General features: G+C 41.0%; 54 protein-coding genes, 1 tRNA gene and 1 riboswitch (2 of these 56 cut by a window edge). Of the genes, 41 read left to right on the top strand and 14 right to left on the bottom strand.

Features of this window, described 5'->3' with window-relative positions:
• The 3 genes from ACTNDS_RS05385 to bsh all read left to right on the top strand — a co-directional run.
• Positions 1–1,425: the 3' portion of a sodium/pantothenate symporter gene (locus ACTNDS_RS05385; RefSeq protein ID WP_441034237.1), read on the top strand. It extends 54 nt beyond the left edge of the window; the window shows 1,425 of its 1,479 coding nt (coding positions 55–1,479); its start codon lies beyond the left edge, outside the window; the stop codon is at positions 1,423–1,425.
• Positions 1,426–1,446: 21 nt separating this feature from the next.
• Positions 1,447–2,208 carry a creatininase family protein gene (locus tag ACTNDS_RS05380; RefSeq protein WP_441034235.1) on the top strand — a complete coding sequence of 254 codons (762 nt, stop codon included), beginning with the start codon at positions 1,447–1,449 and terminating at the stop codon, positions 2,206–2,208.
• Between the two features lie 210 nt (positions 2,209–2,418).
• Positions 2,419–3,396, top strand: a complete 978-nt coding sequence (gene bsh / locus ACTNDS_RS05375) for a choloylglycine hydrolase (RefSeq protein ID WP_441034233.1) — start codon at positions 2,419–2,421, stop codon at positions 3,394–3,396.
• Between the two features lie 162 nt (positions 3,397–3,558).
• On the opposite strand, the gene ACTNDS_RS05370 is transcribed toward bsh, so the two are convergent.
• The 3 genes from ACTNDS_RS05370 to ACTNDS_RS05360 form a co-directional block, all read right to left on the bottom strand.
• Positions 3,559–4,296, bottom strand: coding sequence for a class I SAM-dependent methyltransferase (locus ACTNDS_RS05370; RefSeq protein WP_173744133.1), 738 nt, complete (start codon positions 4,294–4,296; stop codon positions 3,559–3,561).
• Between the two features lie 47 nt (positions 4,297–4,343).
• Entirely contained in the window at positions 4,344–5,045 is a 702-nt protein-coding gene (locus tag ACTNDS_RS05365) for a FadR/GntR family transcriptional regulator (protein ID WP_441034231.1), read from the bottom strand.
• 407 nt (positions 5,046–5,452) lie between these two features.
• Positions 5,453–6,583, bottom strand: coding sequence for a DUF6076 domain-containing protein (locus tag ACTNDS_RS05360; protein ID WP_441034229.1), 1,131 nt, complete (start codon positions 6,581–6,583; stop codon positions 5,453–5,455).
• Positions 6,584–6,753: 170 nt separating this feature from the next.
• Here ACTNDS_RS05360 and ACTNDS_RS05355 point away from each other — a divergent pair, with 170 nt between their 5' ends.
• The 14 genes from ACTNDS_RS05355 to ACTNDS_RS05290 all read left to right on the top strand — a co-directional run bounded on the left by ACTNDS_RS05355 (position 6,754) and on the right by ACTNDS_RS05290 (position 18,568).
• Positions 6,754–6,945, top strand: coding sequence for a DUF6462 family protein (locus ACTNDS_RS05355; RefSeq protein ID WP_118031099.1), 192 nt, complete (start codon positions 6,754–6,756; stop codon positions 6,943–6,945).
• A 20-nt stretch (positions 6,946–6,965) separates the two neighbouring features.
• A complete protein-coding gene (locus ACTNDS_RS05350; RefSeq protein ID WP_441034226.1) occupies positions 6,966–7,262 on the top strand; it encodes a hypothetical protein in 297 nt (98 codons plus the stop codon).
• Position 7,263: 1 nt separating this feature from the next.
• The gene (locus tag ACTNDS_RS05345) at positions 7,264–8,037 is read left to right on the top strand and encodes a replication protein (RefSeq protein WP_441034224.1); all 774 of its coding nucleotides are present in this window, start codon (positions 7,264–7,266) and stop codon (positions 8,035–8,037) included.
• Positions 8,038–8,345: 308 nt separating this feature from the next.
• Positions 8,346–9,872 (top strand): AAA family ATPase, encoded by a 1,527-nt coding sequence (locus ACTNDS_RS05340; RefSeq protein WP_441034222.1) that lies wholly within the window; start codon positions 8,346–8,348, stop codon positions 9,870–9,872.
• A gap of 44 nt (positions 9,873–9,916) precedes the next feature.
• Entirely contained in the window at positions 9,917–10,120 is a 204-nt protein-coding gene (locus ACTNDS_RS05335) for a hypothetical protein (protein WP_302025365.1), read from the top strand.
• A gap of 58 nt (positions 10,121–10,178) precedes the next feature.
• Positions 10,179–10,379, top strand: a complete 201-nt coding sequence (locus ACTNDS_RS05330; protein WP_022380604.1) for a hypothetical protein — start codon at positions 10,179–10,181, stop codon at positions 10,377–10,379.
• 3 nt (positions 10,380–10,382) lie between these two features.
• Positions 10,383–10,616, top strand: coding sequence for a hypothetical protein (locus ACTNDS_RS05325; protein ID WP_441034219.1), 234 nt, complete (start codon positions 10,383–10,385; stop codon positions 10,614–10,616).
• A 79-nt stretch (positions 10,617–10,695) separates the two neighbouring features.
• A complete protein-coding gene (locus ACTNDS_RS05320; protein WP_173744140.1) occupies positions 10,696–10,992 on the top strand; it encodes a hypothetical protein in 297 nt (98 codons plus the stop codon).
• Between the two features lie 589 nt (positions 10,993–11,581).
• Complete coding sequence (locus tag ACTNDS_RS05315; RefSeq protein WP_441034217.1) at positions 11,582–11,866, top strand: hypothetical protein; 285 nt, start codon at positions 11,582–11,584, stop codon at positions 11,864–11,866.
• A gap of 635 nt (positions 11,867–12,501) precedes the next feature.
• The gene (locus ACTNDS_RS05310) at positions 12,502–12,774 is read left to right on the top strand and encodes a hypothetical protein (protein ID WP_441034215.1); all 273 of its coding nucleotides are present in this window, start codon (positions 12,502–12,504) and stop codon (positions 12,772–12,774) included.
• The gene (locus ACTNDS_RS05305) at positions 12,752–13,183 is read left to right on the top strand and encodes a hypothetical protein (RefSeq protein ID WP_441034213.1); all 432 of its coding nucleotides are present in this window, start codon (positions 12,752–12,754) and stop codon (positions 13,181–13,183) included. The genes ACTNDS_RS05310 and ACTNDS_RS05305 overlap by 23 nt, the downstream gene beginning before the upstream one ends.
• Before the next feature lie 103 nt (positions 13,184–13,286).
• The gene (locus ACTNDS_RS05300; protein ID WP_441034211.1) at positions 13,287–17,273 is read left to right on the top strand and encodes a hypothetical protein; all 3,987 of its coding nucleotides are present in this window, start codon (positions 13,287–13,289) and stop codon (positions 17,271–17,273) included.
• Between the two features lie 33 nt (positions 17,274–17,306).
• Positions 17,307–17,615, top strand: coding sequence for a hypothetical protein (locus ACTNDS_RS05295; RefSeq protein WP_441034209.1), 309 nt, complete (start codon positions 17,307–17,309; stop codon positions 17,613–17,615).
• 230 nt (positions 17,616–17,845) lie between these two features.
• Positions 17,846–18,568 carry a Rha family transcriptional regulator gene (locus ACTNDS_RS05290; protein WP_441034207.1) on the top strand — a complete coding sequence of 241 codons (723 nt, stop codon included), beginning with the start codon at positions 17,846–17,848 and terminating at the stop codon, positions 18,566–18,568.
• Between the two features lie 503 nt (positions 18,569–19,071).
• Here the strand turns inward: ACTNDS_RS05290 and ACTNDS_RS05285 are convergent.
• Positions 19,072–20,415, bottom strand: a complete 1,344-nt coding sequence (locus ACTNDS_RS05285) for a hypothetical protein (RefSeq protein ID WP_441034205.1) — start codon at positions 20,413–20,415, stop codon at positions 19,072–19,074.
• Between the two features lie 4 nt (positions 20,416–20,419).
• Positions 20,420–20,635, bottom strand: coding sequence for a helix-turn-helix domain-containing protein (locus ACTNDS_RS05280; protein ID WP_055066188.1), 216 nt, complete (start codon positions 20,633–20,635; stop codon positions 20,420–20,422).
• A 324-nt stretch (positions 20,636–20,959) separates the two neighbouring features.
• Here ACTNDS_RS05280 and ACTNDS_RS05275 point away from each other — a divergent pair, with 324 nt between their 5' ends.
• The 4 genes from ACTNDS_RS05275 to ACTNDS_RS05260 all read left to right on the top strand — a co-directional run bounded on the left by ACTNDS_RS05275 (position 20,960) and on the right by ACTNDS_RS05260 (position 23,679).
• Positions 20,960–21,283, top strand: a complete 324-nt coding sequence (locus tag ACTNDS_RS05275; protein WP_441034202.1) for a hypothetical protein — start codon at positions 20,960–20,962, stop codon at positions 21,281–21,283.
• 226 nt (positions 21,284–21,509) lie between these two features.
• Positions 21,510–21,851, top strand: a complete 342-nt coding sequence (locus ACTNDS_RS05270; protein WP_441034200.1) for a hypothetical protein — start codon at positions 21,510–21,512, stop codon at positions 21,849–21,851.
• The gene (locus tag ACTNDS_RS05265) at positions 21,851–22,147 is read left to right on the top strand and encodes a hypothetical protein (RefSeq protein ID WP_441034198.1); all 297 of its coding nucleotides are present in this window, start codon (positions 21,851–21,853) and stop codon (positions 22,145–22,147) included. Before ACTNDS_RS05270 ends, ACTNDS_RS05265 begins: the two co-directional genes overlap by 1 nt.
• A gap of 383 nt (positions 22,148–22,530) precedes the next feature.
• Positions 22,531–23,679, top strand: coding sequence for a tyrosine-type recombinase/integrase (locus ACTNDS_RS05260; RefSeq protein WP_173744150.1), 1,149 nt, complete (start codon positions 22,531–22,533; stop codon positions 23,677–23,679).
• Between the two features lie 317 nt (positions 23,680–23,996).
• Here the strand turns inward: ACTNDS_RS05260 and ACTNDS_RS05255 are convergent, their stop codons facing one another.
• Positions 23,997–25,676: an ABC-ATPase domain-containing protein gene (locus ACTNDS_RS05255; protein WP_441034195.1), complete on the bottom strand. Its 1,680-nt coding sequence runs from the start codon at positions 25,674–25,676 to the stop codon at positions 23,997–23,999.
• Between the two features lie 238 nt (positions 25,677–25,914).
• On the opposite strand from ACTNDS_RS05255, the gene ACTNDS_RS05250 reads away from it, so the two are divergent.
• From ACTNDS_RS05250 to ACTNDS_RS05230, 5 genes are all read left to right on the top strand, one after another.
• A complete protein-coding gene (locus ACTNDS_RS05250; RefSeq protein WP_441034193.1) occupies positions 25,915–27,306 on the top strand; it encodes an aminopeptidase in 1,392 nt (463 codons plus the stop codon).
• 165 nt (positions 27,307–27,471) lie between these two features.
• Positions 27,472–28,203, top strand: coding sequence for an ABC transporter ATP-binding protein (locus ACTNDS_RS05245; RefSeq protein WP_008708059.1), 732 nt, complete (start codon positions 27,472–27,474; stop codon positions 28,201–28,203).
• A gap of 25 nt (positions 28,204–28,228) precedes the next feature.
• A complete protein-coding gene (locus tag ACTNDS_RS05240) occupies positions 28,229–30,061 on the top strand; it encodes an efflux RND transporter periplasmic adaptor subunit (protein ID WP_441034191.1) in 1,833 nt (610 codons plus the stop codon).
• Complete coding sequence (locus ACTNDS_RS05235) at positions 30,054–31,286, top strand: ABC transporter permease (protein ID WP_441034189.1); 1,233 nt, start codon at positions 30,054–30,056, stop codon at positions 31,284–31,286. Before ACTNDS_RS05240 ends, ACTNDS_RS05235 begins: the two co-directional genes overlap by 8 nt.
• A 135-nt stretch (positions 31,287–31,421) precedes the next feature.
• Positions 31,422–31,495: transfer RNA gene (locus tag ACTNDS_RS05230), tRNA-Arg, on the top strand.
• 241 nt (positions 31,496–31,736) lie between these two features.
• On the opposite strand, the gene ACTNDS_RS05225 is transcribed toward ACTNDS_RS05230, so the two are convergent.
• Genes ACTNDS_RS05225 through ACTNDS_RS05215 form a run of 3 tightly spaced genes read right to left on the bottom strand, consistent with a single transcriptional unit; the run spans position 31,737 to position 34,160 of the window.
• A complete protein-coding gene (locus tag ACTNDS_RS05225; protein ID WP_441034187.1) occupies positions 31,737–32,309 on the bottom strand; it encodes a nucleoside-triphosphatase in 573 nt (190 codons plus the stop codon).
• Positions 32,306–33,112 (bottom strand): ABC transporter ATP-binding protein, encoded by an 807-nt coding sequence (locus tag ACTNDS_RS05220; protein ID WP_441034185.1) that lies wholly within the window; start codon positions 33,110–33,112, stop codon positions 32,306–32,308. The genes ACTNDS_RS05225 and ACTNDS_RS05220 overlap by 4 nt, the downstream gene beginning before the upstream one ends.
• A gap of 4 nt (positions 33,113–33,116) precedes the next feature.
• Positions 33,117–34,160, bottom strand: coding sequence for a FecCD family ABC transporter permease (locus ACTNDS_RS05215; RefSeq protein ID WP_441034183.1), 1,044 nt, complete (start codon positions 34,158–34,160; stop codon positions 33,117–33,119).
• A gap of 326 nt (positions 34,161–34,486) precedes the next feature.
• Here ACTNDS_RS05215 and ACTNDS_RS05210 point away from each other — a divergent pair, with 326 nt between their 5' ends.
• Positions 34,487–35,611 (top strand): ABC transporter substrate-binding protein, encoded by a 1,125-nt coding sequence (locus ACTNDS_RS05210; protein WP_441034181.1) that lies wholly within the window; start codon positions 34,487–34,489, stop codon positions 35,609–35,611.
• An 88-nt stretch (positions 35,612–35,699) separates the two neighbouring features.
• Here ACTNDS_RS05210 and ACTNDS_RS05205 read toward each other — a convergent pair whose 3' ends face one another.
• From ACTNDS_RS05205 to ACTNDS_RS05195, 3 genes are all read right to left on the bottom strand, one after another.
• On the bottom strand, positions 35,700–36,725 hold the full coding sequence (locus ACTNDS_RS05205) for an XdhC family protein (RefSeq protein WP_441034179.1): 1,026 nt from the start codon (positions 36,723–36,725) through the stop codon (positions 35,700–35,702).
• Between the two features lie 39 nt (positions 36,726–36,764).
• Positions 36,765–37,697 (bottom strand): NTP transferase domain-containing protein, encoded by a 933-nt coding sequence (locus ACTNDS_RS05200; RefSeq protein ID WP_441034177.1) that lies wholly within the window; start codon positions 37,695–37,697, stop codon positions 36,765–36,767.
• Positions 37,698–37,773: 76 nt separating this feature from the next.
• A complete protein-coding gene (locus ACTNDS_RS05195; protein WP_441034175.1) occupies positions 37,774–38,805 on the bottom strand; it encodes a 3-deoxy-7-phosphoheptulonate synthase in 1,032 nt (343 codons plus the stop codon).
• Positions 38,806–39,024: 219 nt separating this feature from the next.
• On the opposite strand from ACTNDS_RS05195, the gene ACTNDS_RS05190 reads away from it, so the two are divergent.
• The 11 genes from ACTNDS_RS05190 (at position 39,025) to xylB (ending at position 50,227) form a co-directional block, all read left to right on the top strand.
• Positions 39,025–39,246, top strand: coding sequence for a purine biosynthesis protein PurH (locus ACTNDS_RS05190; RefSeq protein WP_441034173.1), 222 nt, complete (start codon positions 39,025–39,027; stop codon positions 39,244–39,246).
• Positions 39,247–39,322: 76 nt separating this feature from the next.
• Positions 39,323–39,841, top strand: coding sequence for a GNAT family N-acetyltransferase (locus ACTNDS_RS05185; RefSeq protein WP_118617139.1), 519 nt, complete (start codon positions 39,323–39,325; stop codon positions 39,839–39,841).
• Between the two features lie 31 nt (positions 39,842–39,872).
• Entirely contained in the window at positions 39,873–40,571 is a 699-nt protein-coding gene (locus tag ACTNDS_RS05180; RefSeq protein WP_025578944.1) for a metallophosphoesterase, read from the top strand.
• 96 nt (positions 40,572–40,667) lie between these two features.
• Entirely contained in the window at positions 40,668–41,753 is a 1,086-nt protein-coding gene (locus tag ACTNDS_RS05175) for a leucine-rich repeat protein (protein ID WP_173743640.1), read from the top strand.
• A gap of 21 nt (positions 41,754–41,774) precedes the next feature.
• Complete coding sequence (locus tag ACTNDS_RS05170) at positions 41,775–43,142, top strand: vWA domain-containing protein (protein ID WP_441034255.1); 1,368 nt, start codon at positions 41,775–41,777, stop codon at positions 43,140–43,142.
• A gap of 55 nt (positions 43,143–43,197) precedes the next feature.
• Positions 43,198–44,688, top strand: a complete 1,491-nt coding sequence (locus ACTNDS_RS05165) for an ATP-binding protein (protein WP_441034170.1) — start codon at positions 43,198–43,200, stop codon at positions 44,686–44,688.
• A 156-nt stretch (positions 44,689–44,844) separates the two neighbouring features.
• The gene (locus ACTNDS_RS05160; protein WP_441034168.1) at positions 44,845–45,282 is read left to right on the top strand and encodes a GatB/YqeY domain-containing protein; all 438 of its coding nucleotides are present in this window, start codon (positions 44,845–44,847) and stop codon (positions 45,280–45,282) included.
• A gap of 173 nt (positions 45,283–45,455) precedes the next feature.
• Complete coding sequence (locus ACTNDS_RS05155) at positions 45,456–46,304, top strand: AraC family transcriptional regulator (protein WP_441034166.1); 849 nt, start codon at positions 45,456–45,458, stop codon at positions 46,302–46,304.
• A 94-nt stretch (positions 46,305–46,398) separates the two neighbouring features.
• Positions 46,399–47,016: a DUF4867 family protein gene (locus ACTNDS_RS05150; protein WP_441034164.1), complete on the top strand. Its 618-nt coding sequence runs from the start codon at positions 46,399–46,401 to the stop codon at positions 47,014–47,016.
• 112 nt (positions 47,017–47,128) lie between these two features.
• The gene (locus ACTNDS_RS05145; protein WP_441034253.1) at positions 47,129–48,613 is read left to right on the top strand and encodes an L-fucose/L-arabinose isomerase family protein; all 1,485 of its coding nucleotides are present in this window, start codon (positions 47,129–47,131) and stop codon (positions 48,611–48,613) included.
• 156 nt (positions 48,614–48,769) lie between these two features.
• A complete protein-coding gene (xylB, locus tag ACTNDS_RS05140; protein ID WP_441034162.1) occupies positions 48,770–50,227 on the top strand; it encodes a xylulokinase in 1,458 nt (485 codons plus the stop codon).
• A 111-nt stretch (positions 50,228–50,338) separates the two neighbouring features.
• Here xylB and ACTNDS_RS05135 read toward each other — a convergent pair whose 3' ends face one another.
• The gene (locus tag ACTNDS_RS05135) at positions 50,339–51,274 is read right to left on the bottom strand and encodes a LysR family transcriptional regulator (protein WP_441034160.1); all 936 of its coding nucleotides are present in this window, start codon (positions 51,272–51,274) and stop codon (positions 50,339–50,341) included.
• A 265-nt stretch (positions 51,275–51,539) separates the two neighbouring features.
• On the opposite strand from ACTNDS_RS05135, the gene ACTNDS_RS05130 reads away from it, so the two are divergent.
• Positions 51,540–52,964, top strand: coding sequence for an aspartate ammonia-lyase (locus tag ACTNDS_RS05130; protein ID WP_441034158.1), 1,425 nt, complete (start codon positions 51,540–51,542; stop codon positions 52,962–52,964).
• Positions 52,965–53,062: 98 nt separating this feature from the next.
• Here ACTNDS_RS05130 and ACTNDS_RS05125 read toward each other — a convergent pair whose 3' ends face one another.
• Positions 53,063–54,748, bottom strand: a complete 1,686-nt coding sequence (locus ACTNDS_RS05125) for a formate--tetrahydrofolate ligase (RefSeq protein ID WP_441034156.1) — start codon at positions 54,746–54,748, stop codon at positions 53,063–53,065.
• A gap of 178 nt (positions 54,749–54,926) precedes the next feature.
• Positions 54,927–55,012, bottom strand: a riboswitch (ZMP/ZTP riboswitch).
• A gap of 390 nt (positions 55,013–55,402) precedes the next feature.
• On the opposite strand from ACTNDS_RS05125, the gene ACTNDS_RS05120 reads away from it, so the two are divergent.
• Together ACTNDS_RS05120 and ACTNDS_RS05115 are read left to right on the top strand one after the other, a co-directional pair.
• Entirely contained in the window at positions 55,403–55,849 is a 447-nt protein-coding gene (locus ACTNDS_RS05120; protein WP_173743650.1) for a DUF1700 domain-containing protein, read from the top strand.
• Between the two features lie 261 nt (positions 55,850–56,110).
• A protein-coding gene (locus ACTNDS_RS05115; protein ID WP_441034153.1) for an isopeptide-forming domain-containing fimbrial protein crosses the window boundary here: on the top strand, positions 56,111–57,671 show its 5' end (the start). Its footprint extends 3,110 nt past the window's final position; only the first 1,561 of its 4,671 coding nucleotides appear in the window; the start codon lies at positions 56,111–56,113; the stop codon falls past the right edge of the window.

Genomic DNA, 57,671 nt, shown 5'->3' with positions numbered 1-57,671 from the left:
GTACTTTATCTTGGAATTATGGCATTTATTGGTTGGTATGCAGGACGTAAGACGAATAGCATTGGCGATTTCTTCGTATTGAGCGGAAAGGCTGGTGTATTAGTAAGTGGTATTGCATATTTCTCAACCCAGTTTTCTATGGGAACCTTTCTTGGTACACCGGGAACCATTTATGGCGTAGGCTATGCAGGAATGGCTATCTCTGTACCTGGAGCTGTGTTCTGTATGATTCTTCCGGCTCTTCTTATTGGCCGTAAGCTGATTACTCTTGGTCATAAATATGGTTTCCTGACTATGGCCGATTACCTGACAGACCGTTATCACTCCAAGAATATGAGCGGTGTTTTGGGCGTAATGATGCTCTTCTTCCTGGTTCCGATGATGGGCGCACAGATTATCGGAGCAGGTGTTATTGTACATGTATTTACCGGACTGCCTGAATGGGTAGGTGTTGTGGGAATGGGTATTATCGTTATTCTCTACTGTATGAGCGGTGGTATGAAAGGTGCCATGATGACGGACGTTATCCAGGGATCTCTGATGATTGCTACTGCAGTGGTTACATTTATTGTATCTGTAGTAATGGGTGGAGGTTTCTCTAACATTAACCATACACTTCAGAGTATGAATGAGGCTTATCTGACCTTCCCGGGTGCTAACGGTTATATGCCTTGGACTTATTATGTATCCAACATTGTGCTATGGTCGTTCTTTACCATGGGACAGCCTCACCTGTTTACCAAGTTCTTTGCCATGAAGGATCATAAGACCATGTTCAAAGCAATTCTTCTTGGTACTGCAGGTATGTTTTTCTCTGCAACTCTGATTGAGTGGGCCGGTGTAAATGGTATTGCTTCCATTCAGAATATTGAGAAGGCAGATCAGATTATTCCTATGATTCTGCAGAGAGGCATGAATCCTTTCTTGGCTTCCATTTTCATCGCAGGTATTGTGGCAGCAGGTATGTCCACAATCGATGGTATTCTGGTAACGACTACCGGTGCTGTTACCCGTGATATTTATCAGAAGATTATCAATAAGGATGCTACAGATGAGACTGTTATGAAGTTGTCCAAGGTAGTAACTGTAATTATCGGTATTATCGTAATTTGCTTTGGTGTATTCCAGCCAGGCAGTATTTTTGAAATTAACCTGTTTGCATTTTCCGGAATGGCAATTTTTGTAGTGCCGATTCTGTTTGGAATATATTGGAAGAAAGCAACAGCGAAGGGAGCAGTCGCAGCAGTTATTGTAGGTATTATTTCCCTGTTGCTCTTTACTCTGAATCCGTCAGTCAAAGCGCTGGCTATGGGCTTCCATGCATTGTTCCCGACTACCATCATTGCTTCTATTGTAATGATCGTCGTAAGTAAATTTACAAAAACTCCGCCGCAGGAGACTATTGATCGTCACTTTATGGCATAAAAATCAGGAGGTGTATTTGAAATGTATCTTGCAAAAATGACTACAGCACAGGCAAAAGAAGCTTTTAAAAAGGATCCGATTATTGTGATTCCGGTAGGAAGCACTGAGCAGCACGGAACGCAGAGTGCGTTGGGAACGGATTTTATGGTACCGTCCTATCTGGCAGATCATGTGGAGGATATAGAAAATGTAATCGTAGCACCTACTGTTCCTTACGGTGTATGTCCTTATCACTTAAGCTTTGAGGGAAGCATTAATATTGGTTATGAAGGACTTTACATGGTTCTGCATGGCATCATGGATTCTCTGATGCAGCATGGCGCAAAACGTTTTGTAATTCTGAATGGCCATGGCGGCAATACTCCATCCATTGACCGGGCAGCTCTGGAGGTATATCATAAAGGTGGTGTATGTGCCAGCGTAGACTGGTGGAGTCTGGTAGCTCAGCTGGACAAGAAGTTTGAAGGCGGCCATGGTGATGTTCTGGAGACCTCAGCTATGATGGCAATTGCTCCGGAATCAGTACATCTGGAACTTAGCAAGCCTATCAATGCACAGGATCCTTCTGAGAATATGAAAGCGGCTTATATCCAGGCAGTTAATTTCAAGGGTGGTATCGTACGTCTTGTGAGAGATACCAAAGAAATTGCTCCAAGCGGCTGGTTTGGACCTTTTGATCCGAAGGATTCTTCAGCAGAACTTGGACAGGAAGCTTTGGATCTGGCAGTATCCTATATCCGTGATTTCCTGGAAGAAATGAAGCAGATGAAACTGTCTGTTTAATAAAACTGCGGAGCAGCTACTCTTGATTTAAAACTTTAATAGATAGAAATCCGAAGGGATACCACTCAGACATGAAAAGATAGCTGAGTGGTATCTTTTTATGTTATATAAATAAACGAAATCAATAGTTTTTACTTATCTATGTAAAAATTATTGATTTTTATTATGATTGTTGGCTATAATAAAAAAGAAGTTAAGGAGGAAATGATCATGTGTACAGCTGCAACTTATAAAACAAAAGATTTTTATTTCGGAAGAACTCTGGATTATGAATTTTCTTATGGTGATCAGGTTACTGTTACACCGCGCAACTACCCGTTTCATTTTCGGCATGTCGGTGACTTGACAAATCATTATGCAATTATTGGGATGGCCCATGTAGCAGATGATTATCCTCTGTATTATGATGCCGTTAATGAAAAAGGGCTTGGCATGGCAGGACTTAATTTTGTGGGGAATGCTTCTTATTCTGAAGTTCAGACAGAAGGGGATAACATTGCACAGTTTGAATTTATTCCCTGGATTCTAAGTCAGTGTTCTTCTGTAACAGAGGTTCGGGAAAAACTTGATCATATTAATATAGTGAATACTCTTTTCAGTGAACAATTTCCTTTAGCCCAACTGCATTGGATCATTGCTGATGAAAAGGAAGCTATTACAGTAGAATCTATGTCTGATGGTCTTCATGTTTATGATAACCCGATTGGTGTTCTCACAAACAACCCGCCTTTCCCACAGCAAATGTTTCAATTGAATAACTATATGCACCTTTCACCGAAACAACCCGTGAATACATTTGGCAGTAATCTCCCTCTCAATGCATACAGCCGTGGAATGGGAGCCCTTGGGCTTCCGGGAGATCTTTCTTCGGCTTCTCGTTTTGTACGTGTGGCATTTACAAAAGCAAATGCTTTTTCCGGTGAATCAGAGGAGGAAAGCGTCAGTCAGTTTTTCCATATCCTCGGGTCTGTAGATCAGCAGCGTGGCTGTTGTGAGGTTTCCGACGGAAAGTATGAGATTACCTTATACACTTCCTGTTGTAATACTACGAAAGGGATTTATTATTATAATACGTATGAAAATCATCAGATCAGCGGGGTAGATATGCACATGGAAAATCTGGACAGTGATAAATTGGTCTGCTATCCGCTGATTCAGGGAGAACAAATTAAATTTCAAAACAGATAATATTTTTATAACCGAGTAACTGTTCCGTGACTTATTTAGGAAGCAGGATGGTCGATAAAATGGGTTGAAAAATAGCCAAATATGCTGGCGATTATGATCATACATGGAAGAAACATCCAGAAACGTTGCTGGCTCATGGTGTGGAACAATGCTTTTTTAAGTCTATTTGTATGGAGAGTAACAGTCATAACGGATTGCCTTGCCCTTTAGGGAGTAGGAAGGAACTCTTTCATCCAGGTATGGACTTTTCAGAGGACGTTTTACAATGATTTTGGAAGGCTGTGCTGCCATAGCTGCATCAAAAAGAGCTGTTTCCTTAGAACAGGGAGGTTCCAGTTTCTGGATAAGCTGGAGCTTTTTGTTGATCAGGCCGGATTTCTGCCGTCCGGGAAACATAGGGTCCAGATAGATGACATCCACAGGATCCAGTCGCTTATTCAAATGTTCAATGCTATCCCCCTCTACAAGCTGCATGCGGGATACAATATCCTTTAGGACAGTATTTTTTTTGGCACGGCGGAGAGCATCTTTGAGCAGAATGGCAATTACAGGATTTTGCTCATAAAGTGTTACCTGATATCCACAGGCTGCCAGAAGCAGGCTGTCTTCGCCCATGCCGGCAGTTGCGTCAATGGCCTTAAGATTTTCCTGATCTGTTTTGACTGCCTTGGCCAGCATCTCATGCTGAAGACGTCCATTGGTCACACGATGAAGCATATTTTCAAAATCTCCCTGATAGCTGAGACCGAAACCGGATAGAGATACTCCTTTGGAATCAAATAAAACGGTCAGGTAATCTCCGGGTTTATTTACGATAGGGGAGCCGGTACGTCTGGAAAAGGATTCTGCCATATCTTTCTGACCGCCTTTGCCTATACAGACTACGATTTTATTATTCATAGTTTTCTTCTCGCTTTTTTATTAATGTTTAAGGATTGGAACAATGTTTATTCTGTGATTTCCTTCAGCAGCCGTTCAATGGTTTGCATATGTTCACTCATGATCTGTTCTGCCATAGAGGGATTGTTTGCAGTAATGGCTGCTACAAGTCTTGTATGTTGGGAATCAATTTCCGGAGAATCTTCATCTTTTTGCATAAAATGTGAACGAATTCCCACGATCATATTTTCTGTGAGCTGGGAGGAAGCATTCATCACGCTGAAAATAAGAGGATTATCTGCAATCTGTGCAATTTTAAAGTGAAGATCGCGGTCCAGATCACTTCGAAGGGTTTCGTTATCAGTACTGTCCAGCTTGGCAATGATCAATTGAAGTTCCGCTGCATCTAGCTGACTGCAGTTTTGGGCAGCCAGATAGGCTGCTTTGGCTTCAAGAGCACCACGAAGGGAAACGGCGTCCTGAATTTTGCTGTTATACATTTGAAAGATGATGGATAATGGGCCTGTAAGGCAGCTGCTTAGATCTGTTGCAATATAGTTGGCGCCTCCATGCACGCTGACTGTGATTCCCAGAAGAGAAAGAGCTTTTAGCACTTCGCGCAGGGCAGGTCTGGAAATCCCCAGTTCTTCGGCCAGGATACGTTCGGCAGGCAAGGCATCTCCGGGCTTTAATTCCCCGGTCTGGATTTGCTCTATGATCTGTTTTAATACGTCATTAAAAGTATTAGTTCTGTCTATTTTTCTAAACATAAATTTTCTCCCGTATATTAAATATCTAATTTTCTTTTGGATATGGAATACTTACATTATAACTTATGATGTGATATATTTGCGGTTTTTTTATAAATTTTATTTTTTTATTTCATATCTTTTATCTGTCTTTATCTGATGTCATTATCTACATTTTCAAAATCCCCGAAAGTCTTGATTTTACTGGATAAATTTATAAAAAGGATTTTATCATTATCTGTCATGTGTCATTGCTTGTTTGTGGGGTGAAACTATTTTATGGAGTAAAGATTGGGGTAAAAAATGGGGTACAAAAACTCAAAAAAATAAGCACTCAATGCCTATGACATGATGCCTCTTAAGTAGACAAGGTAAATAACCGGATCTACTTAGGAGGAAATCAGGAGATATTGGGTGCTTTTTACAATTTAACGATTTCCTAAATAATTTTTGAATGATGCGATAATATCTATGGAAGGAGTTGATCCATAAGTGGCAATTATGCGGTCTCTTTCGTGAGAGGCATTATCAGACCATTCTTTAAAATCTTTTTGAGATAATTTTTTTGCAGTTACACGAGCATACATCCTTTTATAGGCGCGTTGATATTCTTGAAGAATAGGGGTTGAGTCAACTTTTGCTTTTCTTGTTTGTTTAGCAGCCAACTTTTTACATGAGAATTTTTCGCCAGGCAGTACTCTATCGCAATATTCAGTTGCATATTTTCCTTTAGGTATAAAATATTTATGGCATCGACCACATTTCTTTACTTGAACATTTAATTGAATAAGAGCATACAATTCTTCCATTAAATAACCATGCAAGTTGTCATATTGGTATCTGACAGTTGTTGAAACGTTTAATTTTTTTAATTCGGAAATGACTTTTGGGGAAAGGGCAGGTTTGTCAATAATAGGTTCTTGCCCATTATAGTGACGATATTTTTCATTGGAACAATCCATTCTTTCTAGCATATTTAGTTCATGAACAGGTGTGTTAGATCCTAAAAAAACAAATCCATTCCGTTCAAATTTTTTTATATTTGTCAAGTAGTTATCGTTATAAAGTTCGTTATAAATATAATATTTCTCGAGCGCTGACAGTGCTGATAATTCAGGTAAAAATGAGGTATTGCAGCAGAAATTCAAAGCAAAATCAAATTCTTTTTTTATGTTAATTAAGCTTGTTCTATAAGGCAAGCTAAGAGTGTATCTACAAAATGAGTAATATAAGATATATAAATAAATACATTCTAAAGATGCAAGGTATTCTTGTTCTTCGTCATTTTCGTGGAGACCGTCCCATTGCCCTGAATTTTCACCTGACAAGTTTTGCAGAAAACATAAAGTTTCATCCGGTAATGAAAGAAAATTGAATAAATTTTCTCCTAATGGAAATTGAATCACATTTTCACTGAATTCAATATAATGAAAACCTGAATTATCGTCATAATATTTTCTGGTGTCAATATCTAAAGAAATTGTTGAATTATTTATATCCATATAAGCATAGCACAATCCATTATTGATAAGCTTATGTAGTGTTTTGTAGTTATACATAATACATCCCCCCCCCCCTTTTTTTTAATTAGAAAATTGAAATTATAATAAAAATAGATTTCTATACTACTCTAACATAAAATATTGTGAATGTCTAGGCATAATGATATAATAAGACAAAATAGAAAATTAAAAATAATAAAATATAATTTTCGAAAGGAGAAAAGAAAATGAGGGCATTAAAAGAAAATAGCAATGGAAGATATCAAAAAGTTCCGGCGGCTTGTGGCTTAGTAAATGTAAGTAGAAATACGCTTATGAAGATAGCTGGTGAAGCAAATGCGATTGCGCGATTTGGAAAATCAGTTCGGATTGATATGCCAGTTCTTTATGATTATATAGATAAAAATTGTAAAGGCTGATGAAGAGAGGCGGTGATTCTATGGGAGTATATGAAAATCTGCTGCCGGGCAAAGAAAACGCATTGACCCCGGAGTACCTTACTGTAAAATGTCACTTTTCCAGTGTCCGAATGCTTCAAAAACAGATCGAAGCAGAACGTAAGGCTGGCAAAGTAATCTTATCGAGCGCCACGAGGCCAGGAGGTTACTACCTTCCGGCAGCAGGAGACACAATGGAAATCCGAAAATTTATTCGTACTTTAGAGAATAGAGGTGAAAATACATTGAAAACTCTGGAAAGTGCAAGAGAGTTGTTGAAGGAATTGGAGGAACAGTAATGTGGCAAATCCGCAGATTGAAAATGGTTATACAGCAGTAGCAAATGAAATATTGGATAATCTTTATAAACTTTCATTTAACGGGACAGAATTAAAAGTTATTAGTTGTATCTTCCGCTATACATTTGGATTTCATAGAAAATCACATAAACTGTCAGCATCTTTTATAGCCAGATGGGGGAATTGTGATTTAAGAGCCGTAAAGAGAGCATTAAAGAAACTTCAGCAAGACAGAATTATTATTTGTATCAATTCTGAACAGAGAGGTGTTACCGCAGAATTAATGTTTAACAAGAATTATGAACAATGGTGTACTGGTGGTCAAAACGTCACTGGTGGCGAAAATGACACTGGTGGCGAAAATGACACTGGTGGTCAAAATGTCACTGGGGTAGTGGTCAAAATGTCACCGGAACCGGTGGTCAAAATGACACACAAGAAAATAAAAAAAGAAAATAAAAATATAAATAAAAAATATTATGATGATTTCTTCGAAAAAGTCTGGAAATCATATCCACGGAAGGTAGGGAAATCGGCCGTAACACAAAAGACTAAAAAGGAGCTTTATGAAGCAGGAGAAGAGGTTGTTCTTGGAGCTGTTAATTCATACATAGCGGAGATACAGGAAAATGGAACGGCAGAAAGATATATCATGTATGGATCCACATTTTTTAATGTCAGGTGGCGTGATTATATCAAAGAACCAGAACCATGTGTTGAAGTTATGGCGGAAGAACCGGAGGAGAAGCCTATTGATTTATGGAGTGAGGGATAATGGAATATTATGAATTCAAGAAAGAAGATGCCTATGAATTTGCCAGAGTCTCTGGAATCCAATCTAAGCAGAGGGGGGATGAACTTCAGCTTCTGTCCTGCCCGTATTGCAGAGGCGGAAAAAATGGAGACAAAGGGACATTTTCTATTAGCCTGGTTACCGGACAGTTTAAATGTCTCAGATCCTCCTGTTCTGTTTCGGGGAATATGGTTACGCTTGCCAGAGACTTTGATTATTTCAGTTTAGGAAAAGACATAGATGCGTATTACCGAACGGGAAAACAGAAAAGATTTCGGCAGTTTAAGAAGATGGAGTCTATAAAGCCTAAGCCGGAAGCTGTTACATATCTGGAAAGCAGAAAAATCACTGCTGCTACAGCAGAAAAATATCATATTACGGTTCAGAGTAAACATGAGAATATTCTGGTATTCCCTTTCTTGGATGAAAAAGGAGATATGCAGTTTATAAAATACCGAAAAACAGACTTCAATCCGACAGTGGACAAGGGGAAAGAATGGTGTGAAGCAAACTGCAAACCTATCTTGTTTGGAATGTACCAGTGTAATCTGGACAATAAAACCCTGATACTCACAGAGGGACAACTTGACAGCTTATCAGTTACGGAATCTGGAATAGAAAATGCAGTTTCTGTTCCCTTTGGAAAAAATGGTTTTACATGGATTCCTTATTGCTGGGACTGGATGCAAAATTTTGATACGTTAATTGTGTTCGGGGATTGTGAAAACGGGATAATTACTCTTTTGGATGAAATGAGAAAGCGATTCAGGGGAACTGTTAAGGCAGTTCAGCAGCAGGACTATAGAGGGTGCAAAGATGCTAATGAGTTATTATGCAAATATGGAAAAGACGCAGTTCGTAGGGCAGTTGAGCAGGCGAAAACAGTATTAATTGATCGAGTGATAGAAATTGCCGATATTAAGGCAGTGGACTTATTTTCACTTCCGAAGATATCAACAGGAATTAAAGGAATTGATAAGGTTCTCTCAGGTGGAATTTATTTAGGGCAAACAGCAATCTTAACAGGCAAGAGAGGAGACGGAAAGAGTACACTTGGCTCCCAGATACTGGCGAATGCTTTGGATAACGGAAAATCTGTTTTTGCATACTCTGGAGAGTTGCCCGATTATTTTTTCAAGCGTTGGTTGGACTTTCAGATTGCAGGCCAGCAGAACGTAATTGATCGCGCAGGAGAGGCCGGATCGGTAAATTATTTTATTCCGGACAGAAAGGTTCACAAAATCTCTGAATGGTATCGGGGACGAGCTTATCTGTTTGATAACCAGTCGACGGAAGACAACGAATTGGAGTACTTGCTGTCAACTATAGAAAAGGCAATACAACAGTACGGAATCCAACTGGTGTTACTGGATAACTTAATGACCGCTCTTGATATTGGTTTGGATATAGACTTATACAGGGCTCAAAGCAAGTTTGTTGATAAGCTGGTTAAGATTTCAAAAAACTATAACGTGGCCGTAATTTTGGTTGTGCATCCCCGTAAAAATAGCTTAGGCGCAGATGATAATGATGTTGTCAGTGGAAGTTCAGATATTACAAACAAAGTTGACATCGTGATGACCTATAAGCGGGACAAGACCTTACCCGATGATGAACGTCTTTTGACAATTTCAAAGAACCGTTTAACCGGTAAGCTTGCGATAGGAACAAAAGCTATCAAGCTTTATTTTGACGAAGCATCAAAGCGAATAAGCGATGATCAGGATAATTTCAGGAAGCCTTATGGTTGGGAAGCAGATTCAAATGGCTTTATGCCAGTTGCAGATATGGAGCAAATGGAAATTCCGTTTGATTGAAAATATATTTTATAGGCGGTTTACCGCCGGAAAGGGAAAAATATATGTCAAAAAAATTAAAGAAACAGTCAGTATATTCAGTAGCTGATTTAGAAAGTTTGAAAGGATTTACAGTAGATGAAGTGAAATCAGATTCAAGGGGGCTGAATGTAACTATGAAGCTTGTAAATAAAGCAGGAAACGTTGTAAAAATATATGTTGATTCAGTTTTGTTTGGAGCTGAATTAGTGAAATATACAGAGGAGTAACTTAATCATAGGGGAAACGATAATTATAGGCGGTAATCCGCCGGAAAGGATACTAATCATGAAAATAATGACACAGGATAAAACACGAGTTTTAAATTTTAAAATGACGTATATCAGTTATGTAAGTAAGAACCGTATTTGTGAGGGTGATTTTGGTATTGCGGAATATGCAAGTCCAGAACGCGCGAAAGAAGTGTTGAATGATATGTTTCAAAAGTATGCAGCAGGAGAAAAAGCGTATATCATGCCGGAGGAGTAATCATTGGATAACACAAAGGAATTAAAGCCGATTTATGACATATTCACTGTTGCATGGCGGGCATACAGGGAACACTATCCGCCGGGGAATCCGCAGGATGATACATACTGGTCAAAGCTGGTAGATGATCTTCACGAAATAGAATCGCAATATAATTGCCAGTTGTGCCGGGATATCTTGTGCAATGTTGCGTCAGATCTGGAGCACAAAGCAAAAGTCCTGTATCAGTCAAAGTAACTGACGCAGGACCGTATAAAAGGGGTGAGTCTTTCTGTAAGCTATTATACCACAAACAGGACAGGAGGACTCTATACCAATGAGCATCAGAAAAATGAAATTGAAAGATTATGGGATTACGCCGGGACGGGCAGCAGAACTCAAAGAAATGGTAAAAGATAAACAGTATTATTCTTTAGTAATCGAAGCATGCAATAGGGCAAATGAATTTCTTGCCTCGCATCTGGTAAAAAGTTTTACAGAAAGCGTGGGATATCGCCAGATATTCAAAAACAGCAATTCATGTGAACTTCCATGCACTGAAAATGATTTTTATGGTTATAAGCGGAAAGCACTTCATGAATTTGATTTACTGGTGAAAACAGTAGATTTGTAGTAGACGATGCTGGCAGAACCTGACAAAACCCCACATATCACTCTATATAGGGGAAAACTTACGGAAACCTACGATTTCAGCATATATAGCCGAAAATATTAGCAAATATTAGCATCTTCTCGGATTGGTAACCTGTCAAAACCGTCTGTTTCTCTGTATAGGGAATACATCTTGGAAAAACGTGGAGTTTCAGAGGATATAGTGAGGAAGTAGGTTGCTAAGAAATGCTAAGGTTTCTGCATATATATCCGAAATCTTAGTATTTTGGCTCATATAGGCGGAGGCGTTCCATGAAAACCTCATGATTTTTCTGTATAGGATCATGGAACCTAACAAAAGCTAACATTTTTGTATATATAGGCAAAACCTTAAAAAACCTAATATTTCTCGGTATATGGATGGAAAATGCAGGGAATTTAATGACACGATTACGCGCGGGTGGTATTCGGAGATTTCGGAGTCCCTAAAAGTCGGGGCGTAATTTCAGAGCGAACTCCGAGTGAACTCCGAGAAATAACCGTTTTAGTATTGTTGAACAGAGAACGAACAGAGAGAAATCGAACAACAGACAAACAAAAAGGAGATTTTTATGAATGGATGTAATGAAAATGCAATTGAATTTATGACCAATGGTACCAAAGCAACATTGACATTCTCTCAGGGCCGGTATAAATCTGTAATCCGCAAGCTGGCAGAGAAACATCCTGAGGAGTGTCAGATCATTGCGGATAATGAGGACGGAAGTATTTGTGCTCATGTTCCGGTAGCTTGGATCCGGATTTCTCCTCCGAAACAGTATACAGAGGAGCAGCGTCAGCAGATGAGGGAAAGGCTAAGCCACAATATATCTGAAAATACAGGAGTATGGGAATAAAACAGAGCAAAAACCAATTGTAATGCAACTAAGGTAAAGTTGTAAGGGTAAAGGAAGAAAAAGGTTAAATGAGCCGATAAAATAGAGAGAAGAGATGATGCCAGTATTTAATAAAAATCCTGCTGCCGAACCTACGGCTTAATAAAAGACCCATTATGAGAAATACGGTCATTTACGGTCATGCGTTATTACTGATTTTTACGGTATTGGTCTGATTGAAGCAGTGAGGAAGCAGTGAAAAGTTATAAAAAGGGGTATCCACTATTTTGAGGATCCCTGTTATTGATAATGAAGCCGCAGGAAAGCCGCACAAAGCCGTGACGAACCCGTGAGAAATGGAATTAAAGCGGCGAGGAAGCGGCGAGAACTTGGAGCGTTCGAACAGGCGAGGAACAAGCGAGAATATCAGATTGAATCGTGATTTTTGCGAAAGGCCAGTTGCCTTTGAACTGTCGATGAACAGTCGAAATAACAAAAACGCCCAAAAGTGGTAGAGAGCTGTTCTCACAAAATGTGAGATAATATATGTATCACGATAGGACAGGAGATGATATATGTGATTTTACTTAACTTGTTGATGTTAGTTACAGTCATGGAATTAGCAGCTATTTATGATGCGGTAAGGGGGAAAGACAATGAGACGTATCAGAATGAAGAAAAGTAGAAAATATGAACAGGACAAGCTTCAGGCGGCAATAAATACTGCTGCCAGACGGGCTCTTGATGATTTGGAGAAGTCATCGGGAATGCTTTCTGTAACGATTGAAGCATTAAGACAGGGTCTTCCAGAGATGGCAGAAAAATATAGAAAACTTGCGCAGGATTACAAAGAACTTCGGAAACTTGAAAAAGAACTTCAGAAATATGAGGGAGAGGCGATAAGTAATGGCAGAGAAGATAACATTTAATACAGGCGCTAAGAGCTATGAGATTGTAGATCAGGATGGAAATGATCTGGGAGTGTTCCGGTTTGTTCCTACAGATGCCGGAATCTTGACCAGATATAAAGAGACAGCGGCGTTTTTTGCAAGTGTAGGTGACAAAATGAAAGGGGAGGATCTGGAAGAGATTCTTCCTGAGCTGGAGAAAGAAGCTGGGGAAAAGATAGATTTCCTGTTTGGTGCTCCTGTATCGGAGAACTTCTTTAAAATTACTCATCCATTTACAATTCTGGAAGATGGACAGACATTTGCCGAACAGATTATCACTGTAATTGGCGGAATCATTGAAAAGGAATTAGCTGAAAGAGAAAAGAAGCAGCAGGAACGAATTGAAAAATATACTGCTAAATACACGAAAAAAGACGAAGCAAAATAAGAAAATGCGGGCTGTTCTGGAAACAGGATAGCCCTAATTTATAACTCGGTACTGGTAATTTGAAACTGGTACCCTGACCTCAAATAGTCGGGAGGTAGATAATATGGCAGCTGATGGCTCAATCATCATTGATACCAGGATTCAGACAGAAGGTCTTTCCAAAGGCTTAAATACCATCAAAGCAGGAATGACAAGAATTACTGCTCAGGTATCAAAAATGGGAGAAACAGCAAAAAATTCATTTCAAAGGCAGATTGCAACAGTTAACAGCCTTTATCAAAGCTATGAAAATCAGGAAAGAAAAGTTGCTGAATTAAAATCTAAGCTGGATGAGCTGGGTAAAAGCAAGACAGAAACAGAAGAATACAAGCAGATTTCAGCTCAGATCAAAGCTCTTGAGACAGACTTTGAGAGCGTAGAATCTAAACAGCGTGAATGGCTCAACATGGGATTCCCGGTTGATTCTGGACCTGTTAAGGATCTGGATAAGCAGTTGGATAAAATATGGATGGATATGGAAAAACTGCAGAACAAACAGAAAGAGATGCAGGTATCCAGTAGCGCATACATAGATCCTAAATCGACAGATGCCTATAAGAATGCATTACAGAAGTACAACGAGGAATCGCAGAAGCTGGAACGTACAAACGGAAGGTTATATTCTTCATACAATAATCTAAGGAAAAAAGTAGAGGAATATCAGAAAAAGAACAACAAGCTTGTTCTGGCAATGCAGAATCTACAGAAAGCTGCTGCACGTGTAGGTGCAGTCATGAAGAACATTGGCTCTGCTTTAAAGAGCGCAGGATCGGCTGTAAAAAGCATGGTCTCTGCTATGAAAAAAGCAGTGGAATCTATGCTTAATTTCGATAAACAGACAAAACGTTCCAAGGCAGGTCTGGGAAAAATGCTGGGAATGTCGCTGATGTTCTCTGGCGTATTTCGGGCTATAAATTCTGCTATTGAAGGGATGAAAGAGGGATTTCAGAACCTCGCACAGTATAGCAATTCTACAAATGCCAGCTTTTCACAGTTAATGTCCTCTATGACAAGACTGAAAAATAGCCTTGCCACAGCATTTGTGCCGGTTCTGACAGTGATAACGCCGATACTCACAAAACTCATTGATATGTGCTCGCAGGCGGCTACATCCGTAGGAATGTTCTTTGCTGCTCTTACCGGACAGACAACATTTACACAGGCGAAAGCTGTACAACAGGACTATGCACAGTCTTTAGACAGTACTTCGGCATCTTCTAAAAAAGCTGCTACAGCTGCAAATAAGCAGGCAAAAGAGCAACAAAAGTTAGCAAAAGCAACGAAAAAGAACATTGCTTCCTTTGATGAACTGAATGTGATCGGGGGGAATACTACCGATACAATAAGTGATCTGTCAAATGTGGAGACACCAACGCTTTTACCAAAAGATATGTTCGAAGATGTTCCCATAAAAAGCAAGATTAAGGACTTTGCGGACAGAATCAAAGATATGATCAAAAAGCAGGACTGGAAGGGCATCGGGAAACTTCTTGGAAGTCAGATTAATAAGGGTCTGCAAAAGGTCAATAAAGCAATCCGGTGGGACAATGTAGGCAAGAAGATTGAAAAGGGCGTTGATGCGATCACAGGTATCTTCAATTCCATGGTTGATGAGATTGACTGGACATATCTGGGAAATACCGTAGGTGAGGGACTGAATACGATAGTCCGGACAATGAATCTGCTCATGGAGAAAACAGATTTTAAGAATCTGGGAAAAAGTATTGCGGAAGCTGTTAATGGTCTTATGGATACAACATCATGGGAAGAGGTCGGACGGTTCTTTGGTAATCGTGTGATGGTTCTCTGGGACACATTAAACGGAGCGGTACATGAATTAAACTGGGCCGGCATAGGAACATCCCTGGCGGAGACATTGAATGGTGCTTTTCATCGTATAGACCTTGCCGAGATAGGCGATGCTCTTGCAACTTCAATCAATGGAATCTTCACATCCCTGCAGAACTTTACAGCTACATTTGACTGGACTGGTTTTGCCGATAATATCAAAAATGGAATAACTACATTCCTGACAGAAACGGACTGGAAAGCAAATGGAGCGGCGCTTGGCGAGTTTATTGAGAAGTTATGCGAAACACTGACTGATGTAATGACTCTTGAGAATTTTCAGGAGTTTGGAAAAGGTATAGGGGAATTTTTATCGGAACTTCCATGGACAGAGATATTGAAAACTGCTGCCACAGTCATGATAAATGCCATAGGCGGGTTATTGTCTGGACTGGCAGGAACGCCGGCAGGCAGATTTGTAGATGGGTTGGTCGTTGCGTTTGGTTCTGCGAAGCTGATTGGAATATTAACAAAGGCGTTCAAGGCACTTTTTACAACAGCTGCTTCAGATGGCGTGAGTGGAGCAATTACTGCATTGAAAGCAGGCGGCGTATTTTTAAAATTTGCTTCTGCGATAGGAATCGGTGTAGCAGCAGGTGCTACGGCTTCTGAGAAAACGACATCCAGTAATGATGAGCTGAAAAGTACAGAACAACTGCTTTCAAACTTTCAGCTTGTATTGGAGGACCTTAAGGAGCAGGGCATTGTATCAGGAGAAGCTATGCAGCAGCTTTATGAAAAGGTCGGTGCAATTTCTTCTGATACATCACCGGCGGGGACTATCAGCCAACTCAGGGATGCATTGGTAGAGGCGGGAGTATCTTCCGATCAGCTTGCAAGCTCTATAGGAAACACAGATGTGAATCTGAGTGAATTATATGCTGTAATGGCAAATTCTACAGGAGCTATTGACGAAGCAACCAGGAAAACAAAAACTTTCTCTCAGGCAATACAGGATACAGAGACAAGCTCCCTGATTGAAAAACTGGATTCCCTGCAGACTGCGACAGACAAGGTAAGCTTTGCGGACCTAATCTTGAAATCTGCCAATGCGATTGATGAGATGGGCGGTATCTGGGAAAATGGAAAACAGATCCTTGGAGAAAAAGCTATTGCAATTCATGAAGAAGTCGTAAATAAGGGCCTTAATCCTGATAAAGATGGGTTTTATAAACTGGCAAATGGTCAGATGGTCCAGTACGGAAAAGGAATAGAAGATTCAACAGGAACATTGAAGGAGAAAACGAAATCCACATTAGATGCAGGGCTGAAAACTGGAATCCAGGAAGCACTTCCGGAACAACAGCAGATTGGTTGGGATATGGGAGGCTATTTTATAACTGGTTATACAAGGACCTTGCTGGAGAATAAGAAGCTTAGGGATGCATATAAAGACGCATTGGCAAGCGTAGATACAACAAATGCAAAGTCCAAAGCAAAATCCGATGGAGAAGAGCTGGGAAAGAACGCCGGCGAGGGATTTCAAAAGGGAATCGAAGAAGTCTCACCGGATGTGAATGCATCTGTAACAGATATGATGGAAAAATCGGTCAAGGAACCGGCTCAGACAGCTGTTGATGCACATTCACCGTCCAGATGGTTTGAACAGTTGGCGGACTGGTGTGGTCATGGATTTGGAGATAAACTGAATGCTGCTTTTTCATCAACATTTGCGTTCTTCAGAGATTTCCGTGCCCGTATCAGTAACAGCATAGGTAATTTATACAACATTGGCTATAACTTCCTGATCGGAATGAATAACGGAATGATGTCAGCGGCGACTGTCTTATACAATAATGCCCAGGCGATTGTCAACAGGATTAACAATATATTCCGGAATATAGGAAAAAGCCATTCAACATCCAGTATATCTGGAGGAATTGCCAGAAGCATTCGAAGCTATAGAATGCCTGCTATGACAGCACCACAGATGCCATATTTGGCAAAAGGTACAGTTGTGCCACGAAATGCTGGAGAGTTTGCAGCAATTCTCGGTGATAACAAACGTGAGACAGAGGTTGTATCTCCTCTTTCGACCATGAAGCAGGCAATGATGGACGCTCTGAGGGAATCTGGAAACAATGGCGGAAGTTCTCCTCAGTACATTGTGCTGAATATTGACGGAAACGAATTTATCCGCTGGCTTCGCGATCAGAATGGACAATACAGGAACCGGACGGGCTTTGGGATATTTGAAGGCTAAACAAATAAAAAATAACACAAGGAGGAAGAAATTATGCGGACTAGAGAAGCAACTTATGCGGACTATGGATTTAAAAAGGGAGAGGAAAAACAGCTGAAGCAGTATTGTCTGGATCTGGAACTGCCGGACAAGCTTCTGCTGTTACAATGTGCGCATGAATGCAATCCTATGGTTGAAGATGATCTCTTCTACAGTATATCCAAGGGCGTGGCATTTCAGGCCCTTGCCAGAAAAGGGATCGATCAGAATTACAAATGCCATGCAGATGTTTATGGATATAAACGAAAAACACTGGCATTATTCAGATCTGCACTACAGGCATGCGGAAGATATCCATTTTAGCAATAGAATGGAAAATTAGATGAAAATATTACGGTACTGTAAGGATATGGGGCTGTATATAATACACGCGAATGGATAACGAAGCGTGAGGGAAGCGTGAGAAACAGCATTATGTTGGAAAAAGATTGCATTTCTGCATATATAGCCGAAAAGCAATAACATATTTACTAGAAATGTTGAGATTTTTTATATGTAGCCCCATAACAGTACAGTTATTTCCAAAATAGAACTTGAAAAAACTTGAAGTATTGGCTTATATAGCTCGGAAAAATAATTGCAGAGCGGAAAGGAGCGTTGTTATAGACGATTTAGTATATCTTAAAAATGAACAAGCAGTATGTGATAGTTTACAGGTAGCGGAGAAATTTGGAAAAAGGCATTCAGATGTCATTAGAGCAATAGAGAATTTATTGGCAAATGACTCAACGCAAAATTGCGTTCAGTGCATCAAGCCATCTAAGTATAAAGATGCTTCCGGAAAATATAATAAAAAGTATTTGTTAAATAAAGATGGCTTTGTGTTCCTGGCATTTGGTTTTACTGGAAAAGAAGTGGATGCCTGGAAATGGAAGTATATTGATGCGTTCAATCGGATGGAAAGACTTGTTTATGAAAAGAATACTGCTGCTTATCAGATAGCAGATCAGGAAGAGAGGATCACCAGAAGAGCAGAGACGGATGTTATCAAGGAATTTGTGGAATATGCCAGAGCGCAGGGAAGCACTCACGCAGATCACTATTACAGCAATTATACCAGACTGGCATATAAGAGTGTAGGAATCACTGACAAGACAACTGCTGCCGGAAGTCAGTTAGATGATCTGTCATTGGTGGAACATCTGATAGCGCATACTTTAAGAACTGGCATGGCAGCAGGACGTAATTACAAAGATATTTACCAGGACTGCAAGAATCGACTGGAAGCTATGCGGTATATACAGTGTACGGCGTGAAATGTTTTATTTGCCCAGAGTACAGGCATAAAACAAGGTGAAAATGGGTGGAAACAGTGCAAGGGTATATTTGTATAGGGTAAGGTAGAATAAAGAAAAATAGACGATTATTACAAAGCAATGAACGGTGTGGAAAGCATAAGGGAAATGCTGAGAAGGGATCCCGATAAATTGAATAGGCGAAGCGGCAGCAGATGAGAGTGCGGGCAAATGGAAATTGACAAATTCCGGGAGCTGCCATATAATATATTTATCAAGACAGCCAGTAAGGGAAGTCAAGGTTCCCCGTCCTGGCAAGATATATGTTTAAGACGTAGCCGCCTATTCTTTACCAGAGAGCAGGGCGGCTATTTCTTATGTGTGTATGTAAGGATAGATACAATTAAGCTGGCTGTTGTCAGGATTATCATAAATATCTCGTAATCGCTCATAAGCATCCCCTCCTGTCAAGGCTCAGGATCAGGGGAACCACAGCCGCTCTACTGGCTGCCTGGATAAATATACTATATTTGATTTCTACGCTGGGCTTCTTTGATTCGTTGCTGTATTAATTGAATGTTTAAGTCATCCCAATAATTGATGTATACAAGAGTTATATGATTTTCAATGCTGAGTTTGAGTTTCTGCTTGTCGCGCCATTGTTGTTTTTCAAAGCCATCTTTTCCACCGAAAAAATCAATAGGTTCAAAATGTTGCTTCCCCTGATATTCAAAAGCTAGATGAAGACTTGGTATAAAAACGTCATAACTCAATTGACTGTTTCCTTGTTTTAAGAAATCGGCACGATATTGATAGTAAACAGGTTTTTTAGGAAACATTTGGGTTATTAATTGAAACATAAGTTGCTCTGATTTCCATTTGTTTTCTGGAATTGAATATTCATATAAATCAATATCTGCATACATTCCCTTTTCAATGGATTTTAATAATTCTACATCATTATAAGATTTCATATATGCAGTGAGCCAGCAAAATGACATTCCTTTTTCTTCGATACCGAGTTTTCCATTTCCTAAATTTTTCTTTCTCCATGAAATATCAAAAGTACCATTCAAACGACCAGTTAAAACAGTATGCATATCGGAATTAAAAGTAAATAAATATTTTAATCCTGCCCAGGTATTGAAGTGTTTTGGGTTAGAACATGTAGCGCAGGCAAACAAAAGATCTGAACCAATGTCATATATTTTTTTTAAAGTTTGTTTCGCATTGGTATGACAAATTGCAATCCCATGATAAGGCTCTTCTTTAAGATCGAATAGTGCATAAGAATACGGAATTCCCTCCCATTTGTTGTATAAATCATTTATTTGTAGATTAGGAAACGCAGTGTTAATTAGTTCATACTTACTTATGTGATATGGATTTGAATAGCCCAAAATACCATTAAATCCCCAGTAAGAGCACAAGGGAATTGTGCGAGTGTATTTTTTTATTCCGAAATCATAATGTCCAGCATCGAATATTTCTTCAACAACAAGTGAATTAGTAAATTCGATATTTATAGAAATATAAAGGATTAATGTATTTTCAATAATATATAACAATCCATAGTCCCAAACGTTAAAAACTTGATAATTACAATTTTCAAGAAGACTCTTTAATCCTAATATATACGATTCGAAAATTTGTTTGGTATTTGTATCAGGAATAGGTGCTACTATTTGGTATAATCCGCGCCTGATATCTTTATCTATCTCTGAAAAATTAACAGAATTGTTATAGTAATCGACTGATTTTCCGGAATTTACTATAGAAGACGGAACCAGAATATAAATAGGATCAGTATGCGGAATGCCCCATAATGGGAAATTAGTTTTTATAATTTGAGTATGAGAGTATTTCATGTTATTAATCGGTTACTTTATCCCCGTTAGGAAGAATAAACGAACTTTGATAGATACATCCTGCTGCTTCTGCTACTTTTTTGAGTTCTGCTGGAGTAAATCCCTCTCGCTTTAATTTTTGGTTAAATGCTTGAGGACTTGAACCATATAAGCGAGCAAGCTCAGATACACTTATACCGAGTTTGACACATAATATTTTGACCTGTTCTGAAACTGCCATAATAATTCACCTCTAATATTTGATGTTTGATATATAAATAAATTATAAACGATAATATTTAAAAAGACAACATTAAAGTGGAAAAAAGAAATGAAATTATTTAAACAAAACTATTGACATTATAAACAGAAATGTTTATACTATAATCAGTTCAAGGGAACAGACAACAGCGAAGAGTGAAAATGAAGTGATTGTAAGATGTACCAAAGACACTAACATAACACCGGGTAAGGGTAAGGGGATAATGAGATGGTCGAGAAACCTTAGATAGCTTTAAGACCTGCCGGGGCTGTTGGGAATTCCGATAAAAGGAGGGATAAGAACATGAAGTACAACTTATCAAAGATCATGCTGAAAGCATGGAAGATTTACCGCAGGACAAAGGACATCCGCTTTGCAGAAGCTCTTCATAGAGCATGGTTGAGCGCAAAGGCTGAGGAAATCAATGCAAAGCGTATCGAAAGTGCGAAGCAGGCAGCAGGAATCACTGAAGAGACGAATACTTTTGCTAAATGGAAAGAACTGGGATATAAAGTGGTTCATGGTTCCAAGGCATTATTCGGATGTTCTCTTATCTGGGGAAGCAGGGGAGACGGCGCAGAATACAAGGCAAGTTTCTTTGGAAAGTCTCAGGTAGAAGCAATTTAATAAAAAGCCCTTACCAGAGCGGCAACTCTGATAAAGGCAAAGTAACCCGACATTCAGCTAAATTGAGGGGTTGTGCGTATTATAACATACTCATTCCCCTCAGACAACAAAGGAAAGGAACAAACAAAATGATATCAGTAATGGATGTTCTTACAATTTTTATCAGCGGCTTTATGGTTGCCAAGGTATGCAATTATATTAAAGAACTGGATAAGGAGAATGAGATATGAGTAAAAAAGAAGTATTAATGACACAGGAAGAAACAGAAGTGATGCAGACTACAGGTGTTCCGGCACAGGAAATAGACGGTGCAGGTGTGGTTATGGCAACAGAGATTATTGCAGATCTTAAAAAGCAGTTGGAGGACGCAAAGGAAGAAGCTGATAATCTGGAAAAAGACTGGGAGTTTTGTTCACAGCAGAGACTGATTCTTACAATGCAGACAGATATTATTAATTTTGCACTGAAAATCTTTGATTATAAATGTCTCAGTATGGCTTTAAGTTATGTAAAGGCAGCATATAACCAGCAACCGCCGGAAGAGGATGAACAGGAGGGCGAAGAGTGATGAAAAAATGTACATTAACACAGGTCCCTTGCAGAGAAGCAATCATGGAAGTGGTTCAGAGCAACAAAGACAGAAGATCATTACAGCACACCTATGAGCTGGCAGAACTCTTTCAGGTGACTTGTTCCAGCAATGAAGCATTTATGGAACTGCCAGAGGAGGAGCGGGAACGTTTCTGGCTGATTACAGATGCTTTAATGATGAATGATCTGGAAGACCTTAAGAGAGTACATAACCTTGCCAATTATCTGATGGTAAAGCGGATTAAAGATAATACGAAAGTGGTGGAGGCATAACATGGATTATAAAAAAGAAATTGAAAATTTTCTGAATGAAGTCCAGAGCGAGAAATTTCTGAAATTTTTGTATAACGTAATTGTTTCATTTAAGAGACAGTGGGGGTATTAATATGGACTACAGAAAAGAAATTATCGAGATGATACAGAAAATACATAATGAAACAATGATAAAGTTTATTTATGGATGTGTAAAAAGGGCATACAGAGGAGAATGTAGCGAGGGATAATATGGACTGCAAAGAAGAAATTATTAAAATGATTCAGAAATGTAACAATCTTCACTGGCTGAAAGTAATTCATGCTTATGTTTTAAGATTGTTGGGATAATCAGAGGGGCGGCGGACTGCTGCCCTATTGCCAATAGAAAGACAGGTGATATAATGGCGAGAATACCATCAGGGATGCGAAAAAAGGAAAATGGTTTATTCGAAAAACGTTTTACTGTAGATGGCAAGCGGTACAGCGCTTATGGTCATAATGTAAAAGAATGCGCAGAGAACGAGGCTAGGATTCGTGAGGAAATTAAAGCTGGTCTGTACAATTCAAATAAGAACATAACACTGGATGCATATTTTGAGGAGTGGGAGAAGTCCAGGATAGGAGTGATCAAAGATAGCAGCCTTAAAATAAACAGGTCAAAGTACAATAACCATATTAAGCCGGTTCTGGGAAAGACTAAGATTCAGAAGATAGAGAAGCGTGAAGTAGTAAAGCTACAGCAGGACCTATCAAAGAAGTTAAGTGCATCAATGACCAACGGTGTTATAGTAGTTTTAAAAACAGTGTTGAATGCGGCTATTGACGATGAAATTATTGTTAAGAATCCTGCCGCCAATGTAAAGCCCCTTAGGACGGACGATAGGCCAAAAGCAAGTGAAACTATACATAGGGCATTAACCAGGGAGGAACAACAGGCATTTATACGGGAATCTAAGACAGAATGGCTTTATGAATTTTTCTGTTTTTCTTTGTGCACTGGAATGAGGCTCAATGAGATCATGGCCCTGAAGTGGCGTGATATAGATTACATCAATAACGTGATCCACGTAAGCAAGACCGTGAGCTGGAAAGAGGGAGGCGGGATTGAAGAAACTTTGCCAAAGTCTGACACCAGCAAGCGCGATATTCCTATGAATGACACTATCAAAAAAGTTCTGCAGATGCAGAGGACTAAGATGTCTTTAGTTTATGGAGAGATTTATGCAAGGAAGATGGATAATAATGTTTTTATCGGGAGTAATGGAGCTAAAGCGGTAGCATCGGCTACAGTATCATTTTCTATCAATAGTGTTTTGAAACGGCTCCGGCAGCAGGGCATAGAGATTGAGAGATTTACCCACCATGCTTTCAGAGATACATTTGCGACACGATATATAGAAGAGGGTGGGAATATGCAGACACTCCAGAAAATTCTGGGACACAGTAGTCTGGCTATGACGGCAGATCTGTATACGCATGTTCTTCCGAATACAAAGCAGCAGGAAATGAAACAAATAGAGAATGGATTCAGTGAGGTGGCAGTTTTATAACTGCTGCCTTTTTTGAATAAGATCAGCGGATTGGGGTAATAATTGGGGTAAAACCAAAATCTGCATTCCAAGAATCCCGTAAAATCAACATTTTTTGCTATTTTTTAATAAATTTTATTTTTTTATTATAAATTAGACAAATTTTTCTCACATTTATGCGATATGATATTTACATCTTAAGGGAGTGACGAACCTTAAGATAAAATCTTTCCTTTCCCTATAAAAGTGTAAAATGATCGATGAATCCCCGCACCTATGGCAAGATCGCTGTAGGAGCGGGGATTTTGTGTTGTCTGCATCCACAGATACTCAGAATCTCAGGGACGACGGTAACGGTTAAAGCAGGCATAGATTTCCTGAAGTCTGGGGAGGGCATAGCCGCAGGAAATCTGGCGGTCTCCGTAAAGGAAAGACATTCCTTCTTTTTTTAGCTTTTTTTCAAGATCTTCGACAATTTCAGATAAGGTACGTTTTCCATCAATCATATTTTCTACAGCATATTTTAACAGAAGACTCAGGGTAGCCGTTTGTTCTGGGTCAATGAGCTGTTCAGTATAACGCAGATCAATCTCCTGTCTGCCCAGAGAGAAGCCATCAGTTTTGGAAACTTTGGTTTTCAGGCGATCCTGGGGTGCTTTAGTCATAATTCGATAACTGTGTGGAGATGCGAAGGCGGGAGCACAGAATGCAGGCAGAGGGTATTTGGCACAGAGAGCTTTGGTAGAGTCTGTAATGTCCCTGGGTACATAGTTATCCATCTGTATGATAGTATCTGCAATATGGAAAAAAGCACCGGAGCTTCCGGCTACCAGGATAGTGGAAATACCAGCCTTTTTATAAAGCTCACCTGCACGTTCCAGAAAGGGGGTAATAGGCTCCTTTTCACGCTGTATTACCTGCTGCATAAAAGCATCCCGTACCATAAAGTTGGTGGCAGAGGTATCCTCATCCAGCAGAAAAAGATGGCTGCCTGCCTCCATGCTTTCCACGATTCCGGCTGCCTGGGAGGTACTTCCACTGGCATCCTGGGTAGAAAAACAATGGGTATCCTTTTGGTTGGGCAGGTCATTGATAAACAGGGAGATGTCTACATCCTTAATGAAACGTCCATCTTCTGAGCGAAGCTTGACAGCAGTGCAGTCTGTGATCACATATTCTCTGCCGTCTCCGGGGATATGGTTGTATACGCCAAGTTCCAGTGCATTGAGAAGAGTAGACTTACCGTGATAACCACCGCCTACAATGAGGGTGATTCCCTGTGGGATTCCCATACCTGTGAGAGTACCTTTGTGAGGAAGCTCCATAGAGATCCGAAGGCTTTCCGGAGCGGAAAAGGGGATGGCGTTTTTCATAGGACGGGAGGAAATCCCGCTTTCTCTGGGAAGGATGGAACCATCTGCTACAAAGGCGGTAAGCTTTCTGCGGAGAAGTTCCTGACGAATATACTCCTGATCCAGAGCCAGTTCCATAAAGCTGCGGAGTTCTTTTTTATTTGTGCTGGAATAGAAAAATGCTTTCTGTACACAGACAGGGAGATAATCAAAAAGGATTTTCTCCAGCTCCAGGGCATTGATCGTTCTTCCGTTGGCTGGGAAACCAATGAAAAAGCGAGCAGTAATACCTCTGCCTGTAATCTCACAGGCTGTTCTGGAAAGGATTTCCTGACCACAATGACTAACAGAAATCAGACCGCTTTTTCCGGAACCCTTTGCACGGAAGGTGTAGCGGTTTACCTGCTGTTCGAACTGGCGTGTCAGGTAATCACACAGGGTGGTTCTGGTAAGTACATCCTTGTAATATTCACTGGGAAAAACAGAATCTCTGTGAGAGATCTGTATACTGATATGGGAGGGAGAGGCAAAGGGATCTCCCTGGACATGGTCAATGGAAAGAATGAAATTTTCAAAGCGGTAAGCGCCCTTTAAGCCCTTGTAGGCCGGGTAGCTTTTTCTGTGTATGGAATGAAGCTGCTGACGCAGTACTTCTGAATTCTGCATATATAGTTGCCTCCTGCTGAAAAATCAGACATCCGCAATTTCCGGAATGTCTGCTGATGTATATTACTATAGACGAAATTCTGTAGTTTGTCCATAAGAGGATTACTGTTTACAGTAACGTAACATTAGCTGGAAAAAACTTCTGCAATGTTATATAATAAAACGCGAAATACTATATAATAGAATGCACTATAGAGGAAGAAAAAATACGGATGAGAGCAGAAAGGCGGAACAGGTAATGGAACGTAGAAATGCATGGCTTTCTTATACAGAAGCAGAAGAAAAAGAACTGGAAAAGGTTGCAAAGGAATATCGTAACTTCCTTGATGTAGGTAAAACAGAGCGTGAATGTGTGACACAGATCATTAAAGAGGCACAGGAAGCAGGATATGAATGTCTGGAGGAGAAAGCTGCGAAAGGCGAAAAACTGAAAGCAGGAGATAAAGTTTATACTGTAGGAATGAAGAAAATCGTTGCACTGTTTCATATTGGACAGGACGATATTGCAGAAGGTATGAACATTCTGGGAGCACATATTGATTCCCCTCGTCTTGATATCAAACAGAATCCTCTGTATGAGGATACAGATTTTGCATATCTGGACACTCATTATTATGGTGGTGTTAAGAAATATCAGTGGGTAACCATTCCTCTTGCCATCCATGGAGTAGTGGCAAAGAAAGACGGAAGCGTAGTTCAGGTAAATATTGGAGAGGATGAGAATGATCCCATCGTTTATATTACAGACCTTCTGATCCATCTTGCAGGAAAGCAGCTTCAGAAAACAGCTTCAGAAGTGATCGAGGGTGAGAACCTTGATATTCTGATCGGAAGCAGACCGCTGAAGGATCTTGAGGATGATAAGAAGAAGGAAGCAGTGAAACAGAACGTACTGAATATCCTCAAAGATAAATATGATATAGAAGAAGAAGATTTCCTTTCAGCAGAGCTGGAGATCGTACCTGCCGGAAAGGCAAGAGAGTGTGGACTTGACAGAAGTATGATCGCTGCTTATGGACAGGATGACAGGGTTTGTGCATATACATCCCTGCTTGCAATGCTTGAGATGGAAGCACCGAAGCGTACCGCATGCTGCCTGCTTGTAGATAAGGAAGAAATCGGAAGTGTAGGTGCAACAGGAATGCAGTCCCGTTTCTTTGAGAATGCGACAGCAGAGCTTCTTGATGCAATGGGATGTTACAGTGATCTGAAATTAAGAAGAGCACTGAAGAATTCCAGCATGCTTTCTTCTGATGTAAGTGCTGCTTACGATCCTGTATATGGAGACGCATTTGAGAAAAAGAATGCAGCTTATTTCGGAAGAGGTATTGTGCTGAATAAATTTACAGGTGCAAGAGGGAAATCAGGATCAAATGATGCAAATGCAGAGTATGTGGCAAGAGTCAGAAATATTTTTGACAGCCATGAGATCGCATTCCAGACTGCAGAGCTTGGTAAAGTTGATGTAGGCGGCGGCGGAACAATCGCATATATTGCTGCACTCTATGGAATGGAGGTCATTGACAGTGGTGTTGCAGTGCTCAGTATGCATGCACCGTGGGAAATCACAAGTAAAGCAGATGTCTATGAAGCTAAGAAGGCATATAAAGCATTTTTACTGGATGCATAAAAAATGAAGAAATTGGGGAGGCTGCATCGTTTCTGATTAACAGAGACTTGCAGATTCCGCAGATAAGGGCAGAGCTTTTGGGGAACCGGAAGCCTGCCCTTTTATATATCTATAGCAATTCCGTAAAATAATTTCTGTGGAATTGCTATAAGAGAGGAGGAAAAGATGGAGGAAGCACTGATCAGAGTAAAAGATTTGTGTAAGATATATAATCCCGGCGAGAATGAAGTGCGGGCGCTGGATCATATTAATCTGGAAATTAATAAGGGTGAGTTTGTTGCTATTATCGGACAGTCAGGTTCGGGAAAGTCTACATTTATGAATATGCTGGGATGTCTGGATGTGCCTACATCCGGCGAATATTTTCTGAATGGAACTGATGTGTCTACAATGGAAGATAATGAACTATCAGAAGTCAGAAACCGGGAGATCGGATTTATTTTTCAGGGATTTAATCTGATCTCAAATCTGACTGCAATTGAAAATGTGGAACTACCGCTGGTTTACAGAGGGGTAGACAGAAAAACGAGACATAAGCTGGCAGTAGAGTCACTGACCATGGTAGGGCTTGAGAAACGTATGGATCACAGACCAAATGAAATGTCAGGAGGACAGCAGCAGAGGGTGGCTATTGCAAGAGCAATCGCGGCCCAGCCACCGGTGATCCTGGCAGATGAACCTACAGGAAATCTGGATTCTGCATCCAGTAAGGAGATTCTCCAGATTCTTAAAAGTATGCACGAGCAGGGAAAAACGGTCATATTGATCACACATGATAATGGGATTGCTGCTCAGGCAAGGCGTGTAGTCAGAATTATGGATGGAAAGATAGAGTCAGATTTTATCAATAAAAACTATGGGAAAGAAGAATATATAAAAAATCAGCTGGATGCATAAACCCGGTTACAAGGAGACAAATATTATGAAAAAAAAGAAAAGTAAAAAGGAAATTATTATTGGAGCAGCAGCTGTTCTCGTTGTTGCCGGCGGAGTTACAGTAGCAGGTCAGAGGAATTCTACAGAAAATCAAATCCCGCAGATTCAGGTGGTAACTGCAGAGAAGGGTGATGTTGAGGAAATCATAGATGCCATAGGAACAGTGGGAAGTGAAGAAGAGAAGACTTATTATTCTCCTGTAAATGCAGAACTGAAAACGGTTTCTTTTTCCCAGGGCGATGTGGTAAAAAAGGGAACAAAACTGATCGAGTTTAATACAGAGGATCTGGAAAAAGATAACCGGAAAGCAGAACTGAATCTGAAATCAACAAAGTACGATACAAAAGATACAAGAAATAAATCTGATAAAGCAGAGAAGAAGCAGAAGGATGCCAAAAAGAATGTTCAGGAGCTTGAGAAGAAAATAAAGGATAAAAAGGCTTATGTCTCGTCTCTGAAATCACAGATTTCAGCGGCAGCAGCAGCGGCACAGCGTGAAGCGGCAGCTCAGGCATCTGCACAGGCAGCAGCTCAGGCTCAGGCACAGCAGCAGGAAGCTCAGGCAAAAGCCCAGGCAGAGGCAAAGAAACAGGAGGAAATCCAGAGTAAATATCAGGCCGCACTTTATACATACAAAACGGAGACTCTTCCGCAGTACCAGCAGCAGCTCTCAGATCTGAATGCACAGTATAATCAGGCACAAAGCGATTATAATCAGGCAGACACCACATATCAGATGGCATTTGCAACATGGCAGGCAGACCCTTCAGATGAGAATACACAGGCTCTGGATAATGCGGAGGCTGCAAGAACACAGGCACAGCTCGCAATGCAGCAGGCACAGCAGACTTATAATGATCTTAAGCAGCAGACACCGAAAATGCCGGTACTTTCTGATTTCACAGAAAGCAGTGCAGATTACTCATGGGGAATTTCAGACGGTTCAGATGCAGATGACAGTGATGGGGAAGATTCTTCCTCCTCCGGATATGATTACAGTGGAAGTGATGGCGGGACAGTAACTGCGGATACTTCTGCTCTGGAAAGTGCGCTTGAGACAGCAAGCGATGAACTTGCAGAGCTTCAGTCAGATCTGGCTTCTGAGAAAGCTATCGCAGAGGCAGATTCCACAAGCCTGACAAAAGAAGAAAAAGAGAAACTGAAATTAACGGATAATCTTTCCGAACTGGACGCAAAATCAGCCGAGGAGCTGGTGAAGGAAGGAAAGAAAGGAATCACCGCGGAATTTAACGGAATCATATCCAAGGCAGATATTAAGCAGGGAGCAGCAGTTACTCAGGGGATGGAACTGTTTACTATTGAGAATACAGACAAGGCAAGTGTGGATGTGACTCTCTCTAAATATGATTACAATACAGTGAAAGAGGGGCAGTCTGTTGAGATTACCTTGGGGGATAATACTTATCAGGGTACTGTAACAAAAATGAGTCATATTGCGGTGCAGAATGAAAAAGGAACGCCGGTCATTTCAGCAACAGTAAGCATTGATGATCCAGATGAAGATATTTTCCTGGGGGTAGATGCAAAGGTTAAGATTTATGCGGCTTCTGCGAAAAATGTGGTGACTCTTCCTGTGGAAGTGATCAATATCGGCAAAGAAGGCTCCTTCTGCTATGTGATAGAAGATGGACTGGTGACAAAGAGAAATATTACCACAGGAATCAGCTCAGAGGATTATGTGGAAATTACGGACGGAATCAAAGAAGGAGAAGAAGTAATCGCAGATCTGGGTGATTACACAGAGGGAATGGAAGTACAGGCAGTTCCTGAGCAGAAAGGAGAGGATGCTGATGAGTAATCTGTATGAATATATCAAGATGGCAGTCCATAATATTATGGCAAATAAGGGACGTTCTTTTCTGACTATGCTTGGCATTATCATTGGTATTGCTTCTGTAATTGCCATTGTATCTGTGGGTGAAGGAACCAAGAACCAGATGAACAGTGAAATTGATGATATCGGCGGCGGGCAGATTGCCATCAGTGTCAGCGATGAGGCACAGACAGATGAGGAGTGGATCACTGTGGATGATGTGGAAGCAATCCGGGCGGTAGACGGTATAGAAGGAGTAAATGTTTCGGATTCATTCAGTGGAGAAACTACCACAGGTAAGGGGAATTTTTCTCTTATGCTGACAGGTGAGGGACCGGATGCGAAACTGTTAAATAATGCCACCATGAAGCATGGAGTATATTTCGGGGAAAATGAAGTTCAGGAAGCAAAAAATGTCTGTGTGCTTTCCGATGCAGATGCAAAAAGACTTTTTGGCACAGATGATGTGGTTGGAATGACTGTAGATGTCAACTGCTATGGACTGACCAAAAGTCTTCATATCTGCGGGGTGACAACCCAGAAAGAAAATGGAACCTTTGTCAGTTATACTTACGAGGGAATGCCGGTGACTATTAATGTTCCCTATACTACAATGAATGAATTCACCGGTGTATCCGATTACTTTTTCTCAGTAACAATGCAGGCAGATAAGAGCTTAAACAGTCAGGATGTTGCTGACAAAGTGGTAAAACTGATGGAAAAAAGACATCAGTGTGCAGGAAAAGATTACTTTCAGGTACAGAGCTTTCAGGATATTATGAGCTCTATGAATCAGATGCTGGATATGGTGACTGCTTTTATCTCCTTTGTGGCGGGGATTTCCCTTCTGGTTGGCGGTATCGGCGTTATGAATATTATGCTGGTTTCCGTAACAGAACGTACCAGAGAGATTGGTATCCGTAAGTCACTGGGAGCGAAAACCTCTTCTATTATGATGCAGTTTCTGGCAGAGGCGGCAATTCTGACGGTGATTGGAGGGGTGATAGGAATTGTTCTGGGTGTGATTGGCGGATATGTGATCTGTTCAATCATAAGCAGTAGTATGGGAATGTCCATCACTCCGGGAATCAGCCTGAGTACAATTATGGCGGCGACTTTGTTTTCCTGTGCTGTGGGAGTATTCTTTGGAATTTATCCTGCGAAAAAGGCTGCAAAACTGAGTCCGATAGAGGCATTAAGACGGAACTGAATTTTTGCAAAATAATGAATTGTATTGGATAAAAGAAAAAAATAAAAAAATTTAAAAAAGGTGTTGACAAATGCTTTAGTATAGAGTAAAATGATCAATGTTGTGAGGGACACAAAATAAAAACTTCACAAGGATGTGCGTTTAGCTCAGCTGGATAGAGCGTTTGGCTACGGACCAAAAGGCCGGGGGTTCGAATCCTCTAACGCACGCTAATAAAAAATAAGACAGTGCATATGCACTGTCTTATTTTTTATTCGAGTCCGGGTCGGACTCGAACGGGTTCGATCTACGCTTTGCTCCGGTCGTTGCTAAACGCGTGCCACTGGCACGCAGCAACCTCTAACGCACGTAAAACCGCTAGAAATCAAGGCTTCTAGCGGTTATTTTTTTACTTGACAAGGCTACTTGACCCTTTGGTTAGTTCCGATGGCATAGCCCCGGGAGTAATCATTAAGGAGAAGAAATTTTACATTGAATGTAATTGAGTAAAGCTCTGTCATTCCGATTGTCTTCAGAAATTGTAATGATTTCAACCTTTGGGTGATTTACAATTTCAGGCCAGAAAGATTCTGCAGGTTCCTGTAATACCCCTAAAATAGGAGTCTGCCCATCCAAAAGGTTTAAGATTTTTTTACGAAATAAAGCAGCGTCTGCTTCATGTGGACCAAGTTCATCCATAACAATTAAAGAGCAGTCAGAACACATGGAAAGAATATTGCATCCAAGACGATCAAAGGTATCGGCAGTGTGTTCATCTGTTTTTCCGCATAAAAACAAAAGATTAGATTCGTTTGGGAATTCCTTCTCTTTTAGATGGTACATATGAACTGAATACTGATTCTTTAGATAGTCTTTTGTGCGGACAGTCAGGAATCCATCAGCGGTTTTCTTATAATCATCCAATATCTTTTGGATCAATGTAGATTTTCCAATGTGTTTTTTACCAGTTAAAAATATATGTTGAGTCATAGTAAAGTCCCATTTTATTTTGTAATAGTTCCATAATTGTAACCCACGTATCATTTCTCATGAACTGTTTTGGCTGAGCTATTTACCGGTAAACAGATAGTTCGTTCACGGCCATAGCGGTCGTATGTAGTTATCACATCCATTTCAATATCGTAAACAGATTGTAAGGCTTCAGATGTAATGATTTCTTTGGGAGAGCCAAATCCCATAACCTTTCCGGATTTCATGAGAAGAACTTTGTTTCCCACGGAAAAGGGATGCTCAGGACTATGTGTTGACATAATAATGCAATATCCCTGGTTGGCCAGCCCTGAAATTACTTCCATGAGAAGCTGATGATTTGCATAATCCAGATTGGCGGCTGGCTCGTCCATGATGAAGATTTTTGCAGACTGACAGATTGCACGGGCAATTAAAACCAATTGCCTTTGTCCTCCGCTTAAGGAAGTATATTTCCTGTTGGCAAGAGGCAGGGCATTTACTTTCTCCAAGGCAGCAAAAGCTGCTTCCTGATCAGGCTCTTTTGGGGTTTCAAATGCGGAGAAATGAGAAGCACGCCCCATAATTACCATATCAAGAACTGTATAGGCAAATACAGGGGAATGATATTGGGGAATATATGCAATCATATTTGCCAGTGCTTTGGTTGTAAAGTCACTAATATTTTTTCCGGCTATCTTTATTTTTCCATTAGAAACAGGAAGGGAACCTAATATCATGCGGAACAGAGTAGTTTTTCCACAGCCATTAGGACCAAGCAGACAAAGCACATCACCATAGTCTGCGCTGCAGCTGATACCCTTTAAAATATCACCATTGCCGTAACCGCCAAAAACATTTTCAATTTCCAGAAGCATATAATTACGCGCGCTCCTTTCGTTTGATGATAAGATAGATAAAGAAGGGGGCGCCCATGATACTTGTGACAACGCCAAGTGGAAGTTCCATGGACAAAAGGGAACGGGAAATATCATCAACAAGTATCAGATATCCGCCGCCAAGGATCGCACTTGCAGGTATCAGCCTTCTGTAATCAACGCCAACCAGTGCACGTGCCAGATGGGGGATCATCAGCCCGACCCATCCGATCAATCCTCCAAGACAGACTGCAGCGGCGCTGAGTAATGTGGAAGCGACTATAAAAATCAGACGATATTTACGCACATTGATTCCTAAACTTTTGGCTTCTTCTTCATCCAAAGTCAGCAGATTGATCTGCCATCGAAAAATAAAAATCAGACTTAATCCAATGATCATTGGAAGAACACTCCAGGAAAAGGATTTGGTTGTGGTTTTGGTTAAGCTGCCCATAAGCCAGAAAGTAATTTGCTGGAGAACATCATTGGGGTCTGCCACGTATTTGATCATTGTGACACCGGCATTGCAGAGTGACATGATCATAGTTCCGGTCAGAACAAGACTGAGGGTCTGGGAATGTGCGGATTTTCGGCTGATAAGATAGGATGCGGCTACTGCGACCACACCACCTGCAAAAGCAGAAAGCTGAATCATCCAGTTGGAAGCTCCGTTTAAAATTGCAAAAGCAGCTCCGAGACTTGCACCGGAAGAAACTCCAAGAATATCCGGAGATACCAGTGGATTGCGAAACATTCCCTGATAGGTTGCACCTGCTACCGAGAGGGAAGCACCAATAAATAAAGCAGACAGAATACGGGGCAGACGGATATTCCAGAATATGGTAACTGCCTGGGGTAAAATATCTCCTTTAAAACTAAATTTTGATAAAAATGCATTTAGTACCTGCACTGGTGTAAGCGGATAATATCCCACCCAGAATGAGAGTACTATAATGATAAACAAAAGTACCAGCATAACCGCCAACAGCAGAACATATCGTCTTTGCCGGGCAGTAGCTGCTTTTTTTTCATTAGCTGTCAGATTCATAATCATTCATCCTTGTAACTTGACTGATCAAATTTACGGTGTTATACTCAGAAAAACCGAATTGTTTTTAAAAACTATTCGCATATACATTATAATACTTAAATGATGTATAGTCAATTTAATCGAATCAAGTAAGTCCCCTGCTTCAATTGCGAAAAGCAATAAGCAGTGAGTGGGGACTTGATTGCATCAGGAGGAGTGCAAGCTCCTTCTGATAAACTGCGGAGCAGTTATTCGGTTATGAGCAAGTAGCGAAGCGGATTGCGAATATCCGCTTGACCAAGCGTCAATTATGAGTAATGTGGAGAAAAGAAAGGAGAGAGGTTATGAAAAAGTACAGACAACTTTTGGCTCTGCTTATATGTCTGGTGATGTCAGTCAGTCTTTTAACAGGATATTCTGAAACGAAAGCTGCTACTGAAGAGCCGACGCAGAGTGGGGAGCAGGATGCCACACAGGAAACTGCTGAAACCCGTGAGATCACAGACATGGCAGGAAGAAAAGTGACGGTCCCTGCAGCAGAAAATATTGAATCTGTTTTTTCAGCAGATCCGGTAGCTGCAATTTTTCTGTATATGGTTGCACCGGATAAGCTTCTTGGGTGGAATTATGAACTGAATGATGTTGAGAAATCTATTATTCTGGACAAATATCAGGATCTTCCTAATTTTGGAATGGGTGATGCTGTCAATTATGAAGCAGTAATTGCTGCCAATCCTACAATTGCTATTAATAGTGGAAAGATTAATGATGCAATGGTTTCTGATTGCGATGCGTTATCAGAAAGCCTTGGGATTCCGGTTGTTGCAGTAGACAACGAGCTTAATAATTCTGCGGAAGCTTTTCGTTTTATGGGCGAACTTCTTGGCGTAGAAGATCATGCAGAAGAGCTTGCTCAGTATGCGGAGCAGGTATTTACTGATATTAATGCACTTTCAGATATTCCAGAAGAAAAGAAGGTCAGTGTATACTTCGGTAATGGGGAGGATTCACTGGAAACTGCACCCAGGGGATCCCAGCATGCACAGATCCTTGATGCCATCAATGCAGTCAATGTTGCAGATCTGGAATTGGGAGATGGATCCCGTGTTCAGATTTCAGCAGAACAGCTTCTTGCATGGAATCCGGATGTGATTGTTGTAAATGGTGAACCAAAGGCAGATAAAAGCGGAAATTCTGCAGCAGAAGATATCCTGAGCAATCCGGATTATGCTTCATTAAAAGCAGTACAGGACCAAAAGGTTTATGGAACTCCTAATGCACCGTTTAGCTGGGTGGATCGTCCGGCAGGACCAAATCGTCTGATCGGTATGCGATGGTTCTCAGCATTGATTTATCCGGAATATATTAAATGTGATATCAATGAAGAAATACATAAACTTTTCGATCTTTTTTATCATGTTGATCTGTCAGATGAACAGTTGGAAAATGTTCTGAAAGGAACTGTATAAAGATCAGACAGAGATGTAGAAGGACTGTACAATAAATAATAAAAGAAACACCAGTTCCGGTAATGATACCCGGTTCCGGCGTTTCTTTTTATTTTAATGAAGCTTTTCTGTCAGCACGGATCTGGATCATCTGTCCTGTGATGGATATGGCAATCTCAGCCGGTGTTTCTGCTTTAATCTCCAGTCCGATAGGTGAGATGATGCGGTTTAAATCCTGTTCATCAATGCCGTATTCTTCAACGAGACGGCGAAATACAGCTGCTTTTTTTGTACGGCTCCCAATGACACCTATATAGCATGCCGGTGTGGCAAGAAGCTGTGCCTGTACAATGGTATCATAGGAATGCCCACGTGTCATGACGCAGCAATAATCAGCAGCTGTGATGGAAATATACTGATCCAGATGGTTGAAATCACAAAGCATTGTTTCAACTGCCCCAGGGAAAAGGGCAGGATCTGCAAATTCCGGCCGGTCTTCCAGGACGACACAGCGAAAATCAACGCTTGCAAGGATTGGTACAAGCTTCTGTGAAACATGTCCGCCACCGAATACATAGACGGTTTCTGAAGTTCCGATCTGTTCAGAAAACAGGTCATAATCTTTACTGCGATAGCGGTGTGGCTTTGCAGATAAAGAGGACAATACAAAAGAAGGAACATTGGCATTTCCGATGAGACCGCATGCAGGACTGTAGAGACTCATGCCGGAAGTGGTGAGAAGATCGCAGATCAGCCAGAAATCTCTTCGTTCTTCATAGAATTTTTCGGCAGTTTCCGTGATCTCTGCAATAATCGGGTCGTTATGATCCAGATACTGAAAAAAGACCGTAACGTCACCACCACAGATCATACCGATATTTTCAACATCCTTACGGTTTAGCAGGAACTGATGTTCACAGGATTCCTTTTTTTCAAGGATGTCCAATGCCATACATTCAGCGCGATATTCTACAGCTCCGCCTCCGATGGTTCCGGTAACTCTACCGTTTTTGTTGACCAGCATGCGGGAACCGGCACCTCTTGGTGTAGATCCTGAGGATGCTGTGATAGAGACAAGCACCAGATCGTTTCCCTTCAGGAATTGCTGTTTTATTTTCTGAAATAATGCTCTCATATAATAAAATACCTCCTCATATAATCTGTCAGATCAAAGTTAAGCATCAAAAAATCCTCCGAAACATTTTTCAAATATTTTTTTTGAGCAGTTACGTGTTTCTTCTGAAAAACGGGCATATCGTTTCAGAAATTCCTTGCCATATGGTGTCAGTTCACTATGGCTTCCCCTTATACCACCCTGGCTTCTGCTGATCAGGGGCTCATGAAGCTGTGATTCCAGGGTATGGATCAGGTTCCAGCTGGCAGAATAGGAAATATGCATGCGTTCACAGGCATTGCGCACAGAACCGGTTTCATGAATTTGTGTAAGAAGGGCATAGAGCTTTTCATCAAAGAAAACTTTTTCCCTGGCCAGCTGAATATGGATTTCGGAACGGATCAGGCTCTGGTTATGTATGCGGAGAAGTTCGGCATAATCCTCTGGTGTATCAACGTCATGAAGGATGCCGGGATCATCTACATCCAGATAATATATAGGTTCTCCACAGTTTTTTACAGCACCCTTAAGCCCCGATTTACCCTTATCATTTAGGATAGAATCAATAAGAGTGGACCGGATCAGGAGAGGATGGCCGGGTCTGCCGTTACAGACCGGGGTTACAAGTGGATGCCCCAGAGAAAGCATTTGAGTAACAGTCCGGGCTGTAAACAGTGGAATGTCTACAGGTGTAAAGAGAACTGTATCCACTTTGCCTTTCAGATACTCAAGTCCGATCCGGACAGAATCAAACATATGCGTGTTTTCATAGTCTTCATTTCGAAGAAAGATTACATTATTGGAAGCAAGGTGGCATTCCAGAACATCTGCGCGATATCCGGTTACCACCACTATTTTAGAGATTCCGGCCTGCCGGAAATTATTGATCACGCGCTGTGCAATGGAAATGGAGCCAAGCTGAAGCATTGGCTTAAAGTCTCCCATTCGTGATGATTTTCCGGCAGCTACGATGAGAGCACCTGTCTGCATCATAGATATCACCTTCTTTCAATGATGTTATATATTGAGACTATTATAACATATAAAAGAAGAATATTCGCTTGATAAATCAGCATTTCTCAGCAATATCATAGATAAGCCGTTCTGTATCTTCCCATCCGAGGCAAGGATCTGTGATGGAACATCCAGGAGTCATATGATCACTGATATCCTGGCGGCCCTCCAGAAGGTAGCTTTCAATCATAACACCTTTCACCAGCTTTTTAAGTTCCGGATTATAATTACGACTGTGAAGTACTTCTGAGACAATTCGGATTTGCTCTTTGTATTGTTTATTGGAATTAGAGTGGTTGGCATCTACGATGATGGCAGGGTTCTTAAGATCTTTTTTGGCATATAAAGCAGACAGATGCATCAGATCTTCATAGTGGTAGTTAGGAATAGTCTGTCCGTACTGGTTTACACCTCCGCGGAGAATGGTATGTGCCAGATCGTTTCCTGAAGTTTCCACATCATTTCCTCTGTAGATAAAATGATGGGGATGCTGTGCAGCAGTGACGGAATTCAACATAACAGAAAGATCACCACTGGTAGGATTCTTCATACCAACCGGAATATCCATGCCGCTGGCAGTGAGACGATGCTGCTGATTCTCTACGGAACGTGCACCTACAGCTTCGTAGGAGAGAATATCATCCAGATAGCTGCGATTTTCAGGATAAAGCATCTCATCTGCGGAAGAGAGTCCTGTTTCCTGCATAACTCTCATGTGCATCTTGCGGATAGCAATGATTCCGGCAAGAAGGTCAGGCGCTTTATCAGGATCTGGCTGATGTAACATTCCTTTGTAGCCGTCGCCGGTGGTACGGGGTTTGTTTGTATAAACCCGTGGGATAATCATCAGTTTGTCAGAAACCTTATCGGCCACTGTTTTTAATTTGTGTACATATTCACAGACTGTATCTTCGTTATCTGCAGAGCAGGGTCCTACAAGAACCACAAATTTATCTGATTCACCGGTAAAAATGCGGCGTATTTCTTCATCTCTCTGTTTTTTTACTTTTTTGAGTTCCTGGCTGAGAGGGTACTGAGATTTCAGAACCTCCGGCAAAGGAAGCTCGTGATTGATTTTCATAGACATGATTTGTTTCCTCCATATAATATCATACAGGCTCTTGATAATGCCGGAACTCAGGAATGTTTTATACCTGACCGGACTGCCTGCACATTTTCCTTCACAAGTATAACATGATGTTATCTAAAATTCCAGAACTTTAACACTTTAAACTGACATATTTTCAGAGGGCGTAATCAGACTGTTTTTTATGCTTGTTTCATAGCTTCACAAAAATGCTTTCAGATGTTACAATCAAATAAAAGATATGAGGAAAGAAAACAGATTGTGGAAGAATCTTTTGGGAATATATCTGCAAGCTGTGATGGCTGTATGGCGGGACTGGCTGAGATGTATCAGGAATATATTGATGGCACGAAGGAAATCCGCGACATTAACATGGAGTTTAATGCACATTATATACGGGAAGATCTGGATGAGAAATCAAAGAGAAGCTGCCCGATGTAGATAAAACAACTATATGGGAAACTTACAGATCTCGAATATACAGGAAATAACAAGATAGCAGGAGAAGGATAATAAAATGAGTACAAACAATATGGATAGATTTGAATTCAGATGTATCAGACCGGAGGAGACACAGCAGGCAATAGAGATCGAGCAGATCTGTTTCCCGCCAAATGAGGCATGTTCCCCGAAAAGTCTGACAGAGAGAATAAAAGCAACAGCAGAAACATTTCTGGTAGCTGAGGATAAGGAAACCGGAAAGCTGGCTGCATTTCTTAATGGAGTTCCTACAGATGAGGAGGCTTTCAGAGACGAATTCTTCACAGATATTTCCCTGAGTAATCCTGAAGGCAAAAATATCATGCTTCTGGGGCTGGATGTCCGTCCGGAATATCGTATGCAGGGACTGGGACGTGAACTGGTATCCCGATACTGCCAGAAGGAAGCACAAAAAGGACGAAAGAAACTTTTCCTCACCTGTCTGGATGAAAAAGTGAAGATGTATGAGAAATTCGGCTTTACAGATCTGGGCCAGGCAAATTCCACCTGGGGCGGAGAAGCCTGGCATGCCATGAGCATCGAGATTGAAAGATAATTAACAATCAGAACAGACAGGAGAGTGTACAATGAGCCTATACGCAATCGGTGATTTTCATCTTTCGTTTACAGTCAATAAACCTATGGATGTATTTGATAAAAGATGGAAGAATCATGTAGTTAAGATTGAGAAATACTGGAAGAAGAGAGTGACAGAGAATGATACAGTAGTGATTACCGGAGATCATTCCTGGGGGAGAGATCTTGCAGAGTGTCAGGCAGATCTGGATTTTATTATGGCTCTGCCGGGCAGGAAAATCCTGCTTCGGGGAAATCACGATATGTTCTGGGATGCAAAGAAGACAGAAGATCTGAATGAGATGTTCTGGGGAAAGCTGGAATTTTTGCAGAATAATTTTTATACATATGAGGATTATGCGCTGGTGGGAACCAAGGGCTACTGTTATGAAGGAAAAGACAGCTATGAGCATTTTCTGAAGATCCGAGAGCGGGAGCTGGGGCGGCTGCGCTGCTCTTTTGAAGGGGCGAAGGCAGCAGGATATGAGAAGTTTATCATGTTTCTTCATTATCCGCCTACAAGTATTGGAGAGATGGAGAGTCCGTTTACCCTGATGGCACAGGAATTTGGCGCCGAGAAGGTGATCTATTCTCACTGTCATGGAGAGAAGCGATATGATGACAGCTTTAAAGGCTATGTGGATGGAATAGAGTACAAGCTGGTGTCAGGAGACTATCTGAATTTTAAACCGGAGCTGGTTTTACGCTAATTATATTGTCTGGAAAAAATCCCTGGGAAGTATTATACTTTTCAGGGATGATTTTATGTGCTTTGAGAGAAAATATCTTCGGGGAGAAATGAGAAAATGAAGATTTACTACAGAGAGAAATCTGGCGGGATTGAAATTCTGCGGTGTTTTGGAATAGAGGGCAGAGTTGAGATTCCGGGAATGATAGATGACAAATTGGTAATTAGTGCAGCACCGTATGCATTCTCCAGCCATATGGATGAGAAGGAAGACCTGAAAAATGCCAGTCTGTGGGAAGTGTCAGATGGTCTTGAGTTTGGCAGAGAAGAGCATGTTCTGGCAGGAAATGACGTGGAGGAGATTGTTTTTCCTTACACTTTAAAAGAGATTGGACGATATATTTTTTATGGCTGCGGGAATCTGAAAAAGCTGGAGTTTTCTGACAGCCTGATGCAGATAGGCTGTGGTGCATTTACAGGCTGCCATGCATTGGAGAAGCTGACTGTTCATATGAGACAGGGAAAGAAGTCAGGCGTTAAGGAAATGCTGGGCGAGATGTGGCAGAGGATAGATGTAAACTTTCTTTATGAGTATGAAGAAGCCAGACTTGTATTTCCGGAGCATTATGATGAGGCAGTTGAGAACACTCCGGCGCGTATTTTGTATACGGAATATCATGGATCAGGCAGTAATTACAGGCAGTGTTTTTATGATAAGGAGCTGAATTATCAGGAATATGACAGACTTTTTGAAATGGCGGTAGCCATGGATAAGCTGGAAGTTCTGGTTGATATGTCATTTGGCAGACTGGAGTTTCCTTATGAACTGACCGGGAAAGCCAGGGAGAATTACAGGGAATATATCCGTAAGAATCTGGGAGATATTGCAGAATATCTGGTAAAGCAGGAGGATATGCACAGATTGGAAGTGATATCCTCGCAAAAACTCTGGACACTGGAAGGAATTGATTCTGCCTTGGATTGTGCATCTAAGAGAAAAGAAACGGAAGTATCCGCATTTTTGATGAATGAAAGAGCAAATCTGGTGGATAATACGGCAGGAAGTGAACGTATAGATGTGGATAAGCTGCAAAATAGTCAGGAAGCTGACAGGACAGAGCAGGGGAAAAATGAACAATCACAAACTACAGAAAAATCTTTGAATAGAAGAACTATACTAAGAAAAAAGAGGTTTGAACTGTGATAGATATAGAGGAAAATAATGATGCAGCCAGAGGATAAAATACAGGAAATAGCAGAAAGAGCAGAGCGTTTGCAGGAAATCGGCAGCAGTATTCTCAGGGCTGCGCGGGATGAATTATATCTGGGAATGCGTTTTTTGGATGTGGCGCTGAGCAGTTTTTCTTATCAGATGGATGGTCAGGTCCATGGATTTGGAACGGATGGAAGAGTGATGTATTTCCAGCCGCAGATGCTGGGAGGCCTATATAGAGAGAACAGGATTCTGGTGAACAGAGGGTATCTGCATATGGTATTCCACTGTATTTTCCGGCATTTTGCATGGAGCGGTACAGAAAGTAAGAAGAGGGCAGACGATGGAATCACAATCCAGGAACGTATGCGTGATCTGAGTTGTGACATTGCAGTGGAGCATATGATAGATGGGATGAGCTATCGGAGTATCCGTTTCTCACGCAGTCTTCTGCGAAGGGAAACCTACCGTCTCCTTGAAAAAGAGGGAAAAACCCTCAACGCACAGAGAGTATATAAAATATTGTCAGAATGGAATCTGAACGAAAAGGATCTTACAAATCTGGAACAGGAATTTCGCACAGATGACCACAGATATTGGGAAAGTAAGAAACCGGATCAGAAACCGAATCCCATGCTCAGCCGCAAATGGGGGGAGATCAATGATGGAATCGAGACGGACCTGGAAACCTTTTCCCAGGAGGCAGGTGAGCGGGACGGAGATTTCCTGGAGCAGATAAAAACAGAGAACAGAAGTCGGTACGATTACAGAGAATTCCTGCGGAAATTTGCAGTTTTTCATGAAGAACTGGCAGTGGATGATGACAGTTTTGATTACAATTTCTATACCTATGGTCTGCGTCTCTATGGAAACATGCCGCTGATCGAACCACTGGAATCCAAAGAAGTTAAGAAGATAGAGGAATTTGTGATTGTCATCGATACTTCCATGTCCTGTTCAGGAGAACTGGTGAGAAAGTTTCTGGAGGAAACCTACGGTGTACTTAGTGAGAGTGAGAGCTTTTTTACAAAAATAAATGTGCACATCATTCAGTGTGATGAGAAAGTTCACACAGATAAAAGGATTACTTCTCAGAAAGAAATGAAAGACTATATGGAACATCTGGAATTGTATGGAGATGGCGGAACAGATTTCAGGCCTGCATTTGAATGGGTGGATAAACTGTTGGAACAGCATGAATTTCATAACCTGAAAGGGATGATCTATTTTACAGACGGATTTGGAATTTACCCGAAGAAAATGCCGCCGTATAAGACTGCATTTGTGTTTATGCAGGATAATTACAGAGATGTGGATGTGCCGGTATGGGCCATGAAACTGATTTTGGATGAGGATGATTTTGAGAAACCAGACAGATAATGAAATAAAAAACTGAGTAAAAGTAAGAAGTGTTCAGCAGGAAAGGATTTACATTATGGATATAAAACGAGCAAAACAGGAGATAAAGGACTCAATAGAAGCATACCTTGCGAAGGATGAATTTGGAGAATATCTGATCCCTGCCATACGCCAGAGACCGATTCTCCTTATGGGGGCACCGGGAATCGGTAAGACGCAGATTATGGAACAGATCGCCAGGGAATGTAAGGTAGGTCTGGTATCTTATACCATCACCCATCACACCAGACAGAGTGCAGTAGGACTACCCTTTATCAAAGAGAAAACCTTTGGAAGTGAGAGTTTTTCTGTCACAGAATATACTATGAGTGAGATTATTGCTTCTGTCTATGAAAAGATGGAAAAAACAGGTCTCAGAGAAGGGATTCTTTTTATTGATGAGATCAACTGCGTCTCAGAAACTCTGGCGCCGATGATGTTGCAGTTTCTTCAGGGGAAGACCTTTGGCAATCAGAAAGTACCGGAAGGATGGGTGATCGTGACAGCAGGAAACCCGCCGGAATACAATAAATCTGTCCGCGAATTTGACGTAGTAACCCTTGACAGAATCAAGAGAATCGATGTGCAGCCGGATTTTGAAGTATGGAAAGAATATGCCTATGAGCAGGGAATCCATCCTGCTGTGATCTCTTATCTGGAGCTTCGCAGAAAGAATTTCTACAGAATGGAGAACACAGTAGACGGACGGATTTTTGCCACTGCCAGAGGCTGGGAAGATCTTTCCAGGCTGATACAGGTATATGAAACACTGGGCAAAGAAGTGGACAGAGAGGTGGTATATCAGTACATCCAGCATCCCATGGTTGCCAAGGATTTTGCTTCGTATCTGGCACTTTACAATAAGTATAAGACGGATTATGCAGTGGAGGATCTGCTTCAGGGTAAATGGACGCCCATCACTCTGGGTAAAATTCGCAATGCTTCATTGGATGAGCATCTGAGTATTGTTGGTCTGTTGAACGGAAAGCTTAGCCAGTTATTTGCAGACTGTTATCTTATGGATGCCTATGTGACAAAGCTCTATGGTTACATGACAGAATACAGAGATAACCTTCCGGAAATGACGCTGGAATCCATTTATAAAAAGGCAGAAAATGATTTTTATACTGCAAAAAAATCTGAGCTTCTCACTAAAAATGAAGAAAAAGTATTTATCCGTACAGTGAATTTCTTTGAAAATGAAATTTCAGAAAAAGGTACTTATGAGCAGACAAAAACCGCTTTTACAGCGGAGGCAGACAGTCTGGAAACACAGACAGAATATATCTCCAAGACGCTTCAGAATGTTTTTGATTTTATGGAAGCAGCCTTTGGTGACAGCCAGGAAATGGTAGCATTTATTACGGAACTGAATGCAAACTTTTACAGTATCTGGTTTATCCGGGAAAATGGTTCTGACCAGTATTACCGTCACAACAAGGGACTACTGTTTGATGACAGACAGAAACTGATCCTGGGACAAATGGAGGAACTGGAGAACACGATGAAGCGGGGACTAAAAAATTAATTTTCATGCCAATTAGCATTGGATTTTCAGATAAATCGTGGTATGCTGATGAATAGAATTATAATTTGAGTGAAAAATATCAGGAATGCAGGCGCATTTGACTGTGCAGCAGTAGAACGATATGGAATCACTAGAAAAAACGAGGAGGAATATAAAATGGAATTAGAAGTATTAAGAAAAGATATGGTTGCAGCTATGAAAGCCAAAGATAAAGTAACAAAAGAAGCAGTTTCCTCTCTGATCTCTGCAGTAAAGAAGGTAGCGATCGATGAGGGATGCCGTGATGAGATTAAGAGTGATCTGGTGGACAGAGTGATTCTGAAAGAAATGAAAACTGTAAAAGAACAGCTGGATACCTGCCCGGAGAGCCGCGAAGATCTGAAGGCTGAATACCAGGCAAGATATGATGTGATCGCCAAATATGCACCAAAACAGATGGATGCAGCAGAGGTAAAAGCATATCTGGAAGAAAAATTTGCAGATGTGATCGCAACAAAAAATAAGGGTCAGATCATGAAGGCTGTTATGGCTGATATGAAGGGAAAAGCAGACGGAAAGGTAATCAATCAGGTTGTTGCAGAGCTCTGCAAATAATGTGTTATCTTAACCGAATCAAGTAGCGAAGCGGATGATTTTATCCGCTTGAATATGTGAAGAATATGGTCATCCAGCAGTTTTGGTATGCAGAGAGCTGGATAGTTATCGAAATAGCCGCAGTATATTGGAGTATCCGGATACTGCGGTATTTTGTTAGGAGGTGAATATATGTGGAGTTTCAACATGAACTGATCATTCCTAATGAGGGACTTCCGTTCAAGGTTTTTCTGTTTGAAGGGGAAAACGGTAATTACGTGCGGGAGAAACACTGGCATACATCTATAGAGATTTTTGCTGTGATGGAGGGAAGCCTGGATTTTTTTGTAAATAAGGAAGAATATCCTTTGAAAGCGGGAGAGCAGATTATTATCAATTCCAATGAGCTCCATTCTATCCATGCTGTGGAGAAAAATAAAACGGTAGTTCTGCAGATTCCTCTGAAACAGTTTGAGAATTATTTTACTGCTCAGAGATATATCCGTTTCCGTGGGCAGGAGGAGCTGGTGGATAAGAAACTGGCTTCTCTGCTTCGTAAATTATATCATGTGTATTCTGAGCGGAAAATCGGATATGAGTTTCGTACAATTTCCATTTTTTATGAAATCATGTATATTCTGGTGAAGGATTATCGTGTGACAGAGACCAGGGAGAAGGATATCCGACACAGCCGCCGTCTGGATACATTGTCAAAAATCACCACATATATGCGTGAGCATTACAGGGAGGAGCTGAAGCTTTCTGATGTGGCTGCTACCTTTGGATACTCGGATGCATATTTGTCGCGAATGTTTCAAAAATATGCAAAAATCAACTATAAAACCTATCTGCAGGATATCCGTATGGCATATGCGTACAGGGATTTGCTGAATACAGACCATACGATTAGTCAGATTGCACTAGATAATGGATTTTGCAGCAGCAGGGGCTTTTCCGAGGAATTTCAGAAAAGATATGGGCTGCTTCCCAGTGAGATGCGAAAGCAAATAAATGAAAAAGGTCAAAAAAACGCTATAGATTAGACAAGAAAACTGGCGAAAAGTGCCATTTATTCTGATATACTCTAAGCACAGTCAAGAAAACGTAATATCTACAGAATATAAGGAGGTTTTTAGAGTGAAAATTCAGAACGTAACAGATGCTTCCTTCCGTAAATATGGAAAGGTGCTTGAAGGGTATGACTTCAGTGCTCTTCTCAAAGAGATGAAACATACACCGGTTCCGGATGATGTGGTTTATGTACCGTCTGTTGAGGAACTGGAAGCTCTGGATGTAGCAAAAGCATTGCAGAATAAAGGATTTGGCGGAATTCCCATTGAAATTGGATACTGCAACGGACATAACAAGAAATTAAATGCAGTAGAATATCACCGCAGTTCAGAGATCAATGTAGCGGTAACAGATCTGGTTCTGCTTATCGGAAGCCAGCAGGATATCACAGATGATTTTACATATGATACTTCTAAGATTGAAGCATTCCTGGTACCTGCAGGAACAGGTATTGAAGTATATGCAACTACACTTCATTATGCACCCTGCAATGTACAGGATGGCGGTTTCCAGTGTGTAGTCGTACTTCCGGCAGGAACCAATACAGATCTTACATTTGAAACTGCTAAGGCAGGCGAGGACAGTCTGCTGACAGCTAAGAATAAATGGCTCATCGCACATGAGGATGCAGCGATTGAGGGTGCAGTAAACGGACTTCGTGGAGAGAACATCACCATTGACTGACAGCGTATTTTAAGTTTGAATATTGCTGAGAGAAGCAGATGAAGTAATGAATGAAACCAAAAATAATAAATGAAACCTAAATTTGTATTAAGAAAAAGGAGAATCCATCATGATCGATAACATGCCAAAAGTAAAAGTCGGAATTGTAGCAGTAAGCCGTGACTGTTTCCCGGAAAGCCTTTCCGTAAACAGAAGAAAAGCACTTGTAGAGGCTTATACAAAGAAATATGGTGCAGAAGACATTTATGAATGTCCAATCTGTATCGTAGAGAGCGAAATCCATATGGTTCAGGCTCTTGAAGATATCAAGAAAGCCGGATGTAATGCACTTTGCGTATATCTTGGAAACTTTGGACCGGAAATTTCCGAAACACTTCTTGCTAAACACTTCGAAGGACCGAAGATGTTCTGTGCAGCAGCTGAAGAAACACAGGGCGACCTGATCCAGGGACGTGGAGATGCATACTGCGGTATGTTAAATGCAAGCTACAACTTACAGCTTCGTAATGTAAAAGCATATATTCCGGAATATCCGGTTGGTGACGCAGAAGACTGCGCAGATATGATCCATGACTTCCTTCCAATCGCAAGAGCAGTTGAAGGATTAAGCAACTTAAAGATCATCAGCTTTGGACCACGTCCAACAAACTTCCTTGCTTGTAACGCTCCGATCAAACAGCTTTACAACCTTGGTGTTGAAATCGAAGAGAACTCTGAACTTGATCTGTTCGAAGCATTCAACAAACATGCAGGAGATGAGAGAATCCCGGCAGTTGTTAAAGAAATGGAAGAAGAACTTGGTGCAGGAAACAAGAAACCTGAAATTCTTGAGAAACTTGCTCAGTATGAACTGACTCTGAAAGACTGGGTAGAGGCTCACAGAGGATATCGTAAATATGTAACATTAACAGGAAAATGCTGGCCGGCATTCCAGACACAGTTCGGATTCGTTCCTTGCTATGTAAACAGCCGTCTGACAGCTCAGGGCATCCCGGTATCCTGTGAAGTTGATATCTATGGTACATTAAGTGAGTTCATCGGAACAGTTGTAAGCCAGGATACAGTTACACTGCTTGACATCAACAATTCTGTACCGAAGGATATGTACAAAGAGTCTATTGAAGGCAAATATAACTACACACTGAAAGATACATTCATGGGATTCCATTGTGGAAATACAGCTTCCAGCAAGCTTTCCTTCTGTGAGATGAAGAACCAGATGATCATGGCAAGATCTCTTCCGGAAGAGGTTACAAACGGAACTCTTGAAGGAGATATCGTACCTGGAGGTATCACATTCTATCGTCTGCAGAGCACAGCTGATAACAAACTTCGTGGATATATTGCACATGGTGAAGTTCTTCCTGTTGCAACGAAATCCTTTGGTTCTATCGGTGTATTCGCTATTCCGGAAATGGGACGTTTCTACCGTCATGTACTGATCGAGGGAGGATACCCACATCACGGAGCAGTAGCATTCGGACATTATGGAAAAGCTCTGTTTGAAGTATTCAAATATATCGGTGTACCGGTTGAAGAAATCGGATACAACCAGCCGGCAGGCGTAAGATACCCAACAGAAAATCCATGGGGTTAATTCAGATAAACAGACTGACACCATAAATCATAATACATCTCAGGGGTTTACCCTGGGATGTATTAAATTAGATGGATATTAATTTATACTGCAATAAATCAGGCTGTTTAATGAAATGAAAATAAGCAGCTATAAAGAGAGAAAAGGAGAGCACTTATGTATTATATTGGTATTGACCTTGGTACTTCCGCTGTAAAACTTCTTCTTATGGAAGAATCAGGAAAAATCTGTAACATCGTATCCAGAGAATATCCTTTATTCTTCCCACATCCGGGCTGGTCTGAGCAGAAGCCGGAGGACTGGTTTGCACAGAGCATGGAAGGCATGAAAGAACTGACAAAGGATATTGACAGAGCTCAGGTAGCAGGAATCGGTTTCGGCGGACAGATGCATGGTCTGGTAACTCTTGACAAGGATGGCAATGTGATCCGTCCTGCAATCCTCTGGAATGACGGACGTACAGGTGAAGAGACAGAATATCTGAATACAGTGATCGGAAAAGACAAACTTTCCCAGTATACAGCAAATATTGCTTTCGCAGGCTTCACAGCACCGAAGATCCTCTGGATGCAGAAAAATGAGCCTGAGAACTTTAAGAAGGTAGTAAAGATCATGCTTCCTAAGGATTATCTGGCATATCGTCTGTCCGGTTCTTTCTGTACAGATGTTTCTGATGCTTCCGGTATGCTTCTTCTTGATGTAAAGAACCGCTGCTGGTCAAAAGAAATGCTGGAGATCTGTGGAATCACAGAAGAGCAGCTTCCGAAACTGTATGAGAGCTGGGAAGTAGTAGGAACTCTGAAACCTGAGATTGCGAAAGAACTTGGATTCTCAGAAGATGTGAAAGTTGTTGCAGGTGCAGGTGATAATGCGGCAGCTGCTGTAGGAACAGGTACAGTTGGTGACGGTCAGTGTAATATTTCTCTTGGAACATCCGGAACTGTGTTTATTTCCAGTAAAAACTTTGGTGTGGACGAAAATAACGCACTTCATTCTTTCTGCCATGCAGATGGAAGCTATCATCTTATGGGATGCATGCTCAGCGCAGCTTCCTGTAACAAATGGTGGGCAGAGGAGATTCTTCAGACAAAGGATTTCGCAGCAGAGCAGGCTCCAATTCAGAAGCTGGGAGAGAATCATGTATTCTTCCTTCCATATCTGATGGGAGAACGTTCACCTCATAATAATCCTGATGCAAGAGGTGTATTCTTTGGAATGTCCATGGACAGCACAAGAGCAGACATGACACAGGCTGTTCTGGAAGGTGTTGCCTTTGGTCTTCGTGATTCCCTGGAGGTTGCAAGAAGCCTTGGAATCAAGATTGAGAGAACCAAGATCTGTGGTGGCGGAGCTAAGAGTCCGCTGTGGAAGAAGATCATTGCAAACGTTATGAACCTGAAGGTTGATGTCCTGGAGAACGAAGAAGGACCGTCCATGGGTGGAGCTATGCTGGCAGCAGTGGGCTGCGGTGCTTATCCGGATGTAGAAACCATCGGAAAGAAATTTGCCAAAGTTGTTGATACAGTAGAACCGGATCCTGAACTGGTTGCAAAATATGAAGAGAGATATCAGAAGTTCAGAACTCTGTATCCGGCTATGAAGCCACTGTTCTAATGGAATATCCGCTTAATAACTGGGGTTGTTGTACTCATTTAGTACAACAACCCTGTTTTGATGTGCATCTGACGATGACCAATCACCACCGTGTATTTGACTTATGACATATCAGGAAAAAGGCAGCTTCAGGAATTCTTCCATGGCTCTGCTGATATAGCGGCCTTTCTTCCAGTAAAAAAATACAGTACGTTTACTGCTCTGGCCGGGCAGCTTATAAAAAACCAGTTCCGAATTTGTTGGTACTCTGGAGAGCAGAAGATCTCCGATGAAAGTGATACCCATTCCCAAACATGCAATATTATAGGCAGTCATCTGTTGATCCAGGCGAAATACTACAGAAGGTGAAAAGTGATTTTCCTGACAAATGGTCAGTGCACGCTTACCGGTATCGTTATCTGAACGAAGAACAATAAAGGGTTCGTTTTTAAATTTGTTTAAAGGAACAGAAGGAACATCAGAAGAGCGGAACTGACCGTTTCGGATTTCCTCAATAGGAATCTGATATTCCTGCAGTCTGCTATTTACTGAATAATTTTTGGGAACCGCTAGAAGAAGTTGTTCTTTCTGGTAGGTATAATGTTCAAAAATCTGGTTATCCAGGATGCAGTTATCAATCATCAAATCTAACTTTCCGGCTTGGAGAAACTGGGATAGCTTTGCTGTACTTTCTTCTACAAGAGAAATTTGAACATGGGGAAATTTTTGGGAAAAATCAGCAATAAGGGGCGGCAGAATCCACGAAGAAAAGAAGTTACTGCCACCTACATTGAGAGTTCCTGTTTTGAGATTTCCAAGATCTAACAGGAAATTTTCAAGATTATTTTCAATATCCATGACTTTTTCGATAGCCTCTATATAATGTTTTCCAACTTCAGTTAACTGCAAAGGTTTGGTGCTTCGATCAAAAATAGGATAGCCAATACGGTTTTCTACACGTTTTACATTGGCACTTAAAGAAGGCTGCGAAATGAAAAGGGCAGCAGCAGCTTTGGAAAAGCTTTTTTCCTTGTATACTTCATAAATATATTCCATTCCCTGAAACATATGATCCCTCCAATATATAATCTAAACACTATATATTTTATAAAAATATATGTATTTGATTATATTATAGCAGAGATATATAATAAGGGCAAATACATGGGAGGGAGAATGTTACTGTTCACTCCGTTCACAGTAACGTAGCCAAAATTCATTCCAGATTGCCTGCGGCAATGGAATTTTGGCTTGTATGTCTCGGGATTTTGGCATATTCATGCCAAAACACCTCGCGGAATAGTGATGTGTGAACAGTAACGGGAGAATAACTATGAAAAAAACAGATTATCGTGTAGAAAGAGATTCTATTGGTGTAAAGGATATTCCAGAAGACGTATATTATGGAGTTCAATCCTTACGTGCGGCTGAAAACTTCCACATTACGGGATTAAATATGCATCCGGAGATCATTAACAGTCTTGCATACATAAAAAAAGCATCAGCCATAACCAATTGTGAGGTAGGTCTTCTTGAGAAGAAAAAAGCCCAGGCCATTGTCCAGGCATGTGATGAAATTATTTCAGGAAAATTCCACAATGAATTTATTGTGGACCCTATTCAGGGAGGTGCTGGCACATCTTTAAATATGAATGCCAATGAAGTAATTGCAAACCGCGCCATTGAGATTCTGGGAGGGAAAAAGGGTGATTATACAATTATAAACCCTAACGATGATGTGAATTGTGGACAGTCTACCAATGACGTGATTCCTACTGCCGGTAAAATGACTTCTCTTCGTCTGCTGCAGAATCTGAAGAAACAGCTTCTTCGTCTCTACGATGCTCTTAACGAAAAAGCGGTAGAGTTTGATCACGTAATCAAAATGGGACGTACACAGATGCAGGATGCAGTGCCGATTCGTCTGGGACAGGAATTTAAGGCATATTCGGTAGCGATCATGCGTGATATCCACAGAATGGATAAAGCAATGGATGAAATGCGGACTCTTAATATGGGAGGTACTGCTATTGGAACAGGAATTAATGCTGATGAGGGTTATCTGAGAAGAATTGTTCCAAATCTTACTGAAATATCGGGAATGGACCTTATACAGGCCTTTGATCTGATTGATTCCACTCAGAATCTGGATCCATTTGTAGCTGTTTCAGGTGCTGTGAAAGCATGTGCGGTAACTCTTTCCAAAATGTCAAATGACCTCCGCCTGATGTCCTCTGGTCCACGTACTGGTTTTGGAGAGATTAATCTTCCGGCAAAACAGAATGGCTCCTCTATTATGCCAGGCAAAGTTAATCCGGTTATTCCTGAAGTAGTGAATCAGGTTGCTTTTAATATTATTGGTAATGATGTTACCATTACCATGGCTGCGGAGGCTGGTCAGCTGGAATTAAATGCATTTGAGCCGATTATTTTCTATTGCATGTTCCAGTCTATCGATACTCTTGGCTATGCAGTCCAGACACTGGTAGATAATTGTATTGTAGGAATTACAGCAAATGAAGAAAGATGCCGTTATCTGGTAGAAAACAGTGTAGGTATTATTACTGCGATCAGTCCTCATCTTGGGTATCAGAAGGCTGCGGATATTGCAAAAAAGGCAATTAAGACAGGTGAATCTGTAAGAAGCCTGATTCTGCAAGAAAAGCTTATGGATGAGGATGAACTTAATCGTATTCTGGATCCAATCCATATGACGGAACCTGGTATTTCCGGAAAAGATTATCTTATAAAAAAATAAGAAAAAAACAGGCGGGAAATTTTTCCCGCCTGTAAAATCGTCTGGACATAAATCATATTTAAATATGATTTTTTATTTTGGAGTTAAGTTCTGCGAGATTAGAACAGACCTGTGATCTTACCTGTCTCGTCTACGTCGATTCTCTCAGCAGCCGGAACTTTAGGAAGACCTGGCATTGTCATGATCTCACCTGTAAGAGCTACGATGAATCCTGCACCTGCGGAGATCTTCAGGTTACGTACTGTAACTTCGAAGTCTGTAGGAGCACCCAGTTTAGTCTGGTCATCTGTTAAGCTGTACTGTGTCTTAGCTACACAGATTGGGCAGTTGCCGAATCCAAGAGCTTCTAACTGTTTCGCCTGTTTCTGAGCATTTGCTGTCAGAACTGCTTTCTTACCGCCATATACTTTCTGAACGATCTGGTTCAGCTTGTCTTCAATAGAACCTTCCAGTTCGTATGCATAGGAGAAGTCGTTTGGTTCTTCAACAAGACGGATAACTTCTTCCGCAAGTTTGATTCCGCCTTCGCCGCCTTTTGCCCATACTTCAGAAAGAGCAACGTTAACGCCCAGTTCTTTACATTTAGCTTCTACAAAGTCAAGCTCTGCCTTTGTATCTGTCGGGAATGCATTGATAGCAACAACACATGGAAGTTTGTATACGTTCTTGATATTGGAAACGTGTTTTAACAGGTTCGGGATACCTTTTTCAAGAGCTTCCAGGTTTTCATTGTTAAGGTCAGCTTTAGCAACACCACCGTTGTATTTCAGAGCACGTACTGTAGCTACGATTACAACTGCGCTTGGCTTTAAGCCAGCCATACGGCATTTGATGTCGAGGAATTTCTCAGCACCCAGGTCAGCGCCGAAACCAGCTTCTGTGATTGCATAATCAGCAAGCTTCATAGCCATCTTTGTAGCTGTTACGGAGTTACATCCGTGAGCGATGTTTGCGAATGGTCCGCCGTGTACGATTGCAGGAACGTGTTCCAGAGTCTGTACAAGGTTTGGTTTCAGAGCATCTTTTAACAGAGCTGTCATAGCGCCTTCAGCGTGAAGGTCACCAGCTGTTACAGGTTTCTGCTCGGAAACTTTGCCGTATGTATATCCGATGATGATCTTGGATAATCTTTCTTTCAGGTCTTTGATGTCGCTTGCAAGACAGAGAACTGCCATGATTTCAGATGCAACTGTGATGTCGTATCCGTCTTCACGAGGCATACCGTTTGTCTTTCCGCCAAGGCCGTCTACTACATTACGAAGCTGACGGTCGTTCATATCTACACATCTTCTCCATGTGATCTTACGAGGGTCAATGTTTAATGCGTTGCCCTGGAAGATATGGTTATCGATCATAGCTGCCAGTAAGTTGTTAGCTGCACCGATCGCATGGAAGTCACCTGTGAAGTGAAGGTTGATGTCTTCCATAGGAACAACCTGTGCATATCCGCCGCCTGCTGCACCACCTTTTACACCGAATACCGGTCCTAAGGATGGCTCACGAAGAGCTACCATAACGTTCTTTCCAAGTTTCTGCATACCATCTGCAAGACCTACAGTAGTAGTAGTTTTACCTTCTCCTGCAGGAGTTGGGTTGATAGCTGTAACAAGGATTAATTTGCCGTCCTTTTTGTCGCTTTCTTTTAAAAGATTGTAATCAATTTTTGCTTTATATTTTCCGTACTGCTCCAGATATTTATCATCAATACCTGCTTTTTCTGCAATCTGAGTGATTGGAAGCATTTCGCATTCCTGTGCAATTTCGATGTCTGATTTGAATCCCATAAGTGTTTTTCTCCTTTCGTCTCCGCATAAACATGAAAAACTTATATTACTGTTCATTTGTTACTGTGCACTCTGCGATCAGTAACAATTTATTCATTGAAGGAATGATCGATCAGCCCGTCAGATGAACAAAAGTATTGTTTCATCCGATAAAAAAAGGCCAGTATCTGAAATTTTCAAATACTGCCCAGACGGTCGGCTTCTACAAACCTCCGACTCCCCGTGGTTTGCATTCCACTCTTTCCGTCAGTACTCGAAGGTTCCTTCAATTGATGGCAATAGTATATCATTTTGAGAAAAAAATGTCAAGAAAATTTTTGCTGAAATGTCAAAAAAATCAAGTAAACTGGACGAAAGTTGTGTAAAATTAATAATGAAAAACCAGAGTATCTATGATTGTTGGGAAGAATTTGCTTTTTCAAAGAAATGGGATTGTTAAAAAATAGACATGGATTTATAGTAGAATGAAGATTATGTAAAGGAAAGGTTAAACCTTGCAGTTTATAGGAATTTCATAAAAAGTTTATGATTATATTAGTTGCTACCTGTGGTAAATATGGTAGAATAAGAATAATAAGTGCACAGAAATCTCCTGCTTCAATTATCATAAGCAGTGTATGGGGATTTATATTTTGGCAAAGTGGAGTGTAAAAGATGAACAGACAAGAATTTTTGGAAATCCTGAGAAGCCAGCTTGCCGGTCACATGCAGGAGGGCAAGGCTGCAGCACATGTACGATACTATGAAGATTATATACAGTCCCAGGTACGCGGTGGTCGTACAGAGCAGGAAGTGCTTGATCAGTTGGGAGATCCCAGACTGATAGCAAAAACTCTTATTGATACAGAGGGAGATACTGTAGATGAGGAATATGGAGCCTATTCCTCCTGTGGATCTGGATTAGAACCGCCGCCCCAGCCGGAGAAGCGGTGGAAAAAAGTTCTGGACCTTTCAACCTGGTCAGGTAAGCTTGTTGTGATTGTGGCAGCTGCTGTAGCGATTATTTTATTACTTATAATAATTGGTGCCGTTCTTCCGTTTTTTATTATTCTGATTATCATTTTATCTGTTATTTCCTGGTTTACCAAGAGAAGTCACTGATCAAAAGAGAACTCCCTTTGGGAGCTTTCTTTTGATCTGTCTTATAGCTTTATCTAATATTCTTTTCAGTACTCTTTTTATTCAGTTATTTATATTTTTCATATCGTTTCATATTTTCGCCTTAGTCTTATCTGAAGTGTGTTATTCCCTAATCCTGCCAGGCAGCAGGTAAATCTCAATTTTATTATTTTTATAAAGGCAGAAAACAGGATTTTTGCACAGGAATCCTTTTTTCTGTATGCCAAATGGAAAGGAGACAACATGAAAGGAACTGTGAAACTAAAAAAACGTCTGGAGGCTTTGGGCTTAGCCTTACTGTTTATGCTGCAGTCTGTACTGGGCTTTTTACCTGGAATGATTTTCAGTGCGGCCGGAGCGGTAAAGTCCATCGAGGTCTGGGACTCTGATCAGCTTATTGACTATGGTTACCGTTTCAATATGAAGTTTCAGCCAGGGGTAACTACCTATGAGTCTTTTGGCTGCGATAATCTGGACAGTGCTGCATTTTCAGATCACGGAAGAAGTACAAGAGATACAGAAAGTGTGAGGATAACAGAGGATTACAAATCCGGAAGTGCAGGAATGCGCTATAACAATGTGGGCAGAGATGCAGGGGGAAATATTGTGGATGTGCGTCTGACCCTGGTGGGGGTAGAAAATGCCGAGAGACGCTATGACCTGAGAACCCCTGTCTCCAAAAAAGAAAATAATGGTGGACTTACCTTTGGCTGGGAGAATAATGAAACCTATCCAATGGTAGGCTTTGCTAAAAACAATATTGGGGTTTTTATCTATTCACTGGGTTCTGCAAAAATTAATTTTCAGTTTCTGAAGCATGGGACAGATGAGGCTCTGACGATCAGTGGACATGGTACGATCCGTGATATTGATGCGGCGCAGGGAGTATCTATACCCTCAGACAATGGACTGGATCATGCATATGTATTAAAAAATAATGAGTTTTTGAAAGTAAACGGCACCTATGTAGGATCTCAGAATGTGGCTATTGAGCCGGAGGATGAGAATGGCTGGCTGAATATGTTTTTCCAGACAGATAATTTTAATCTGGTGTTTTCTCATCAGGAAAAACTGGATATGTGGGATGCAAGCAGGGAAAAAAGTATTGCAAAGGCCGGCTCTCAGGAGAAGTGGGCAAGTAATGCCAGAAAAGCATATGCAGATGAGTCCGGAAAAAGCTACTGTGAAACTTTTGAAGGACAGAAGGTGGTTAAGGGCTTTGCATATTTTGATTTTACTTCCTATTGCTTCAGTGGTATAGAAATGAAAAAAGCACCGGAAAAAAGAGTAGGCGAAGTGGGCTGCACATGGGATCAGGCAACGGCTGCACCAAAGGAACAGCCATTTGTCATGAAAACAGAAAAAGAATTTCAGTATATGATCCAGGCGGAGACTACTCCTAACAGATTAAAATCATTTGTGATTAGTGATGCACTGGAAAACTGTCTGACAATGGATGATGCCTCTAAGGTTTCGGTAATAAATAGTCTGGGACAGGATGTGACAGAACAGTTTGATGTGGCTGTGGAAGGACAGACTGTAATCTGCAGTGCAAAGGCGGACAGCCTTAAAGAAGAAGCTTTTACAGATAATCAGACATATACTTTTATTCTGAAAGTACACAGGAAGCCAGAAGGACAATTTGATATTTCTAAATATCTGGCAGAGGATGGATACACCCTTCTGGTTCCCAATCAGGCTTCCATGAGTTATGAGAGAGTTAATGGAGGCGGAGATACGAAGAAAACAGAAATCGTATGGGTGAAGGGGATCATTCCGCCTGAGCTTGAGGTAAAGAAAAACG

Origin of the sequence: Blautia sp. HCP3S3_C12, from assembly GCF_052064155.1 — a bacterium.
In the GTDB taxonomy this organism is placed as follows: Bacteria; Bacillota; Clostridia; order Lachnospirales; family Lachnospiraceae; genus Blautia_A.
The sequence above is the reverse complement of the archived record's forward strand: the minus strand, read 5'-3'. Positions and strand labels throughout refer to the sequence as shown.

What these genes read in the sequence shown, in the direction of transcription:
- ACTNDS_RS05380 (WP_441034235.1), top strand. Translation starts at nt 1,447, where the DNA reads ATGTATCTTGCAAAAATGACTACAGCACAGGCAAAAGAAGCTTTTAAA.
- bsh (WP_441034233.1), top strand. Translation starts at nt 2,419, where the DNA reads ATGTGTACAGCTGCAACTTATAAAACAAAAGATTTTTATTTCGGAAGA.
- ACTNDS_RS05370 (WP_173744133.1), bottom strand. Translation starts at nt 4,296, where the DNA reads ATGAATAATAAAATCGTAGTCTGTATAGGCAAAGGCGGTCAGAAAGAT.
- ACTNDS_RS05365 (WP_441034231.1), bottom strand. Translation starts at nt 5,045, where the DNA reads ATGTTTAGAAAAATAGACAGAACTAATACTTTTAATGACGTATTAAAA.
- ACTNDS_RS05360 (WP_441034229.1), bottom strand. Translation starts at nt 6,583, where the DNA reads ATGTATAACTACAAAACACTACATAAGCTTATCAATAATGGATTGTGC.
- ACTNDS_RS05355 (WP_118031099.1), top strand. Translation starts at nt 6,754, where the DNA reads ATGAGGGCATTAAAAGAAAATAGCAATGGAAGATATCAAAAAGTTCCG.
- ACTNDS_RS05350 (WP_441034226.1), top strand. Translation starts at nt 6,966, where the DNA reads ATGGGAGTATATGAAAATCTGCTGCCGGGCAAAGAAAACGCATTGACC.
- ACTNDS_RS05340 (WP_441034222.1), top strand. Translation starts at nt 8,346, where the DNA reads ATGGAGTCTATAAAGCCTAAGCCGGAAGCTGTTACATATCTGGAAAGC.
- ACTNDS_RS05335 (WP_302025365.1), top strand. Translation starts at nt 9,917, where the DNA reads ATGTCAAAAAAATTAAAGAAACAGTCAGTATATTCAGTAGCTGATTTA.
- ACTNDS_RS05330 (WP_022380604.1), top strand. Translation starts at nt 10,179, where the DNA reads ATGAAAATAATGACACAGGATAAAACACGAGTTTTAAATTTTAAAATG.
- ACTNDS_RS05320 (WP_173744140.1), top strand. Translation starts at nt 10,696, where the DNA reads ATGAGCATCAGAAAAATGAAATTGAAAGATTATGGGATTACGCCGGGA.
- ACTNDS_RS05315 (WP_441034217.1), top strand. Translation starts at nt 11,582, where the DNA reads ATGAATGGATGTAATGAAAATGCAATTGAATTTATGACCAATGGTACC.
- ACTNDS_RS05310 (WP_441034215.1), top strand. Translation starts at nt 12,502, where the DNA reads ATGAGACGTATCAGAATGAAGAAAAGTAGAAAATATGAACAGGACAAG.
- ACTNDS_RS05305 (WP_441034213.1), top strand. Translation starts at nt 12,752, where the DNA reads ATGGCAGAGAAGATAACATTTAATACAGGCGCTAAGAGCTATGAGATT.
- ACTNDS_RS05300 (WP_441034211.1), top strand. Translation starts at nt 13,287, where the DNA reads ATGGCAGCTGATGGCTCAATCATCATTGATACCAGGATTCAGACAGAA.
- ACTNDS_RS05295 (WP_441034209.1), top strand. Translation starts at nt 17,307, where the DNA reads ATGCGGACTAGAGAAGCAACTTATGCGGACTATGGATTTAAAAAGGGA.
- ACTNDS_RS05285 (WP_441034205.1), bottom strand. Translation starts at nt 20,415, where the DNA reads ATGAAATACTCTCATACTCAAATTATAAAAACTAATTTCCCATTATGG.
- ACTNDS_RS05280 (WP_055066188.1), bottom strand. Translation starts at nt 20,635, where the DNA reads ATGGCAGTTTCAGAACAGGTCAAAATATTATGTGTCAAACTCGGTATA.
- ACTNDS_RS05275 (WP_441034202.1), top strand. Translation starts at nt 20,960, where the DNA reads ATGAAGTACAACTTATCAAAGATCATGCTGAAAGCATGGAAGATTTAC.
- ACTNDS_RS05270 (WP_441034200.1), top strand. Translation starts at nt 21,510, where the DNA reads ATGAGTAAAAAAGAAGTATTAATGACACAGGAAGAAACAGAAGTGATG.
- ACTNDS_RS05265 (WP_441034198.1), top strand. Translation starts at nt 21,851, where the DNA reads ATGAAAAAATGTACATTAACACAGGTCCCTTGCAGAGAAGCAATCATG.
- ACTNDS_RS05260 (WP_173744150.1), top strand. Translation starts at nt 22,531, where the DNA reads ATGGCGAGAATACCATCAGGGATGCGAAAAAAGGAAAATGGTTTATTC.
- ACTNDS_RS05255 (WP_441034195.1), bottom strand. Translation starts at nt 25,676, where the DNA reads ATGCAGAATTCAGAAGTACTGCGTCAGCAGCTTCATTCCATACACAGA.
- ACTNDS_RS05250 (WP_441034193.1), top strand. Translation starts at nt 25,915, where the DNA reads ATGGAACGTAGAAATGCATGGCTTTCTTATACAGAAGCAGAAGAAAAA.
- ACTNDS_RS05245 (WP_008708059.1), top strand. Translation starts at nt 27,472, where the DNA reads ATGGAGGAAGCACTGATCAGAGTAAAAGATTTGTGTAAGATATATAAT.
- ACTNDS_RS05240 (WP_441034191.1), top strand. Translation starts at nt 28,229, where the DNA reads ATGAAAAAAAAGAAAAGTAAAAAGGAAATTATTATTGGAGCAGCAGCT.
- ACTNDS_RS05235 (WP_441034189.1), top strand. Translation starts at nt 30,054, where the DNA reads ATGAGTAATCTGTATGAATATATCAAGATGGCAGTCCATAATATTATG.
- ACTNDS_RS05225 (WP_441034187.1), bottom strand. Translation starts at nt 32,309, where the DNA reads ATGATACGTGGGTTACAATTATGGAACTATTACAAAATAAAATGGGAC.
- ACTNDS_RS05220 (WP_441034185.1), bottom strand. Translation starts at nt 33,112, where the DNA reads ATGCTTCTGGAAATTGAAAATGTTTTTGGCGGTTACGGCAATGGTGAT.
- ACTNDS_RS05215 (WP_441034183.1), bottom strand. Translation starts at nt 34,160, where the DNA reads ATGAATCTGACAGCTAATGAAAAAAAAGCAGCTACTGCCCGGCAAAGA.
- ACTNDS_RS05210 (WP_441034181.1), top strand. Translation starts at nt 34,487, where the DNA reads ATGAAAAAGTACAGACAACTTTTGGCTCTGCTTATATGTCTGGTGATG.
- ACTNDS_RS05205 (WP_441034179.1), bottom strand. Translation starts at nt 36,725, where the DNA reads ATGAGAGCATTATTTCAGAAAATAAAACAGCAATTCCTGAAGGGAAAC.
- ACTNDS_RS05200 (WP_441034177.1), bottom strand. Translation starts at nt 37,697, where the DNA reads ATGATGCAGACAGGTGCTCTCATCGTAGCTGCCGGAAAATCATCACGA.
- ACTNDS_RS05195 (WP_441034175.1), bottom strand. Translation starts at nt 38,805, where the DNA reads ATGTCTATGAAAATCAATCACGAGCTTCCTTTGCCGGAGGTTCTGAAA.
- ACTNDS_RS05190 (WP_441034173.1), top strand. Translation starts at nt 39,025, where the DNA reads ATGTTACAATCAAATAAAAGATATGAGGAAAGAAAACAGATTGTGGAA.
- ACTNDS_RS05185 (WP_118617139.1), top strand. Translation starts at nt 39,323, where the DNA reads ATGAGTACAAACAATATGGATAGATTTGAATTCAGATGTATCAGACCG.
- ACTNDS_RS05180 (WP_025578944.1), top strand. Translation starts at nt 39,873, where the DNA reads ATGAGCCTATACGCAATCGGTGATTTTCATCTTTCGTTTACAGTCAAT.
- ACTNDS_RS05175 (WP_173743640.1), top strand. Translation starts at nt 40,668, where the DNA reads ATGAAGATTTACTACAGAGAGAAATCTGGCGGGATTGAAATTCTGCGG.
- ACTNDS_RS05170 (WP_441034255.1), top strand. Translation starts at nt 41,775, where the DNA reads ATGCAGCCAGAGGATAAAATACAGGAAATAGCAGAAAGAGCAGAGCGT.
- ACTNDS_RS05165 (WP_441034170.1), top strand. Translation starts at nt 43,198, where the DNA reads ATGGATATAAAACGAGCAAAACAGGAGATAAAGGACTCAATAGAAGCA.
- ACTNDS_RS05160 (WP_441034168.1), top strand. Translation starts at nt 44,845, where the DNA reads ATGGAATTAGAAGTATTAAGAAAAGATATGGTTGCAGCTATGAAAGCC.
- xylB (WP_441034162.1), top strand. Translation starts at nt 48,770, where the DNA reads ATGTATTATATTGGTATTGACCTTGGTACTTCCGCTGTAAAACTTCTT.
- ACTNDS_RS05135 (WP_441034160.1), bottom strand. Translation starts at nt 51,274, where the DNA reads ATGTTTCAGGGAATGGAATATATTTATGAAGTATACAAGGAAAAAAGC.
- ACTNDS_RS05130 (WP_441034158.1), top strand. Translation starts at nt 51,540, where the DNA reads ATGAAAAAAACAGATTATCGTGTAGAAAGAGATTCTATTGGTGTAAAG.
- ACTNDS_RS05125 (WP_441034156.1), bottom strand. Translation starts at nt 54,748, where the DNA reads ATGGGATTCAAATCAGACATCGAAATTGCACAGGAATGCGAAATGCTT.
- ACTNDS_RS05120 (WP_173743650.1), top strand. Translation starts at nt 55,403, where the DNA reads ATGAACAGACAAGAATTTTTGGAAATCCTGAGAAGCCAGCTTGCCGGT.